This window comes from Myceligenerans salitolerans (genome assembly GCF_017349295.1).
Lineage (GTDB): Bacteria > Actinomycetota > Actinomycetes > Actinomycetales > Cellulomonadaceae > Myceligenerans > Myceligenerans salitolerans.
Genome location: NZ_JAFMPK010000027.1, coordinates 172,159 through 216,828, shown reverse-complemented (window position 1 = coordinate 216,828; position 44,670 = coordinate 172,159). Strand labels below are relative to the sequence as shown.

The window sequence follows — 44,670 nt, the reverse complement described above, 5'->3', positions numbered from 1 at the left end:
GACCCGGGTCCCGCGGCGCGCCGGTGCGGCGTCAGCCGGTGGCCACGGCGAGCCAGCTCAGCACCGGTGCCTCCGTGCCGCCGTCGTCGGCGACGCGGAACGTCACGACGGTCTCCTCGGAGAGCGTGAAGCTGCCCGTCAGCACTTCGGTGCGACCGCTGCTGCCGTTCGGGAACGCCACCGATCCCAGCGGCACGGAGTGTGCCGCGCCGTCGGATCCGGTCCACGAGACCGAGGTCGCCATGCGGCGCGACCGCCCGTTGCCCGGGTTCCACCATTCGGTGTGCCCGGACGACACCGTGTACTCGCCGGCCGGGAGGCTGAGCCGGTAGTCGAGCGGCTGTGCCGTGCCCGAGGTGTAGTAGCCGGTCTCGCGCGTCTTGTCGTAGGGGTTGGTGCCGAGCGGACCCTTGCCGGAGTAGGGCGCGGCCCGGCCCCAGCCGGCGTCGTCGGACCACAGGGCGTCGGGGGTGTCGTTGCGGAGCCCTTCGCCGTGCGCGTCGGCGAAGGCCCGGACGGCGGGGTACGTCGCGCCACCACCGACTGCCGGTGCGTTGGCGTCGATGAAGTAGGCGAGCCCGTCGGGCACCACTTCGACGATCGTCGAGACCCGCAGGGACGGGTCGTTCGTGAACGTGCCGTCGACGCGGACCATCGAGTACGGCTCGTCGAACGCGCCGGCGGGAAGGAACCAGTCGACGGCGGCGTCGATCGTCGTCCCGGCCTCCGACGTCGCCGCCAGCGTCGCGGGGAGATCGGGTGCCTGTCCGACGGCTGCCGCCGCGCGGGAGATCTGCTCGACCGGTGCGACGGGGCGGTCCTCCGGCGCGACCTTGCGGACCTTGGCCCCGCCCGCCAGGACGTCGACGCCGTCGAGCGTGAACGTCCCGCTGACCACCCGGACGGTGACGGTGTGCCGCTTCTGCTGCAGGCCGCGCAGCCAGTACGAGGTCTCCCGCGTGCCGGAGGCGCCCACCCGCTCCGTGCGTGGTGCACGCCCGTCGATCTCGACCTCGACCGTCGCCGCGTCCGTGGCACCGAACAGGTTCAGGCCGGTGCCGGTGAAGTCGAGCTCGACCGACTGGCCCGCCGTGAGCACGTGGAGGGTGCGGTTGAAGTGGGTGAAGCTCGACTGCGCGAAGCGCGCGCCGTCGGGATAGGACACGCGCGCGTCGGAGTCGTCGAGTTTCTCGGACTTCCACGCCTGGCCCTTGATCGGTGTGATCGCGAGCTTGTCGTACTGCGTGTTGTAGAAGCCGCTGACGAGCGAGACGCGGCCCGCCAGCACCGGGTTGGCCGCCGGGTCGACCCACTGCTTCAGCAGTTCACCGTCGAGCCTCGCGGTGATGACGTTCTCGCGGGCCTCGACGGACAGCGTGTGCCATGCCTCGGCGTCGAATCCGTCGACCGTGCCCGACGCGACCACGGTGTCGAGCTTGCGCAGTTCCCACCGGCCGTCCGCGTGGACGCGCGTGGCGTACGTGGCCTGGTCGCCGCCGCGCGCGTACACCTGCCGCACACCCAGCCCCGCGAAGTTCGGCAGGCTCGCGTCGCGCACGACGTCGTCCAGCCGGAAGTCGATCGTCGCGGTGTAGTCGGCCCACCGGTGGTCGCCGAGCACCGTCGACGGCGCGGCGGACTGCAGGACGTCCTGCCGGCCGTCGCCCCAGACGTTCCACGTGAAGCCGCGGTTCTCGGCGTGGATCTGCTGCCGCAGGACGTTGCCGCGCCTGCGTTCGCCCGTTTCGACGACCTCGAACGCCCCGTCCTGGTCGGCGGTGTACCGCGGCATCCCGCCACGGCGTTCCACGTACGACATCCGCTCCCCGCCGACGACGGTCTTCCGGTAGTCGTCGTACTCGAAGTCGTCGCGGTACGGCAGCCCGAGGATCTCGTCCTCCGCCTCGGACGCGTAGTCGCCCGGCGTGTACTCCCGTGTGGTGCCGTCGACCCCGCGCGGCAGCGTGGACAGGGTCAGGATCGAGTACGGCTCGACCTTCACGCGGTAGACGTCGTGCTCGGTCCCGTCGATGGTCTCGGTGCGCACGGGCGCGTAGTGGCCGATGTTCTGGAAGTAGTCGGCGTCGTACCTCTCGCCGGCCTCCGGGCCCGTCGTCTCCCACGCGTGGAGCGGCCGGCCGCTCCGGCCGAGGTCCGCGACCTTGACCTCGAAGTACCGCGCGGTCGCCGTGTTGTTGGCGTGCACCTGCGTCAGCTCGGGCTCGCCGGCCTCGCCCTCCGGCGAGCGCAGCGTCATGACCGTGCGCGTCGAGGTGTCGACGTTGGTGCCGCCGTCGCCCTTGGTCCCGTCGCCGCCGGTCGCGCCCTCGACGTACTCCCAGCCGTGCTCCGCGAACTGGTGGAAGTGGCGCACCGTGGAGATGCCGATGTCGCCCTCCCAGTAGCCCGACCAGGGGTCCGACGCGCGGATCAGGTGCTTGGGCGAGTACTGCTGGCCCTCGTACATCGCGCTGACGGCGGGCTGGAACAGGAAGGTGGTCATGTGCGCCGGGTGGTCGCCCGCCCCGCTCCACCGGTAGGCGTTGATGAAGCGGTCGGCGATGTCGGCGGCGCCGACCGTGCCGCCGATCCCGCCGCGCTCGGGCTCCGCGTTCACGCGGTACTGCGGGTCGATCATCGGCGCGACGGCCTCGGAGTACAGGATCGGCTTGCCGAACTCCTTGTTGAGCCGCGTGACGTTGGGCCCGCCCTCGATGTCGTAGTGGTAGCCGAGCGCGTCGACCTGCTCGAGCGCCTCGGGGTCGGCGAGGATCTTGCCGGCGATCCGGTCGCCCTCGCGGTAGGAGTCGAGGGCGACGATCTTGATCGTCGAGTAGTCGAAGCGCGCGTCGTCCGCGAGTGCGTCGCGTTCGAGCCACTTCGCGAACTGGACGGTCCAGTCGAGCTCGGCGTCCTGGTAGGTGTCGCGGCGTACCTCGTTCTGCGACGGGCTCACCCAGTCGAGCTCGACGCCGTAGGTGTCGTACGCGGCGTCGATCGTCTCCTTGTACCACTGGTAGCGCTTGGTCCAGTCGTTGCCCGTCCACGACGGCTCGGCCCAGCGCAGGATCTCGGTCTCGATGTCGGGGTTGATCGACAGCGCGTCGGCGATGAAGTGGAAGCCCGCACCGCGCAGCACGTTGGCCGGCTCGTCCGCGCTCCGCTTGGTCGCCGGTTCCGCGCCCGACGACGTGTTGGAGTCGGCGCCCAGCTCGACCTTGATGTGGGCCAGGCCCGCGCCGTCGACCGGGTCGAAGAGCAGGCGCATGATGGACCAGTAGGCGTCCGGGTTCTCCTCCTTGTAGTCGAGGAGCAGCTTGCCGGTGTTGTTGCACGACACCGAGCCGAATCCGCCGAACACGTTGTAGGGCGTGCCGTCCGCGCGGCGCTCGACGTCGTCGCCGTCGACGACGAGTTCGCGCCAGTCGATGGACGGGTCGTCGAGGTCGAGGGCGGGGCCGATGTCGCCGCCGTGGCCGTTGCCGACGGCCGTGACGGCCGACGGCGTCACGGTGGTCGCGTTCTGCGTGGCGGCGGCCGAGGGGGACAGGAGGCCGCCCGCGGCGAGGGTGAGGACTGCGACCGCGGCGGCAGGTGCGCCCCCGCGGCGAGAGGGTCGTGACATGAGTGCTCTCCGTCGTCATTGACTGGTCTGGCGCGGAGAGCGACGATCATCGATGATCGTTCCTGATCGAGTTCCGGGGATCGTGCTGCTCTCCCGATCAGAAAATAGGCAGACGTGACTGTTCCGGTCAACACTGTGATCGATAGTGATCATTTTCGTCACGACCGGTGGGAAGCCGAAGACCGCGAGAATGTCCACCGACGCGTCCGGCAAGGTGGCGGCGGGGGAGATCCTCGTCGCCGGCAGCAGTCTTGACCACGGCGAGCGGAGTCACGGACGCTGAACCGTGCTGATCGAACGCATCGACATCGACCCCCGCACCGCCGACGCCACCGGCTGGCCCTACACCGTCCCCGCCGTGCGGCAGATCATCGAGACGGGACTGGAGCTGACCAGTCCGCTGACGTTCCTGGTCGGGGAGAACGGCTCGGGCAAGTCCACCCTCGTGGAGGCGATCGCCGCCGCATGGGGCATCAACCCGCGTGGCGGACGCGGCAAGGCGGACCGCCGGCCCGAACCGGGCACCCTCGCGGCCGACATCGACTTCGACCTCACCCCCACGGGCCGCCGCTTCCGCACGCCCAGGAACCGCTCCCAGTCATTCTTCCTGCGCGCCGAGGCCGCACTCGACCTACTGGAGTTCGTCTCCTCGTTCAACCTCATCGTCCCCGGCTACCCGCAGGAAGACCTGCGCGCCCTCTCCCACGGCGAGGGTTATCTCGCCGTGTTCCGCGAGATCTTCTCCCGTCCCGGCCTCTACCTGCTCGACGAGCCCGAAGCCGCACTCTCCTTCACCGCCGGTCTCCAGCTCGTCGCCGGGCTGCGCGCCGCCACCGACTCCGGAGCGCAAGTCATCTGCGCCACCCACTCCCCGGTCGTCGCCGCCACTCCTGGCGCACAGATCCTCGAACTCGACGACGCCGGCATCCACCCCACCACCTGGCACGACCTCGACCTCGTCAACCACTGGCGCACCTACCTCGACAACCCCGACGTCTACCACCGCCACCTCCTGGACTGACACGGCGATCATCGCCCCACGCGACCGCCCGGCAGCGACCCGTCGATGTCGAGGGAGCGACGAGACCCGAAGCGGCGAGGAGCTCCGCTCAGCGGGTCGCGGAACTCCACCGACCTCGCCAGGAGCTGGAGAGGCCGCGCGAAGTCGTCCGGGACGTCCTCGCGGAGCACCGGCCAGAACGGGTCGTGCAGGATCGGGACGCCGAGCGACGCCAGGTGCAGGCGCAGCTGGTGCGTCTTCCCGGTGTGCGGCTCCAGCCGGTACAGACCCAGGCCGCGCGCCTCGTCGCGGGCGACGAGGGTGATCCGCGACTCCGCGTTCGGCTCGCCCGGGACCTCCTGCGCGGGCGCCGTCCCGCGACGCTTCACGATGCGCGAGCGCACCGTGACCGCCCGCCCGTCCGCGAGCCGGCCGATCAGGTCCGTGGCGGACCACGGCGAGCCGTGGCCCGGGGTGACCGCGCGCTCGTGGCCGGCCGCGCCACGACCGTCGTCGTCCACGGACGTCGAGGCGTGTCCCGGCAGCGGTGCCACCGCCTCGTAGACCTTCCGCACCCTCCGCTCCTGGAAGAGCGTCTGGTACGCGCCACGTACCTCTCGACGGACCGTCAGCACGAGCACCCCGGCCGTGGGCCGGTCGAGGCGGTGCGCGGGACTGAGCTCGGGGAGGTCGAGCGCTGCCCGCAGACGCACCAGCACGGTGTTCCGGATCCAGCGCCCACGCGGCATCGTGGCGAGGAAGTGCGGTTTGTCGACGACGAGCAGGTCGTCGTCGCGGTGCAGGATCTCCGGCTCGAAGGGGATCTCCGGCTCGTCCGACGGCGGGTCGCGGTACAGGAAGAGGAATCCGCGCGGCTCGTAGGGCGTTTCCGGCGTGATCGGCGTCCCCCGCCCGGTGACCACCTCCCCGGCGGCGACCTTCTCCCGTAGGCGGGTGGCGTCACCGGGGAACCGCTCGAGGAGCCACGAGTACGCCGTCGGACAGCGGGCGACGGTCGCCTCGTCGTGCGGCAGCACGAGCCGGGTCGGATTCAGCCCGTCGCGCACGGGCAGAGGTGGGAGCACGCCTCACGCTAACGCGCCGTGGCAAGCCGGTCCCGCCCTGCCGTCGCACGGCCGCTCCCGCCGCGGACGACGGCCCGGCCGGCGCCCGGTGTGGTCGCGACTCGCGCCGCGAGTGGGAGAATCGCTGCTGTGAGCACCACCCCTCCCCTCGGCGTCCTGCCCGGGTTCGATCCCGAGTACCCCGCGCGCGCCGTCGTCGACCTGACCGCCATCCGCGACAACGTCGTGGCGCTGCGCCGCGCCGCCCCGGCTGCCGCGCTCATGGCCGTGGTGAAGGGCGACGCCTACGGGCACGGGCTGCTGCCCGTGGCACGCGCGGCGCTCGCGGGCGGTGCGACCTGGCTCGGGGCGGCGCAGGTCGGCGAGGCGCTGCGGCTGCGGCAGGGCGGCGTCACGCCTGCGGACGCACGCATCCTCACCTGGCTCTACGCTCCGGGCGCTCCGCTGGAGGAGGTGCTGCTCGCGGACATCGACCTCGGCGTGGCGGCGCCCTGGGGGATGGACGCGGCGGCCGACGCCGCGCGCTCCGCCGGGCGTCCCGCGCGCGTGCACCTGAAGGTGGACACGGGGCTCGGACGCAACGGCATCACCCTGGACGACCTTCCCGGCGTGCTGCGTCGCGCCGCCGAACTGCGCGGCCTGGTCGAGGTCACCGGCGTCATGTCGCACTTCGCCTGTGCCGACGAGCCCGGCCATCCCAGCATCGATGCGCAGGCGAAGGCGTTCGAGGACACGGTGTCCGCCGTCGAACGCGCGGGGTTCACGCCCGAGGTGCGGCATCTGGCCAACTCCGCCGCGACCCTCACCCGGCCCGACACGGCCTGGGACCTCGTGCGCACCGGCATCGCGATGTACGGTCTGACGCCCGTGCCGCAGAGCAGCGTCCCCAGCACCTACGGGCTGCGGCCCGCGATGACCGTCGAGGCGCGGCTCGCGACGGTGAAACGCGTCCCGGCCGGCAGCGGAGTCTCCTACGGGCTGCACTACACGACCTCGCAGGACACCGTCCTCGGCGTGATCCCGCTCGGGTACGCCGACGGGATCCCGCGCCACGCCAGCGGTGGGGCCCTCGGGCCGGGCGGTCCCGTCCTGGTCGGCGGCGGTGTCGGCGACGTGTCGTCCCCCGAGGCGGGGCCCGGCTCCGCCCGTGTCGTACGGGTGGCGGGCAGGGTGTGCATGGACCAGGTCATGGTCGACCTCGGCCCGTACGCGACCGAACAGGCGGGTGACATCGTCACGCTGTTCGGCCAGGCCGACGGCGTCGAGCACGCCGGCGCGCCCAGCGCTGAGGACTGGGCACAGGCCGCCGGAACCATCAGCTACGAGATCGTCACCCGCGTCGCCGCCCGGATGCCGCGGGTGTACACCGGAACACAGGAAGTCGGGGCGGACGCCGCGGGCCTCAGCGCGCTCACCGCCCGGGGAGCGTGGTCATGAGCGGTGGGCCGATGAACGGAACGACACAGGACGAGGGCGTGGCTGCCGCGGTCAGGGAGGCGATCCGGGCCGTCGGGACGGGCGCCGGGCCGGTCACCCTGGAACTGCCCGACGCCGGGGCGACACGCGCGTTCGGCGCGCAGCTCGCCGGGCTGGTGCGGGCCGGGGACCTGGTGATCCTCACCGGGGACCTCGGTGCGGGCAAGACGACCCTCACACAGGGGCTGGGGAGCGGTCTGCACGTGCGCGGCCAGGTCGCGTCGCCCACGTTCATCATCGCTCGTGAGCACCCGCCGCTGCCGCGAGAGGACGGCACGCGGGGTCCCGCTCTCGTGCACGTGGACGCCTACCGGCTCGGCGGCCTGGACGAGCTCGACGCGCTGGACCTCGACTCGTCGCTGGACGAGTCCGTGACCGTCGTCGAGTGGGGCCGCGGGCTCGCGGAGGCGCTGACCGAGGACCGGCTGGAGATCGACCTGGTCCGTCCCCGCGGCGGCGAACCGGACCCGGACGACCCCGATTCCGGCGTGCGCCGCGCGACGATCCGCGCGGTCGGCGAGCGCTGGGCCCGCCTGCCGCTCTGAGAGGCGGCCGCAGGCCTTCCGTGTGGCAATCCCTCATGTGCAGCGGGCCACCTGCCTTGCTAGCGTCCGACGACCGGCAGGCAGCGCAGTCGTGCCCCGTTCCGGCTCCGGACACGAACCGAGGTGGTTTCCATGGTCATCCGTCGCAGCTCGATACTCGTCGCGGTCGCAGCCGCCGTGACGCTGGCGCTGGGGACGGCCGTCGTCCCCGGCCTGGTGGTCCCGGCGTTCGCGGTGAACTGCTCCGCACCCGCCTGGGCGGAAGGCACGAGCTACGGCGCCGGCGACCAGGTCACCTACGAGGGCAGCGGCTACACCGCGACGACGACCCACACGGCGTACCCCGGCACGGGCTGGGACCCGGCGTCCACACCGGCGCTCTGGACACACGACGGCACGTGCGACGGCGGACCCGAGCCGGAGCCGACCGACGAACCCACCGGCGACCCGACGCCCGACCCGACACCGACCGAACCCGAACCGGACCCCGGTACCCCCGTCGCGGCCAACGGCCAGCTCCATGTGTGCGGCGTCAACCTGTGCAACGAGGACGGCACGCGGATCCAGCTGCGCGGCATGAGCACGCACGGCACCCAGTGGTACTCCCAGTGCGTGAACGACGAGTCGCTCGACACGCTCGCGTACGACTGGAACGCCGACGTCGTGCGGATCTCGACCTACGTGCAGGAGGGCGGCTACGAGACCGACCCGGAGCGGTTCACCGACCTGGTGCACCGGTACATCGACATGCTGACCGCGCGCGGCATGTACGCGATCGTCGACTGGCACATGCTCGAGCCGGGCGACCCGCACGTGAACCTGGAGCGTGCCAAGACGTTCTTCACCGCCGTCGCCGAACGGCACAGCGGCAAGAACAACATCATCTACGAGGTGGCCAACGAGCCCCACGGCGTGTCGTGGCAGACCATCAAGAGCTACCACGAGGAGATCGTCCCGGTGATCCGCGCGCAGGACCCGGACGCCGTCGTGCTGCTGGGAACCCGTGGCTGGTCCTCGCTGGGCGAGTCCGAGGGATCGGACGAGTCCGAGGTCGTGAACGACCCTGTCGACGCCTCGAACGTCATGTACACGTTCCACTTCTACGCCGCCACGCACCGCGACGACTACCTGGGCACGCTGTCCCGCGCCGCCGACCGGATCCCGATGTTCATCACCGAGTTCGGGACCCAGAACTCCGCCGGCGAAGGGGCCAACGACTTCGCCATGGCGCAGCGCTACCTCGACCTGGCGGCGTCGAAGAAGATCAGCTGGGTGAACTGGAACTTCTCCGACGACCATCGCTCCGGAGCGGTCCTCACCCCCGGAAGCTGCGCCGCCGGGACGTACGGGACCGGCAACCTCAAGGAAGCCGGCCTCTGGATCCGCGACCGCATCCGCACGCCGGACGGCTTCTAAGGGCCGGGCACGACGGCGCGGCCGCCGCCGAACTACGCTGGGGTCCGTGCCCGTCCTCGCCATCGACACCTCCGCCGCCGTCACCGTCGCTCTCGTGAGCGAGAACGGCGGACGGCTCGCCGCCCGTTCCTCCGACGAACGCCGCCGGCACGCCGAGTCCCTCGCGCCGCTGATCACCCAGGTGCTGGACCACGCGGGCATCGAGCGGACCGCGCTGACCGCCGTCGTCGCGGGGACCGGGCCCGCGCCGTTCACCGGGCTGCGGGTCGGGCTCGTCACCGCACGGACCCTGGCGCTCGCGCTCGGTGTCCCGGTGCTCGGCGTGCCGAGCATCGACGCGCTCGCGGCACAGGCGGTGAGCGATCTGGGGCTGGACCCCGGCGACGAGGTGCTCGTCGCCTCGGATGCCCGCCGCAAGGAGGTCTACTGGGCGCGGTACCGCGTCGTCGCGCACGAGGGGCCGCACGGCGTGCCGGTGGTCGAGACGGTCGCGGGGCCCGACGTCGGCCGTCCGGCGGCGGTCGCGGCCGCGCAGTTCGGCGCACCGGGATCGCCCTCGGGACCGGGTGCCCCCCGCACCGTCGTCGTCGGCGAGGGGGCCGCCCTGTATGCCGACGCGCTGCCGCTCGACGAGGACGCCCCGATCCTTCCCGACGCGACCGTGCTCGCGCGCCTCGCACTCGCGCGCCGTGGCGCGGGCGCCGACCTGCCCACCGAACCGCTGTACCTGCGCCGCCCCGATGTGCAGGAACCCGCCGCGCGAAAATCTCCCGCACTGGGATAGCCCCGCTTAGGCTGGTGATATGCCCGAGTTCCATTGTCGTCCGTTGCGCAGCTCCGACTTCGACCGCGTGCTGTGGCTGGAGCGCGATCTGTTCGGGTCCGGTGCCTGGACCTACGGAATGCTCGCCGACGAGCTCGCTGCGCTCGGCCGCTGGTACATCGTCGCTACCGTGGACGAGCCCGGCACGATCGGTCCGGACCCCGTGGTCGGGTACGCCGGGCTCTGGTTCGACGGTGACGACGCGCAGATCATGACCATCGGCGTGGCCAAGGACTACCAGCGCTGCGGCGTCGGCAGGCTGCTGCTGGAGGCGCTGATCGCACACGCCAGGAAGCTGAAGGCGCAGGCCGTGCTGCTGGAGGTGCGGATCGACAACGAGCCGGCCCTTGCCATGTACCGCCGCTCCGGTTTCGAGGTGCTCGCCGTGCGCAAGCGCTACTACCAGCCCGAGGACAAGGACGCCTACACGATGCGCCTGGACCTGCGGGCCGGGTCGCGCACGGCGAGCGAGGACGGGGACGCCGCCACGGACGACGGCGACGCCGCCTGACCGTCCGTCGCCGTCGTCCGTGGCGGCGCGGCCGCCCGTGACGGTCGACACGTCTTGGCAGCGACCGCGGGCCGTGGGATCGTGTCAGGCGTTGGTTCGTGGCCGGCGGTGAGGAAGGAAATCGGGACGTGAGGGAACGGGTGCTGGTTGACGCCACTCGGCTGGCGGCGGATCTTCAGGTCACGGGCGGGAGGCACGTGGACCCCGAGGCGGGGACACCCGTCCTGCTGGACGTGCGGTGGGCACTCGGGATGACCGACGGTGCCGAGCGGTATCGCGCCGGGCATCTTCCCGCAGCGGTGTACGTGGATCTGGAGGCCGAGCTGGCCGCACCCGGTTCGCCGGCCGCCGGGCGGCATCCGTTGCCGTCGGCCGCCGCGTTCCAGGAGGCCGCCCGCCGGTGGGGCGTACGGCAGGGCTCCCGCGTCGTCGTGTACGACGGCGTCGGCGGCACCTCCGCGGCCCGCGCCTGGTGGCTGCTGCGCTACTTCGGGCTCGACGACGTCCGCATCCTCGACGGCGGGATCGACGCCTGGGTCGCGGCCGGCCACGCGCTCGAGGTCGGCGGCGTGGCCGCCACGCCCGGGGACTTCGTCGCGCGCCCCGGCGGGATGCCCGTGCTCGACGCCGACGACGCCGCCGACCTGGCGAACGGTGCCGGTGTGCTCCTGGACGCGCGCGCCGGGGAGCGGTACCGGGGCGAGGTGGAGCCGGTGGACCCGCAGGCGGGGCACATCCCGGGCGCGGTGTCGGCGCCGACCACGGAGAACCTCGGGGAGGACGGCGAGTTCCTCTCGACCGCGGAACTTCGCACCCGGTTCGCCGGGCTCGGCGTCCGCGCGACGGAACCGGTGGGCGTGTACTGCGGCTCCGGAGTCACGGCTGCCCACCAGGTCGCGGCGCTGGCGGCGGCAGGAAAGCAGGCCGCACTCTATCCGGGCTCCTGGTCCCAGTGGTCCCACGACCCCGCCCGCGAGGTCGCGACGGGGAGTGCACGCCGTTGACGTGGCCGCTCCGGCGCCCGACCGTCAGACCGTGATCGTCTCCAGCGGCATCGACGAGTCCACCGGGATGTCGAGCGCGCTGGGGGCGACGCCCGCGCGGACCACCGCGGACCCCAGAGCGGCGATCATCGCCCCGTTGTCCGTGCAGTAGCGGATCGGTGGGATCCGTAGGTCGATCCCGGCCTCGGCGCATCGCTTCGCGGCCATCTCCCGAAGCTGCGAGTTCGCGGAGAAACCGCCGCCGATGACGAGCGTGTCGACGTCGTGCCGCCGGCAGGCCGCGATGGTCTTCGCCGTGAGCACGTCGGCCACCGCTTCGGCGAACGACGCGCACACGTCCTCGACCGGGATGGCCTGCCCGGCGTCGGTGCGGGCCTCGACCCAGCGTGCGACCGCGGTCTTGAGGCCGGAGAAGCTGAAGTCGTGCGCGTGGCGTTCCTGGTCCTTGCGCGCCGTGAGCCCGCGCGGGAAGCGGATCGCCGTCGGGTCACCCTCCCGGGCCAGCCGGTCGACGTGGGGGCCGCCGGGGTAGGGGAGGCCGAGCAGCCGGCCCACCTTGTCGAAGGCCTCGCCGGCCGCGTCGTCGAGCGTGGAGCCGAGTTCCGTGACATCGGTGGCGACGTCGTCCACGAGCAGCAGGGAGGAATGCCCGCCCGAGACCACCAGCGCCATCACCCGGTCGGGGAACGCGCCGTCGACGAGCTGGTCCACGCACGCGTGGCCGATGACGTGGTTCACTCCGTACAGCGGTTTGCCGAGGCCGATCGACAGCGCCTTCGCCGCGGAGGTCCCGACCGTCAGCGGGCCCACCAGACCGGGCCCCGCGGTGACGGCGATGGCGTCGACCTCGGTGAGGTCGACGTCGGCCTCAGCGAGCGCGCGCTCGATCGTGGGGATCATCGCTTCGAGGTGGGCGCGGCTCGCGACCTCGGGGATGATCCCGCCGAAGCGCGCGTGCTCCTCCATCGAGGAGGCGACGGCGTCGAACAGCAGGTCGTTGCCGCGGACGAGGGCCACGCCGGTCTCGTCGCAGGACGACTCGATGCCGAGGACGAGGGGGTCGCCGGAAGAGGTCATGGGGCAAGGCTAGTCCGCGGGTCTGCTTCCCGGCGCCGGGGCGGAGGTTCTGACACGCTGGTGTGCGCGGGATCACGATTGAAAATTGAACTATCTGCGCCCGCGACGGTGTTGCGCCGGACATGACCGAGACACTCGAGGCCGCCGCACCGCTCGCCATCGACGACGCCGCCGCCGACCGCCTGTTCCGCACCGCGCGCTCCGTCACGGAGTGGACCGACGCCGAGGTGACCGACGCCCACCTCCGAGCCGCCTGGGACCTGGCGAAGTTCGGGCCGACGGCGATGAACACGCTGCCGCTGCGCTTCGTGGTCGTCCGCTCGGACGAGGCGAAGGCGCGGTTGCTCGCGCATCTGCCCGACGGCAACCGGCCGAAGGTCGAGTCCGCTCCCGCGACCCTCGTCCTCGCGCACGACCCGGAGTTCCACGAGCACCTGCCGCGCCTCTTCCCGGTCTACCCGGGCATCAAGGAGCAGCTCGCCCCCGCCCCCGACGTGCGCGACGGCATGGCACGCACCAACGCCCTCATCCAGGCCGGCTACCTGATCGTCGCCCTGCGCTCCGTCGGTCTGTCCGTGCGTCCGATGAACGGGATGGACTTCGACGGGGTCGACGCCGAGTTCTTCGCCGACAGCGGCTACAAGTCGTTCATGATGATCGCCGCGGGCGTGACCGCGGGCGAGGGCACCGGGCACCCCCGCCTGCCCCGCCTGACCCTGGACGAGGTCGCCCAGGCGCTCTGAGCCGGAGCGCCCGGGCCCTCACCACGGCCGGCCCGGTCAGGTCCGGTTCGGGAAGTGCGGGAGGGGACGCCCGGTCTCCATCTCGGCCAGCATCGCGCGGACCACGGCGTCCAGATCGCCCCCGGAGGCATCGGCCACGGCGCGCTGGCGCTGGTAGGACGAGCCGGTGCGGGCGATGTCGGCGACGGCGGCGAGGTGCTCGGCGCATCCCAGGCGCTCCGCTGTCGGCTCCAGCTCGACCAGGACCTTCGCGATGGCGTCGGAGACCGGGAGCTGGTCCCCGTCGGCCGAGGTGATGATCGTCGCGTCCATGCCGTACCGCGCCGCCCGCCACTTGTTCTCCTTGGCGAACCACGGCGGCAGGACCGGTAGCTCCCGGCCGTGATCGAGCTCGGTGGACAGATGTTCCACCAGGCAGTGCGTCAGTGCGCCCAGGGCCATCGCCTCGGTGACGTTCGTGGGGCCGTCGCAGATGCGAACCTCGATGGTCCCGTACGCCGGTGACGGACGGACGTCCCAGTGGATCTCGTTGAACTCCTGGGCCACCCCCACACGGCGCATGTCCTGCGCGTACGACTCCACCTCGTGCCACTGGGTGAACGGGTGCGGCAGCCCTGCCGTCGGGATCTGCTGGAACAGCATGGCCCGCGTGGAGGCGTAGCCGGTGTCGACACCGCCCCAGTAGGGTGACGAGGCGGACAGGGCCTGCAGATGCGGCGCGTACGTGACCACGCCCTGCACGAGGGCGAGGACCTTGTCGCGGTGCTCCACCCCGACGTGGACGTGCAGCCCCCACGTGACGAGCTGCCGCACGAACACCTGGATGCGGTCCACGAGCCGGGCGTAGCGCTCCTTGTCCGTGACGAGCTGGTCCTCCCAGCGCGCGAGCGGGTGCATGGCGCCGCCGATCACCGCGGCGCCGTGCCGGCCGGCCGAGATCGCCACGCGGTCGAGGAGCTCGTCGAGTTCGGCGCCCACCGCGCCGACGTCGTCGCACACTCCCGTGGCGATCTCCACCGTGTTCCGCATCAGCTCCGCCTTGACGCGCGGGTCGGCGCCCTCGGGCGACAGGTCCTCGATCACCTGCGGTGCGACCTGCGCCATCGCACCGGAACCGACGTCGACCAGCCCGATCTCCCACTCGAGGCCGATGCTGGACCGCCGTGACGTGCCGAACGGCACGGGCGCGGGGCCGGTCATGTCCCGCTCCGCAGCGGTTCGACCAGCAGGACCGTCTGGGTGCCGGCGACGCGCGTGAGCACGATGGTCGCCGCCTCCGTCCCGGTCAGCACGAGCTGCTTGCGCAGCTGTTCGGGCACCACGGCGGTGCCCCGCTTCTTGATCGTGAGCTGCCCGACGTTCCGTTCGCGCAGGTATCCCTTGAGGCGCTTGAGCCCGAACGGGAGCGTGTCCAGCACCCGGTACCCGGTGGCGATCGGAGCGGGACCCGCCAGGTCGAGCGCCGGCTCGCCGGCGGGACCAGCGCCACCGGGCGGGGCGCCGGGTGGCGCGACCCGGTCCGGGGAGGGTGCCGGCGCGGGGGAGTCCGTCGTGATGTAGGCGATCGTCGGGTCGACCAGCCGGCCGTTCAGCTCGACGGCGGCATGGGCGACGAGACCGGCCCGGATGACGGCGCCGTCGGGCTCGTAGAGGTACTGGCCGACCTCGCCGGTGGGTGCCTCGAGGGCCACACCGTCCGGGTGGTCCGACGCGCGCAGCACGCGGGTGCGGGTGTGTTCCTTGCCGTCGCGGTCGACGGTGGTGCGCACCACGAGCGCGCTGCGGCCGGGCCCCCCGGCGGCGAGCGGGCCGAACCACAGCCCGGCCTCGACGACGTCGTTGTCGACGGAGACCCACTGCGCCTCGGCGTCGTGGGGCAGGCCCTCGTGCGGAATGCCCGGACCCACCTTGACACCCAGGGCGGGTACGGCGTCGCGCAGGGCGAACACCCTGTCCAGCGCCGGCTCGTAGCCACGCGGGTCGAAGACGCGGCGGCTGCCGCCCGGCCCGCGCGTGCGGCGAGCCGGGTCGGCGTAGACGCCGTCGGCGCGTTCGGCCCCGAGGTCGAGGGCGAGACCGTCGGCATGACGAGCTTCGGCCTCGGGGAACTGCCGGAGGTTCCAGGCGGCGATCCGCGCCGTGACCTCGTCGATGTCCGTGGCCAGGACACGGAGCCCGGCTCCGGCGAATGCCATGGCGTCGGCGCCGATGCCGCTCGTCAGGTCCGCGACATGTGTGACGCCCGCGTCGGTGAACCGATCGGCGTGCAGGGACGCCACGCGCAGACGGGTGGCCTGTTCGAGGCCGTCGGCGGTGAACAACATCTGCCCGGCGAGCTCGCCGAACTTGGTCCGTGCCCTGCTGCGCAGGCGGGACTGGGTGAGAGCGGCCGCCGCGAGGTCGGGTGCGACACCTTGCTCACGGAGTTTCGTGGAGGTGCGCATGGCGGATCGCTCGTCGTAGGGCGGGAGTGCACCAAGCAGCGCCCGGCCATCGGGGCTGAGAAGTTTGCTCAGAATCGCCGCATCCATGGGCAGATCTTTCCACGTATCGCCTGTTCATGGCGAGAGTCTGGCGAAGAATTTTCTCTATTGCGCATTTTCCACTGCTTCTTCACGGGATACACCGGCCCCTCCCTCCTGTCCGGGCGCGCATCGCCGATCTAGCACTCGCCTTGACCGAGTGCTAGCCCCGACCTAGATTTGGGGGTGTCATCGCCGCACGGCTCACGGGTCGGCGCGGCGGTGCCACGAGATGTTCCGTGCCCGCCGGCACCCGCGACGACGGCGGCCCGCCGAACACTCGAGCAAACCCGTCAACGTAGCTGATCTTTGATCTGCTCGCAGAAAGAGGAGGTCCGACGTGTCGGTCCCCATCAAGCCGCTCGAGGACCGGATCGTCGTCAAGGCCCTCGAGGCTGAGACCACGACCGCTTCCGGCCTGGTCATCCCGGACACCGCCAAGGAGAAGCCCCAGGAGGGCGAGGTCCTGGCGGTGGGCCCGGGCCGCGTCTCCGACAACGGCAACCGCGTGCCGGTGGACGTCGCCGTGGGCGACAAGGTCCTGTACTCGAAGTACGGCGGCACCGAGGTGAAGTACGCGGGTGAGGACTACCTGGTCCTCTCCTCGCGCGACATCCTCGCCGTGGTCGCGGGCTGAACAACCCCGCCGCGACACGAAGGGCCCCGCACACCTGGTGTGCGGGGCCCTTCGTGATGCGGGGAACGTGCCGGCGACCGCGTCGCCCGCCGGCACGTTCCCTCCCCCTGATGATCGGCCGCTCCCCTGCGGCCGGGAGCGGTACGGCTGCCGTGACGGATCGCAACGGCAACCGCCCGCTCGGGACGTGCGCGGGCGGCGACGCGACGGTGGTGCCGCCGCTGCCCCGCAACGAGACGCGTCAGGCAACGAGACGCGTCAGGCAGAGTGTGTCTTGCCCGCGAGGATGGCGGACCGTTCGTCCTCGCTCAGACCTCCCCACACCCCGTACGGCTCACGCACGCGCAGCGATTGCTCGCGGCACTGCATCATCACCGGGCACGACCGGCAGATGGCCTTGGCTGCTTCGGCTCGACGTCGGCGCGTGGACCCGCGCTCTCCCTCCGGGTGGAAGAACAGCGTGTCGTCCGCGTCGCGGCATGCCCCCTGGTACTGCCACTCCCACAGCTCCATCACCGGGCCGGGAAGTCTCGAGATCTCCGTCATGGCGAACAACCTACAAGTTGTGCAGAACTTGTTCAAGGGGCGTTTTTGCGCCAGCGCTAACGATTCGATTCACGACGAACCGCGCCATGGCTGGCAAGGTTTGACCGAGATCGCCCTGAAACATGCGGAGATAAGCGGCACACCGGGCGGATCGGTGGCGAACGTTTGCCGGGCTCGGCAGAATCAGGTCCATGACATCGACGCGGCCTGCTCAGAGTCAGGGCGGGCCCCGCCCGTCGAGCCCCGGGCTGGCCGTCGCAGCGGTGGCCAAACGCCTCGGGGTCGCACCCGCGACCCTGCGCACCTGGGACCGTCGCTACGGGCTGGGCCCGTCAGGTCGCACGGCGGGCTCACACCGCCGGTACACGCCCGATGACGTGGCAAGACTCCTGGTCATGCGGCGTCTCACCCTGGAGGGGCACGCGCCGGGCGACGCGGCTCGCGCCGCGATCGAGGCGAGCGAGGACGAACTCGCCACCGTCCAGTCGGACGAGTCGGCGCAGCTCGCCCGGCGGGACGGCGGGGCGCCGCCGGATCCCGACGAGGACGGCGGTGGTCCCGACGAGGAACCGGAGCGGGACGTCACGGACGGCGTGGACGGGGACGAGCCGTCCTCGCGCGGAGCCGGGGCGAGCCCTCACACGGCCGGGCGTGCCGAGCAGGAGGGATCTCGCCGTGGCCATCTGCGCGCCCTGCCCGGCGGCGGCGGAACGCAGCGCGACGCGGGGCGGTCCCGCGCGATGGGCGGCACCTCGTGGTCGAGCAGGGTCTCGGCCCTGGTGGACGCCGCGATCAAGTACAGCCGTACCGCGTGTGACGCGCTTCTGCGACTCAGCCCCGAGGACGACCCGTCCGTGTGGTGGACGGAACTCGTCGAGCCGGCGTTCGACCAGGTCGCGGTGCGCACCGTGCTCGCCGGCCCGGGCGAGGTGCCGGAGATGGTGCTCGCCGCGGCGGCGCTGGCCAGCCTCCGCGACTACACCGAGGAGTTCGAGCGAGAGGTCGTGGAGGCCGGCGGGCCGCCCGCCAACCATCCGAGCCGGATGCGCAAGATCGTGCTCGTGTTCGCCGCCCCGGACGAACTGGTGCCGCTTCCCGCGCACGCCCTGGCGGCGTCGCTCGCGGCGAAGGGGACGATGGCCCGGATCGTGACCGGCCCCGCGAGCACCCACCGGTCGGTGGAACTGGTGACGATGGTCCGGCCGGCCGCCGTCGTCCTCGCGACCACGCAGACACGGCCGGCGCTCGACGTCGTGCACGCGGTGCACGAGGCGTACCCGGACCTGCCGCTCCTCGTCGGGATGCGGGCGGACGCCGCCGCCGTCGACGTGCCCTTCGGCCCCACCGTTCAGCGGGTCCGCTCGTTCAACGGCCTGCTGCACGAGGTGCTCGCCGTCCTCAAGTGACCAGTGGGCGCGAACGCGCAGGCAGGGCGCGGTACGGCGAGCGGGGTGACGGAGGCGACGTCCCCCGGATCACCGGCCACGGAATATCCCGGGGGCCCGCCACGTAGACTCGTGACATGGAGCCCACCGCACCCCAAGCGCACGACCCGTTCGGTTTCCTCGGCCTCACGTACGACGACGTGTTGCTGCTTCCCGGCCATTCCGACCTGGCCCCGTCGGACATCGACACCACGTCCCGCCTGACGCGGGAGATCTCCCTTCGCGTGCCGCTGGTCTCGGCGGCGATGGACACCGTCACCGAATCGCGCATGGCGATCGCGATGGCGCGGCAGGGCGGCATCGGGGTGCTGCACCGCAACCTGTCCATCGAGGACCAGGCTCTCCAGGTCGACATGGTGAAGCGGACGCAGACCGGCATCATCTCCAATCCGGTCACCATCGGTCCGGACGCGACGCTCGAGGAACTCGACCAGCTCGCGGGGGAGTACCGGATCTCCGGCTTCCCCGTGGTGGACGCCGGCAACCGGCTCATCGGCATCGTCACGAACCGTGACCTCCGGTTCACGCCGGTCGCGGAGTGGGGCACGACCAAGGTGAACGAGGTCATGACCTCCAGCGGCCTGATCACCGGGCCCGAGGGCATCACGCGCGAGGACGCCACGGCGCTGCTGCGGCAGAACAAGGTGGAGCGCCTGCCGCTGGTGGACGGCGACGGCCGGCTCACCGGTCTCATCACCGTGAAGGACTTCGTGAAGTCCGAGCAGTTCCCCCGTGCGTCGAAGGACGGTCAGGGCCGCCTGCTCGTGGGTGCCGCGATCGGGTACTTCGGCGACGCGTGGACGCGTGCCACCACGCTGATCGATGCCGGTGTGGACGTGCTGGTGGCGGACACCGCGCACGGGAACGTCCGGATGCTGCTCGACATGGCCAAGCGGCTCAAGGCGGATCCCGCCACGAAGGGCGTGCAGGTCATCGGCGGCAACGTGGCGACGCGGGAGGGCGCCCGGTCGTTCGTGGAGGCCGGGGCCGACGCGGTGAAGGTCGGCGTGGGGCCCGGCTCGATCTGCACCACCCGGGTCGTCACCGGTGTGGGCGTGCCGCAGGTCACCGCCGTGTACGAGGCGTCGCTGGCCGCCCGCGAGGCGGGTGTGCCCGTCATCGCCGACGGCGGGATGCGGCACTCCGGCGAGATCGGCAAGGCGATCGTGGCCGGGGCGGAGGCCGTGATGCTCGGCTCGATGCTGGCCGGCACCGAGGAGGCTCCGGGCGAGACGATCCTCGTCAACGGCAAGCAGTTCAAGTCGTACCGCGGCATGGGGTCCATGGGGGCGATGTCCTCGCGCGGAAGGAAGTCCTACTCGAAGGACCGGTACTTCCAGGCCGAGGTCACCAGTGACGACATGATCGTGCCGGAGGGCATCGAGGGGCGCGTGCCGTACAAGGGCACCCTCGCCACCGTGGCGCACCAGCTCGTCGGGGGCCTGCACCAGACGATGTTCTACACCGGCGCGCGCACCGTGCCGGAGCTGCAGGCCAAGGGCCGGTTCGTGCGGATCACGTCGGCCTCCCTGCAGGAGAGCCACCCGCACGACGTGCAGATGACGGTGGAAGCGCCCAACTACGCGGGTCGCTGAGACCGGCCGGCACCGCCGCCGGCCGGGTCAGAACCAGCGGCCGAGGACCGTGGTCTCCTGGTCGGCGTAGCCGAGCCTCTCGTAGAAGCCGACGACGGCGGAGTTCGTGCCGCGCACCATGAGCTGGACCTTCCGTGCACCCGCCGCGCGGAGCCAGTCCTCGCCGGCGGCCACGGCCGCCCGGCCCAGGCCGTCGCCCTGGCGGTCCGGCGCGACCGCGACGTAGTACAGCCATCCGCGATGGCCGTCGAGCCCGGCCATGACGGAGGCGACGACGCGCGCCGCCCTCCGGTCGCCGGTCGCGGGCCCGTCGTCGCGCGTCACCAGGATCGTCGACGTCGGGCCGCTCCGCGCGTCGGCGACATCGACGCGCGGGTCGTTCCAGGGGCGCGTCAGACCGCAGGTGTGCCACAGCGCGACGACGCCCTCGACGTCGTCGTCCGTGATCTCGGTGAACTGCGCTGCAACATCGGTCCGGCTCATGCGCCGGATCGTACGCGCGGCGGACGAGCGGCGGGGCGGGTGCTCGCCGGGCGAGCGGCGTGCGGACACGCCCGTGACGGAGGCTCGGCGGTGCGGGCGGCGATCGCGGTGGTGGTCCGCACCTGGCCGGGCAACGGGTCCCCGTCCGTCAGCTCGCGGCCTGGACCGGCCAGACGCGCGACGCGTCCGGGCCGTCCATGCCCTGCTCCGCGCGCCAGGAGTTGAACCCGTCCGCCCAGGCGGCGTGGGCTCCGGCCTGGGACTGGTGCAGGTCGACGAGGTGCGTCTCGTCGAGCTCCGGATAACGGGCCACCAGGGCCGCCAGGAGGTCGAGGGTGGCCAGGACGTCCACCTCGGCGGTGTGCAGTTCGCCGTCGGACGTGATGCCGTACACCTCCGACAGGTCTCCGAGCCGGCGCTTCCCGGGCCGGAACCGGTCCTTCCAGCGATCGAGGACGAGCGGGTCGATGACCGGGCCCACGGAGTGCCCGAGCCGTTCGGGCAGTGTCGGCAGGCCGTGTCGCACGAGCTCGTGGTCGAGCAGGGACAGGTCGAACGCGGCGTTGTACGCGACGACGGGGACGCCCCGGGCCAGATGCGCGGCCAGTTCGGCGGCGACCTCCTCCAGGGCCTCGGCCGGCTGCCGGCCGTGCTCCCGGGCGTGTTCGGTCGTGATGCCGTGGATCGCGGACGCCTCCTCGGGGATCTCGACGCCCGGGTCGATGAGCCAGGTGCGCACGTCCGTGCTCACCCCGGGCACGCGATGCACGAGGGCGGCGGTGACGACACGGTCACCCGTCACGTCGACACCGGTGGTCTCCGTGTCGAAACCGAGCAGCGGCCGGCGGATCCAGCCAGGTCCGATGTCCATGGTGCGCTCCCTCCACTCGTGCGTTCCAGGTCCATCACGAACCATGCCACTGGTGACTGACACCGCCGCCGAACGACGCGCAGACGGCGGGCACCGGACGCCGGGAACGTTCGATCCCGCCGCACTCGGCCGCCACGCCGGAACCCGGAGAAGTGTTGCATATCGCACTGCCGCGTCCCTGCCACATGACGGTTGCGGGGGGCCTGGCGCCGACGCGGTTGAGTAGGCTGCCGGAGTGAGCAACGAGATCGAGATCGGACGCGGCAAGCGAGGGCGGCGCGCGTTCTCCTTCGACGACGTCGCCGTGGTGCCCTCCCGCCGTACGCGCGACCCGGAGGACGTGTCCGTCGGCTGGCAGATCGACGCATACCATTTCGACCTGCCCATCGTGGCCGCTCCGATGGACTCGGTGATGAGCCCCGACTCCGCGGTCGCCCTGGGCGAGCGCGGCGGTCTCGGCGTGCTCGACCTCGAGGGCCTGTGGACCCGCTACGAGGAGCCCGAGGCGCTCCTGGCGGAGATCGCGACGCTTCCGGCGGAGCGCGCCACCGCGCGGATGCAGGAGATCTACGCCGAGCCGATCAAGCCGGACCTCATCACCGAGCGCCTGCGGGAGATCCGCCGTGCCGGTGTCACCGTGGCGGGCGCGCTGTCCCCGCAGCGCACGCAGGAGTACTCCAAGACCGTGGTCGACGCCGGGGTCGACCTGTTCGTCATCCGCGGGACCACGGTGTCGGCCGAGCACGTGTCGGGCAACGCCGAGCCGCTCAACCTCAAGCGGTTCATCTACGAGCTGGACGTGCCCGTCGTCGTCGGCGGCGCGTCCACCTACACCGCGGCCCTGCACCTCATGCGTACCGGCGCGGCCGGTGTGCTGGTCGGGTTCGGCGGCGGCGCCGCCCACACCACCCGCGTCTCGCTCGGGATCCACGCGCCCATGGCCACCGCGGTGGCCGACGTCGCCGCCGCGCGCCGGGACTACCTCGACGAGTCCGGAGGGCGGTACGTCCACGTCATCGCCGACGGCGGCGTGGGCCACTCGGGCGACATCGTCAAGGCGGTCGCCTGCGGGGCGGACGCCGTCATGCTGGGCGCGGCGCTCGCCCGCTCCAGCGACGCACCGGGCCGCGGGTGGCACTGGGGCCCGGAGGCGCACCACGCGCAGCTGCCGCGCGGCGAGCGGGTCGAGGTCGGGACGGTGGGCACGCTGGAGGAGATCCTGTTCGGCCCCGGCCGCCAGGCCGACGGCACCCTGAACCTGGTCGGCGCCCTGCGCCGTGCGATGGCGACCACCGGCTACAGCGACCTCAAGGAGTTCCAGCGGGTCGAGGTCGTCGTCTCGCCGTACCAGCCTCGCTGATCCATCCGGCCCGTGAGAGGGCCGGCCGAGGGGGCACGCCTGCCGGGGCGTGCCCCCTTCGTCGTGCGCCCGTCCCCGTACGTCCCCGTCTGCCACCTGCTGTGACGGGTGGTGCGGTCTGCCACCTGCTGTGACGGGCGGTGCCGCCGGTCGGCGGACGCCTGTCCGCGACGTACACAACTATTGTGCAAACTATCTGTGCACAGTTACTGTGCACGTATGGCACGCACCGAACCGCATCCCGCGCCGGACCCCGGCCCCGGCGAGACCACGCATCTGCACCTGACCGCCGAAGCCGTCAAGGTGCTCGCGCATCCCCTCCGTTCCCGGCTGCTGACCGCGCTGCGCCGCGGTGGGCCCGCGACCGCGACCGACCTGGCCGGGCGGCTGCGGTCCAACACGGGGGCGACCAGCTACCACCTGCGCCGGCTGGAATCCGTGGGTCTCGTCGAGGACACCGGCGAGGGCGCGGGCAAGAGGCGCCTGTGGCGCGCGTCGACCGGGAGCCACGGCTGGACCAGGTCGGAGCTCGCCGACGACGAGGACGCCGCCACCGCGATCGGCTGGCTCGTGCGCGACTACCACCGGTTGTTCGACGCGGAGTACGGCCACTGGCTCGACGTCTCGGACGCGTGGCCCCGTGCGTGGCAGGACGCCGCGGGGTCGAGCGACGCCTGGGTCGAGGTGACCCCGGAGCGCCTCGTCGAGCTCAACGAGGAGATCGAGGAGCTCGTGCGCCGCTACCGTCACGCGGACCCGGGGGATCCGCGCGCCCGCCGTATCCACCTGTGGAACTTCGCGTACCCCATGGACGCCGACGACGTGCCCGGCCTCGACGACGGCGCGGATCCCGGGGACCGGCCATGACCCCGGCGGCGGCCCGCCGGGTGCTGCTCACCCTCGGCGTCACCCGTTGGTTCCCGGTAGGGCTCGTCGTCGGGGTCACGACCCTGCTGCCGATCGAACGCGGGCTCGGCGTCGCCGACACGTTGACCACCGCCGCCCTCGGTGGCCTCGTCGTCTTCGCGCTCGAGCTGCCCACCAGCGGGTTCGCGGACGCCTTCGGGCGCCGTCCGGTCTACCTCGCGGCAGCGGTGGCGCAGATCGCCGCGGCGGTCCTGTTCGTGACGGCGCAGACGTTCTGGGGGTTCCTCGTCGCGGCGGCGGCCTTCGGGGTGTTCCGCGCGCTCGACTCCGGCCCGCTGGAGGCCTGGTACGTCGACACCGTCCACCGCACCACCCCGGGAGCGGACGTCGACCGGACCCTGGCTGCCGCGGGCACCGTCCTCGGCGGGTCGATCGCCGCGGGCGCGCTCGCCGGCGGCGGGCTGATCTGGTGGCACCCGGTGACCGCGTGGAACGCGCTGACGCTCCCGTACGTGACGTACGCCGCGCTGGCCTGCCTGCATCTGGCCGCCGTGGCGGTCCTGATGCGGGAGCCCCGTGCCGCCGCCGTGACCGCGCCACGGGGTGCCCCGCGCGTGCGGGCTTCCCTCCGCGTCGTGCTCGACGGCGTCCGGGACGCCCCCGGCGTCGTCCGGGAGGGTCTGGGACTGCTCGGCACGAACCGCGTCCTGCTCGGTCTCGTGCTCGTCGAGGTGTTCTGGTCGTTCGCCATGGTGGTGTTCGAGACCTTCCAGCCGATCCGGCTCGCCGAGCTGCTCGGGAGCGAGGAGGCCGCCGGTGCCGTGAACGGTCCCGTCACGGCCGTGGGCTGGGCGGTCTTCGCCTGTGGTGCGGCGCTGGCCGGGATGGTCTCGGGACGGCTGGGCGTGGTCCGTACCGCCGTCCTCCTGCGGGTGCTCAACGGGGCCGGTGCCGTGGCGATGGGCCTCGTGGCAGGGCCGGTGGCGCTGGTCGCCGCCTACCTGGTGACGTACGGCCTGCACGGCGGTGCCGGGCCGATGCACGCCGCGCTCCTGCATCGCGAGGCGGAGGCGCGCAATCGCGCCACCGTCCTCTCCATGAACTCGATGGTCGCGTTCGGCGCGTTCTCCCTCGGGGCGCTCGTCCTGGGGCGTCTGGCCGACGCGGCGACGACCCAGACGGCCATGGTGATCGGCGGAGCGGTGAGCGTGCTGGGGGCGCTCTGCTACCTGCCCTCCCTCCGTCGGGAGAGGCGTCTCGGGGCCGCCGGCCCTCGGCGCGCGGCCCACGGCGTGTCGCGGGGTCAGGCGTCCGGCGGGTGAATTCCTGACAGAAGTTTTCATCGCCCCGCCCCTGGGTGCTGGCTCGTTTTACGCGTATGGTGGCCCGCATGATCGAGGAGACACCGGGTGAAGCTGCTGTCGGATCCGTCTTCGACCCCGAGAGTCCCGAGGCCACGTACGTGCTCGAACCCGAGCTCGTCGCACCGCTCGTCGCGCGCGTCGCGTCGTCGCAGGGCGCCGGGACGCACCGGTCCACCTGCCCCTTCACCGGCGCGCCGCTCGCCACGATCCCGGTGTCGTCACCCTCCGACGTCGCCACCGCCGTCGAACGCGGGCGGCTCGCCCAGCGCATCTGGGCGCGGACGGACCTCGCGGTCCGGAGCCGGGTGCTCGACAACCTCGCTCGAATCGTTCTCGTGCGCCAGTCCGAGGCGCTCGACCTGATCCAGCTCGAGACCGGCAAGGCCCGCCGGTCCGCCTTCGAAGAGGTCGGTGACGTCGCGCAGGTCGCCCGCCACTACGCCGTGAGGTCCCGCCGCTATCTGGCCACCGACCGTCCCGCGGGCATGATCCCGCTCGTCACGGGGGTGCGCGTCCAGCGTCGTCCCGTCGGGGTGGTCGGAGCGATCGCGCCGTGGAACTACCCGCTCACCCTGGTCCTGTCGGAGGCGCTGCCGGCCCTGGTCGCCGGGAACGCCGTCGTCGTCAAGCCGGACCCGCAGACCACGCTGACCGCGCTGTGGGCGGCCGAGGTGCTCGAGGAGGCGGGCCTGCCCGCCGGGTTGTTCCAGGTCGTGGCGGGCGGACGCGAGACCGGCGAGGCGCTCGTCGACGTCGCGGACCATGTCGCCTTCACCGGCTCCACCGCGGTCGGGCGCAAGGTCGCCGCCCGCGCCGGCGAACGCCTCGTCGGAGCGACGCTGGAGCTCGGCGGCAAGAACGCCATCTACATCGCGGACGACGTCGACGTCGACACGGCACTGCCCGGCGTGGTGCGCGCCTGCTTCGCGAGCACCGGCCAGCTGTGCCTGTCGGCCGAGCGGATCGTCGTGCACGAGGCCGTCGCGGACGAGTTCGTCGCCAAGCTCGTGCGCGACGTGCGCAACCTCCGGCTCGGTGCGGGCCTCGACTACACGGCCGACGTCGGCTCGCTCACCTCCGACGCACAGCTCGCCAAGGTGACCGCCCACGTCGACGACGCCATCGCCCGCGGCGCCGTCGTACTGGCAGGGGGCGTGCACCGCTCCGACATCGGCCCCTACTTCTACGCGCCCACGGTGCTCGACGACGTCCCCTCCGACGCGCTCGTCGCCCGCGAGGAGACGTTCGGCCCGGTCGTCTCGGTGACCCGCGTCCGATCCGACGACGAGGCCGTCGCCGTGATGAACGACTCCGAGTACGGCCTCCACATGTCCGTGTGGTCCGGGGACACCGCACGCGCCCGGAAGGTCGCCGACCAGATCGAGGCCGGGTCCGTCTCGATCAACGACGGATACATGCTGACCTGGGGGTCCGTCGGCGCGCCCACCGGCGGCTGGAAGGCGTCCGGGCTGGGACGCCGGCACGGGAGGTCGTCCGTCGAGGCGATGACCCAGACCCGGACGGTCGTGACGGCGCGGGGCGCCGGGCGAGGGCTCGGTATCGACGCCGTGTTCGCACTCGAGGGCGCGGCGCCGAGCCGCATCCTCAGCGCCGCGCTGGAAGGCATGCGCAGGCTGCGGATCCCGTGACCGGCCCGGCGAGATCCCCCGGCCGCCGTCGTCGGATCCCCTGATCGGGGGAGGGCGCCCGGCCCGGGAACGGGGAACGTGGAGGCGTACACCTTCCAGATCGGAGGAACGCCATGTCACGAACCGAACTGACGACCGGCGCCGCCGGGTCCCCCGACGGGGCCACGGGGAACGGCGACCGCCCGGCCGTCCCGTCCCGCTCCGGCCGCACCCTGGCCGGCGCCACCGCCCTGAGCGGCGTCGCCGCGCTGCTCGGCGGTGCCTGGCTCGCGGAGCTGGTCCCCGGCTACTACACCCATCCCGGATACGCCCTGATCGCCGACCTGGCCGGCGCGGGGTTCGCCACCGTGCTGCACACCGTGGTCGCCCTGATCGGTGTCGCGTCCGGGATCGCGGGCCTCGCCGGCGCGCTGAACCGCCCCGCGCTCGTCGCGGCGGGGGCGCTGCAGGTCGCGGTGCTCGGCCTCGGCATGGGCAGCATGGGGACGTTGTCCGTCGTCGGCTACCTGGTCGCCTTCTCCGTCCCCGTCGTTGTCGTCGTCCTGCTCGTCCAGGTGGTCCGCAAGTACCCGCGAGGCCGGTGGACGGTGGGGATCCCGGCACTCGCCCTGGTCACCGCCGCAGTGGTCGTCGCGGGTCCGGCGATCACCGGAGCCCTCGCCGCCTCGGGCCGGGCGGTAGCAGGGATGGCCGGGACCGTGGGCGTCGTCCTGCTGCTCCTGGCGATCGCCACCGCCTGGGGCGCGGTCGCCGTCCGCGCGTTCGCGGCGGACGGCGGGACACGGCGCGCCACCGCCTGGGTCCTGCGCCACCGCAAGGCCATCACCGTCGTGGCCGCGACCGGACCGCTCCCGTACGCGCTGATGAGGCTCACCTGGCTGACGCCCTGGCCCGTGCTGTCCGTCGAGGACCTCGACATGAGCTCCCGCGTGTGGGGGCTCCTGCTGTCGGGCGGCGCCTGGATCGGGTTCGTGCTCACGCTGGGCCTGATCCTCCCGTGGGGCGAGGTGTTCCCTCGCTGGGTCCCGGGGCTCGCCGGGAAGCCCGTGCCGATCGCGGCGGCCGCCGTCCCGGGCGGCTTCGTCGCCGCCACGCTCACCTGCGCCGCACTTCCCATGCTGCTCGCGTTCAGGGGGCGCGGGGCCGACGAGTTGCTCCTGAGCGCCGTCGCCTTCCCGTGCTGGTACTGGGGACCGGCCCTGGCGCTCGCCGTCTGGGGCTACGTGGCGCACCGCCGCGGGGCGACGGCCTGATCCCCGGGACCGTCCGGGGGAGGATGGCGGAGTGTTCATGATCTTCGTGCGGCGTTTCGCCTGGGCGATGCTCGGCGCCGCGATCGGCCTGGCCGTCGTGCTGGTCGTGTTCTACGTGCTCCGGGCCGCGCTCGTCGGAACGTTGTTCGCCGCGGACGCCGCCTACGCGCCCGACGTGCTCGTCGGTGCGGTGAGCGTCGCGGTGGCCTTCGCCCTGGGGCTGGTCCCGGGTGCGCGGGAACTCGAGATGACCGCGGCCCGGAGCCTGCTGGGTCACGGGGGCGACCTCGTGATCCCGGGCAGGACCACCTGGGTCCACCGGTTCCGGACGGGCTGCTGGACGGCGTTCCACCTGCTGGCCGGACTCGTCGTCGCCTTCTGCCTGTTCGGTCTGGTTCCGGCGACCGTCGTGGTCGGCCTCGAGTCGGCGCTCGGGCGGTCGGTCGGCTCACCCGTGCCCGTCGCGGACGGGCCGGCGGCCCGGCTCGCCGTCGTGCTCGGCTGCCTGGTCGCCGGGCTCGTGCTGCTCGCCGCGGCCTGGCCGGCCGGCGCGCTGGCCCAGCGCCTGGTCGGCCGGTTCCTCGGGCCGACGGCGGCCGACCGCCTGGAGGTCGCCCTCGCGCGGCAGCGGCAGGAGGCCGAGCACACGCTCCTCGCGCGCGAGCTGCACGACGGCATCGGCCACGCGCTGACCGTCGTCTCGGTCCAGGCGGCGGCCGGCCGGCGGGTCGCGGCCACGCGGCCCGAGCGGGCCGCCGCCGCGTTCGCCGCGATCGAGGAGGTCTCTCGCGGTGCACTGGCAGAGCTGGACGCCCTCCTCGGGATGCTCCGGGACGACCGGCAGCCGTCACCGGCCGGCGGTGTGGCCGACGTCGTCGAGCAGCACCGCCGTTCCGGGCTCGACCTCGTGGCCGACGTCGACCTGCCCCCGGGCCTCCCGCCGCTGCTGCACCGTACGGTGGTCCGCGTCGTGACCGAAGGGCTGACGAACGCGCGGCGGCACGGGGCGCCCGGCGAGGTGAAGCTCGCCGTCGGGCACACGGAGCAGGAGGTGGTCGTGCGGGTGAGCAACGCCGTGGCACCCGGGGCGGCCACGCGGGACGGCGGTCGCGGGCTGGCGGGCATCCGGGAACGGGCTTCGCTCTTCGGCGGGAGCGCGGAGGCAGGGGTCGTGGCACACGCCGACGGACCGGAGGACGAGGCCGGACGCTGGCTGCTGTCCGTCCGCCTGCCGCACCTCACCGCGTCGTCGGCCACCGCCACGGCCCGGGAACCGCGGCCGCCCGGAGCGGCCGGAGGAGAGGAACGGAATGGTTGACCACGTGCGGGTGCTGCTCGCCGACGACGAGCCCCTGGTACGGGGCGGCATACGGCTGATCCTGGACGGCGAGCCGGACCTGGAGGTCGTCGCCGAGGCCGGCGACGGTGCCGAGGCGGTCTCTCTCGCCCGGGACGTACGGCCGGACGTGGTCTGCATGGACGTACGTATGCCCGGCGTGGACGGGATCCGCGCGACCGAGCTGGTGCTGCGGCTGCCCACGCCGCCCCGCGTTCTCGTCGTGACCACCTTCGAGCACGACGACCACGTGCTGGACGCGCTGCAGGCCGGCGCGTCGGGGTTCCTGCTCAAGCGCGCCGGCGCCGACGAGATGGTGCAGGCGGTGCGCACCGTGGCCGGCGGGCAGAGTCTGCTGTTCCCGGACGCTGTCCGTCGCCTGGTCCGGTCACGGCCCCGCGGGGCCGGGGCGGGCGTGCGCCTGACCGCCCGGGAGCGTGAGGTGCTCATCCTGGTCGCCGACGGTCTGACCAACGCGGAGATCGCCGCGTCGCTCGTGGTGGGGGTGGAGACGGTCCGTACCCATGTCTCGTCGGCGCTCGCGAAGCTGGGTGCCCGCGACCGCACCCAGGCGGTGGTCCGTGCCTACCAGGCGGGCCTGATCGACCTCTGAGAGGCCGGGCCGGCCCCGGGGCTCAGCGGCTCCCGCCCACGGGCGAGTCCGTGTGGTCCGCCGACCGCCGGTGGAGCACCGACTCCAGCGCCGCCTTCCAGCTCGCGGGGATCTCGCGCAGCTTCCATGCGAGGAGCGCCTTGACCGGGGTCACGCTCTCGCTGCTCACACCGACGCCGAGCGCGTCCAGGCCGGCGTACCGGCAGGTGAACAGCGCCCTGCGCAGGTGGTAGTCCTGCGTGACGACGACGGCCGTCCGGACGCCGTACTCGTCGCGGGCCCGGCGGCAGGTCGCGTCCGTGTCGAACCCCTCGCGGTCGAGGACCAGCGCGTCGTCGGGTACGCCGAGCGTGAGGATGTAGGCGCGCATCGAGCCCGGTTCGTCGTAGAGCCCTCCGCCCGGCAGGGCGTGGGCATCGCCGGAGAGGATGACCTGGTCGGCCCGGCCCGACCGGTACAGCGCGGCTCCCGCCTCGACACGCCGGCGCAGGTAGGTGGACGGCGTCCCGTCCGCCCGCAGCCCGGCGCCGAGCACGACGACGGCGTCCGCCTCGGGCGCGTCGGCGGCACTCACCACGCGGGAGTGGCCCACGGCCTGGACCCAGAAGACCGGCAACGCGACCGGCAGCGTGACCACGCCCACGGCGATGGCGACGACGTCGAACACCCGCCGCAGGAATCTCAGACGGGGGTTCACGGGGATGGCCACGGGGGCAACCTACCGCCCGGTGCCGGACACCGCCGATCACACGCGCGCCCGCGTGTCGCTCCGCGTGTCACCCGGAGCCCAGCGAGCGCAGCTCCGCGGCCAGGTTCGCCGCCGCCGACGCCTCCCAGCGGGCCCGGCCCCAGCCGGTGCGGAAGAGGTCGCCGTCACCGAGCAGGCCGCGCAGCACCCGGGCACGGCCGCGGCGGAAGAGCGGACCGGGGACCCGGGCGTACTCGGCGCGCACCTGATGGGTGTAGCGGACGTAGGCGGCGGGGGCGCCGCCGAGCACGGCCAGGTCCGCGTCGCTGACGAGGCAGCCGGCCAGGTCGTCGGGGTCCGGGGCATGGTCGGCGGTCACCAGGACCAGGCGGGCGATCTCGTCACGGTCGGCCCGCCCCGGCGGTGCCACCGCGCCCAGGAGGTCGTGGACCAGCGCCGCGGACGCGCGCTCGTCGGCCGGCGTGGCACCGTCGTGCACGGCGTCGTGGAACCACAGGGCGACCCGGGCCCGCCACGCGGTCCGCGGCGGTACCGGGTCCCCCGCCGCACCGGCATCGGCGAGGAGCACGTCGAGAGCGTCCAGCGCCGAGGAGAGGTGGAAGGTCGTGTGGTACGTCCGGTGCGGTTCCCGCCATCGCGCGATCAGCTCCTCACCCACGCCGCGCCAGGCGTCGCGCGGCACCGCCGACGCCGCCGGGTGGAGCGCACCCCAGCGGGACAGCAGCGTTCCCGCCTTGCTGCCGGCGCGTTCGACCCCGGGGACGCGCAGGCCGGAGGAGGCCAGGCGGCGGGCCAGCTCGCCGCCCGGCACCGGGACCGCGCCCGCCGCGACGAGAGCCCCGTAACGGGATTCCGGGACGTCGTAGTGGTCCAGGTCGAAGGCACGGTCCGGGACCCCGGCGGCGCGCGCGAAGCCGCGCAGCTCGATCAGGGAGGCGTCCGACACCAGGTGGGAGAACAGCGTGCCGTGCGCCGGCCACGCCGGCGGATCGATGAGGACGGTCACGGAGCGACCAGCGCGATCGTCTGGCGGGCGATGGCCAGTTCCTCGTTGGTGGGGACGACCATGACCAACGGCGTCCCCGCCGCCGGGGAGATCACCCGGGAAGCACGGGACCCGGCCTCGTTGCGCTCCCGGTCCACCGCCAGGCCGAGGAACTCCAGCCCTTCCACCACGCCCGCACGCACGTGGGCGGCGTTCTCGCCCACGCCGGCCGTGAACGCCAGAACGTCGATCCCGCCCAGCACGGCCGCGTAGGCGCCCACGTACTTGCGCAGCCGGTGCAGGTACACGTCGAGGGCCAGCCGGGCGTCCGGGTCGCCGTCCCCGACGAGCCGGGTGAGCTCGCGCATGTCGTTGACCCCGCTGAGACCGAGGAGTCCGGAGCGCTTGTTCAGGAGCGTGTCGACGTCGTCCACCGACAGGTGCGCCGACCGCACCAGATGGAAGATGATCCCCGGGTCGAGGTCTCCCGACCGGGTCCCCATGACGAGGCCCTCGAGCGGTGTCAGCCCCATCGACGTCTCCACGGCGCGTTCCCCGAGCACCGCCGACGCCGACGCGCCGTTGCCCAGGTGCAGCACCACCTGCCGCAGGGTGCCCGGCTCCCGTCCCGCGGCGGCGAGCATGGCCGTGACGGCCGGGTGCTCGGCCACCGCCGACGACACGAACTGGTGCGACGTGCCGTGGAACCCGTACCGCCGCACGCCGTGCTCCGCCGCCGTCCCGGCGTCGATCGCGTACGTGGCGGCAGCGGGCGGCAGATCGGTGAAGAACGCCGTGTCGAACACCGCCACGTGCGGCACGTCGAGCAGCTCACGCGCCACCTCGATCCCGGTGACGTTGGCCGGGTTGTGCAGCGGGGCGAGCGGCACGAGGCCGCGGACCGCCTCCACGACGTCGTCGTCCACCACCACGGGCGCCGTGAACGACGTCCCGCCGTGCACCACACGGTGCCCGACGGCGGCGATCCCCGCCTCGCGCAGCGACGGACCCGCCTCCTCGAACAGGTCGAGGACCAGCCGCAGGGCGGCGCCGTGGTCGGCCACCGGCTGCTCGCGGCTCACCTCCTCCCCGGCGACCTCGTGCGCGACCCGGCCGGTTCCCTCACCGATGCGTTCCACGACGCCTCCCGCGAGCACCTCGCCGGAGCCCGGGTCGACGAGCTGGTACTTGAGCGAGGACGAGCCGGAGTTCAGGACGAGGACGGTGGGCATGGCCGGATGGTCTCCTGGTGGGTCGGGTCGCGGCTAGGCGCCGGGTGCGGTCTGGGCCTGGATGGCGGTGATCGCGACCGTGTTGACGATGTCCTGCACGAGCGCGCCCCGGGAGAGGTCGTTGACCGGCTTGTTGAGACCCTGCAGGACGGGGCCGACGGCGACGGCACCGGCGGAGCGCTGCACCGCCTTGTAGGTGTTGTTGCCGGTGTTGAGGTCGGGGAACACGAACACGGTGGCGCGGCCGGCGACGTCGGAACCGGGCAGCTTGGACGCGGCGACCGAGGCGTCGACGGCGGCGTCGTACTGGATGGGGCCCTCGACGACGAGGCCGGGCGCGCGCTGCTTCACCGCCTCGGTGGCGGCGCGCACCTTGTCGACGTCGGCGCCGGAGCCCGACGTGCCGGTGGAGTAGGAGAGCATCGCGACGCGTGGTTCGACGCCGAACTGCGCGGCGGTGGCGGCCGACGAGACGGCGATGTCGGCGAGCTCGTCCGACGTCGGATCCGGGATGACGGCGCAGTCGCCGTACACGAGCACGCGGTCGGTGAGGCACATGAAGAACACCGACGAGACCGACGACGTGTCGGGGCGGGTCCTGATGATCTCGAACGACGGCCTGATGGTGTGGGCGGTGGAGTGGGCGGCGCCGGAGACCATGCCGTCGGCCAGGCCGAGGTGCACCATGAGCGTGCCGAAGTAGGAGACGTCGGTGACCACCTCGCGCGCGCGTTCGGTCGTCATGCCCTTGTGCGCGCGCAACCGGGTGTACTCGAGCGCGAACCGTTCCACGAGCTCGGCGCTCTCGGGCGTGGCGCCCGTCGGTGACAGGACGCGGGCGGCGTCCAGGTTCAGGCCGAGCTCGGCGGCGCGGCCGCGGATCGCGGTCTCGTCGCCCAGGATCGTCAGGTCCGCGATCCCCCGGGCCAGCACGGTGGAGGCCGCGCGCAGGATGCGGTCGTCGTCGCCCTCGGGGAGGACGACGTGCCGTCGCTGCGTGCGGGCGCGTTCGATGAGCTGGTGCTCGAACATGAGCGGGGTGACGACGTCGGGACGGGGCAGGTCCAGCCGTTCGGCGAGGGTCTCCGCGTCCACGAAGCGCTCGAACAGGGCGCGGGCGACGTCGATCTTGCGCTGGGAGTCACGGGTGACACGTCCGCGGACGTGGGACGCCAGACGCGCGGTGACGTACGTGTCGAGGTCGGTGCGGATGACGGGTACCCGGGGCGTGAGCGCCTCCAGCAGCTCTCGCGCCGGGCCCTCGGGGAAGAACCCGCCGTTGAGCACGATCCCCGCCAGTGACGGGAACGACGGTGCGGCGTGGGCGGCGAGCAGCCCGGTGAGGACGTCGGTGCGGTCGCCCGGCGTGATGACGACGGCGCCGTCGGAGAGGCGCGCCAGCAGGTGCTCGAAGCTCATCGCGCCGACGAGGACGTCCAGCGCCTCACGGCCCAGCAGCTCGGCGTCCCCGAGCGCGAGTTCGCCGTCCACGGCCTCCAGCAGCTGGCCCACGGTCGGCGCGGACAGGAAGGGCTCCTCGGGGATCGTCCAGACGGGCACGTCCGGGTGCGCCGACGACACGGCCTTGCGGACGTCGGCCGCGTTGAGCGTGTCGCACCGGTTCACCACCAGCCCGACCGCGTGCGCGTAGTACGCGCCGAGCTCGGCGAGCGCGGCGTCGGTGAGCGTGACGACCTCCTCGGGCGTGCGCTCGCGGCCGGAGGTCACGAGGAGCACGGGCGCGCCGAGGTTGGCCGCGATCTTGGCGTTGAACGCGAGCTCGTTGACGCCGGCGACGTCCGTGTAGTCGGTGCCGAGCACGACGACGGCGTCACAGCGCTCCGCCATCGCGTGGAAGCGGGACACGATCCGTGCCATGGCGTCGTCGGGGTCGAGGTGCAGATCCGCGTAGGTGACGCCGACGGCGTCCTCGTAGGGGAGGTCGACGCCGTCGTGCTCGAGGAGCATCTCGAGCACGTAGTCCCGTGCCGGCTCGGTGCCGGTGCCGGTGACCCGGGAGACGGGCCGGTAGACGCCGACCCGCTGGGCCTGCCGTACGAGCAGGTCGAGGACGCCGAGCGCCACCGTGGACTTGCCGCTCTCACCCTCCGGTGACGCGATGACGATGCTGCGGGTCGCGCCGGTCACGTGCTGCTCCTCAGGGACGGTCTCGGGTCGTCTGTCCCCAACCTAGCGGCCGCGCGTGGCGTGCCGGGGCGCTCGCGGTGTGACATCGACGGCTACTCGTTGTCACCTCCCGTGTCGGCGGTCGCCGGCGCCGCCGCCTTCTCGGAGCCCGGCCAGACCCAGTCGCGCACGTCGGGAATGTCCTCTCCGTGCTCCCGGGTCCAGGCGCGAGCGCGCAGGCGGGCGTCCTGCATCCGCTGCCGGAGGCCGGCCTGGGCCGAGCCGAGGGACGGCACGCGGTCGATGACGTCGATGACGAGGTGGTACCGGTCCAGGTCGTTGAGCATGACCATGTCGAACGGGGTGGTCGTCGTGCCCTCCTCCTTGTAGCCGCGCACGTGCAGGTTGCCGTGGCCGGTGCGGCGGTAGGTGAGGCGGTGGATGAGCCAGGGGTAGCCGTGGTAGGCGAAGATGATCGGCCGGTCGGGGGTGAACAGGCCGTCGAACTGCGGGTGGGTGAGCCCGTGCGGGTGCTCGGCCGCGTCCTGCAGCCGCATCAGGTCCACGACGTTGATCACCCGTACCTTCAGGTCGGGCAGCTCGTGGCGCAGGATGTCGGCGGCGGCCAGGACCTCCAGCGTGGGGATGTCGCCGGCGGCGGCGAGCACGACGTCGGGCTTCGTGCCCGGCTCCTCCGTCCCGGCCCAGTCCCAGATGCCCAGGCCACGCGTGCAGTGCTCGATGGCCCGGTCCATGGGCAGCCAGTTGGGGGCGGGCTGCTTGCCCGCCACCACGACGTTGATGTACTGCCGGCCGCGGAGGCAGTGGTCGTAGGTGGACAGGAGCGTGTTGGCGTCCGGCGGCAGGTAGACGCGCACGATCTCCGCCTTCTTGTTCATCATGTGGTCGATGAAGCCCGGGTCCTGGTGGCTGAACCCGTTGTGGTCCTGGCGCCAGACGTGACTCGAGAGCAGGTAGTTGAGGGACGCGATCGGGCGCCGCCACGGGATGTGGTTGGTGACCTTGAGCCACTTCGCGTGCTGGTTGACCATCGAGTCGACGATGTGGATGAAGGCCTCGTAGCTGGTGAACAGGCCGTGCCGTCCCGTCAGCAGGTAGCCCTCCAGCCAGCCCTGGCACTGGTGCTCGCTGAGCATCTCCATCACCCGTCCGGCACGGGCCAGGTGCTCGTCCACGTCGGGGCCGTAGAACTCGGCGTCCCACTGCTTGTCCGTGACCTCGTACACGGCCTGCAGGCGGTTGGACGCCACCTCGTCCGGCCCGAAGATCCGGAAGTTGTCGGGGTTGTGCCGCACGACGTCGGTGAGCCACTGGCCCAGCACCCGCGTCGCCTCCGCCGTGGATCCGCCCGGCGTGGGCACGTCCACCGCGAACTCCCGGAAGTCGGGCAGCCGCAGGTCGCGGAGCAGGAGCCCTCCGTTGGCGTACGGCGTGGCACTCATCCGCAGCTCACCGGGCGGCGCCAGGGCCGTGATCTCGGCCCGCACCGCGCCGTCGTCGTCGAACAGCTCCTCGGGACGGTACGACCGCAGCCACTGCTCCAGGACGCGCAGGTGGTCGTCGGTGTCGCGGGCGTTCGCGAGCGGCACCTGGTGCGCGCGCCACGAGCCGGTGGTCTTCTTCCCGTCGATCTCTGCCGGTCCCGTCCAGCCCTTCGGGGTGCGGAACACGATCATCGGCCAGACCGGCCGGGTGACGTCACCGTCGGCGGCACGCGCCTTGATCGCGGCGATGTCGTCCAGGACCTCGTCGAGCAGCCCCGCGAACCGGCGGTGCGTCACCTCAGGGGGCTCGTCCGAGCCGTCGGGCACCTCGAAGAAGTACGGCTTGTGGCCGTACCCGGTGAGCAGCGCGCCGAGTTCCTCCTGGCCGATGCGGGCCAGCACCGTCGGGTTCGCGATCTTGTAGCCGTTCAGGTGCAGGATCGGCAGGACCACGCCGTCACGGGCGGGGTTGAGGAACTTGTTCGAGTGCCAGGAGGTGGCCAGCGGACCGGTCTCGGCCTCACCGTCGCCCACCACGGCCGCCACGAGCAGGTCGGGGTTGTCGAAGACCGCGCCGTAGGCGTGGCTCAGGGCGTAGCCGAGCTCGCCGCCCTCGTGGATCGAGCCGGGCGTCTCCGGCGCGACATGGCTCGGGATCCCACCGGGGAAGCTGAACTGCCGGAACAGCCTCCGCACCCCCTCGGTGTCCTGCGTGATGTCGGAGTAGACCTCGGAGTAGGTGCCGTCCAGGTACGCGGACGCGACCAGTCCCGGCCCGCCGTGTCCCGGACCCGTGAGGTACAGGGTGGGCTGCCGGCGTTCCCGGATCGCGCGGTTCAGGTGCGCGTACAGGAAGTTCAGCCCCGGGGTCGTGCCCCAGTGGCCCAGCAGGCGGGGCTTGACGTGGTCGTGGGTGAGGGGCTCGCGCAGCAGCGGGTTCCCGAGCAGGTAGATCTGGCCCACCGACAGGTAGTTGGACGCGCGCCACCAGGCGTCCAGGCGGGCGAGCTCCTCGTCATCCGGGCGGTTCGTGGCGGACGCCGTCCAGGGTGTGGCGCCCGGGACCGGGCAGGTGGGGGAGCTGGCGGCCGGTCCGGGCCGGTCGCCGTCCGCGGACGACGGCGGTGCGGTGGCTGGGGAGGTCGTTGCCGGGAGGGTCGTCATCACACGCTCCTTGGTTCCGCTGGAGTCCTGACGTCGGATGCGGTCCGACGGGCCGCGTCTCTCATTCGACCGCAGGACGCGGTGGCTCGCCAGGGGTGGACGTCACGGGCCTCCGGGCCCGACGCCCCTTGACATTCCGGAAAGAACCGGCACGGTGCCCGCCCGCGCCGGGGCGGGCGTCCCGAGGCGTGATCTCCACCTCCTTTCCGTGCGCGATTCCGAGGCGCGCCGGGGGTGCGGGTAGCGTGGGGGCGTGAGTTTCTGGGCGGTGGCGCGGCGGCCGCGCATGATCGCGCTGCTGCTGGTGTTCCTGCTGGCCGCCGGCGGGTGCGGCTGGCTCGGCAAGTGGCAGCTCGATCGCGCCTTCGAGCGGGCGGAACTCGCGGCCGAGCAGGAGGCGCGGGAGCAGGCGAGCGCCGGCCCGGCCGGGCTGGGAGAGGTTCTGGAGCCGCAGGCGTCGTTCCCGGGCGAACTCGTGGGCCGGCAGGTCGAGGTCACCGGTGAGTTCGAACCCGGCAGGCAGTCGCTGGTCGCGGGCCGGGTCGGACGTTCGGGCGAGGTCGGCTACCTGGTGCTCGCCCCGCTCCGGGTGTCCGACGACGGCACCGGTGGCCGGTCCTGGTCCGACCTGTCCGGGGCCCCTGTGCTCGCCGTCGTGCGCGGCTGGGTGGCGGACCCGGCGGCCGCGGACGATCCGCCGTCGGGCACCGTGAGCGTGACGGGCTGGCTGCAGGCGGGAGAGGCGGCGAGCGAGGGCGTGGCGGCCGACGTGGCCACCGGTGACGGCGGCGGGGGCGAGGGCTCGCCCTGGCCGGTCGTGCACGGGATCGCACTCGGTGCCCTGGTCCAGGAATGGGGCGGGCCGATCTACTCGGCGTACGTCGTGGACTCGGAGACCGAGGGGACCGGTCTGGAGCAGCTGCCCCGCCCGATGATCGACGGGGGTACCGGCGTCAACCTGCAGAACGCGTTCTACGCGTTGCAGTGGTGGGTTTTCGGCGGCTTCGCGGTGGCGCTGTGGATCCGGCTGGTCCGCGACGAGATGGCGGGCGGCAGGCGTGGCGGCAACGCCACCGACCCCGGGACGGGAATCGCGGGGCTGCCGGCGGCATGAGGCTGCACCGGCAGCCGGCCGGTGTCCCCGGCACGCGACGACGGCGTCGGTGCGCGGGCCGGGCGGTCATCCCAGTGAGCCCGCCATGCGGGTCAGGGCCTCACGCAGGACGGGGCGAGGGGTGGCGAGGTTGAGGCGGACGAAGCCTCGGCCCGCCTCGCCGCAGAGCGCGCCGTCCGTCAGCGCGACCCCCGCGTGCTCACGGAAGTACGCCGCCGGGGACGACGCGTCGCCCAGGTCCAGCTTGCGGCAGTCCAGCCAGGACAGGTAGGTGCCCTCCAGCGGGGTGACGGCCACGTCCGGGACGTGGCGCGCGACCTCGTCGGCCAGTGCGCGGACGTTCCCGGCGAGGTAGGCGACGGTGTCGTCGAGCCAGTCACGGGAGTGGTCGTAGGCGGCCGCGGCCGCGACCAGGCCGAGCGTCGCGGCCTGCATCTCCGCGTGGTGGCCCACCGCCTTCCAGGTCGTGACGTCCGCGTCGTTCGACAGCACGAGCTGGGCGCACTTCAGCCCCGGCAGGTTCCACGCCTTGGACGCCGACGTCGCCGTGACCGTGTGACCGGCCGCCGTCGCGGAGAGCGAGGCGTAGGGCACGTGACGGTGCGGGGCGAAGGTCAGCGGCGCGTGGATCTCGTCGGCGAACACCCGGCCGCCGTGCCGGTCCACGACCTCGGAGATCGCGCGCAGCTCGTCCGGCGTGAGCACCCGGCCGATCGGGTTGTGCGGGTTGCACAGCACCAGCAGGTGGCCGCCCGCGGCGAACGCGGCGTCCAGCGCGTCGAGGTCGTAGGTGTACCGCGGGCCGTCGGGTCCCTCGGCGACCGCCATCGGCACCTGGATGACGTCGCGTCCCAGCGTGCCCGGCAGGGTGAGGAACGGCATGTAGGCCGGGGTGGGCAGGATGACGGGCGAACCAGGCCGTGAGTAGTGGGCGATGACCACCTCGAGGGCGGTGAGCACGTCGGACACGGGCCGGACCCGCGCAGGGTCCACGTCCCAGCCGTACCGGTCGGCGGCGAACCGCGCGTAGGACCCGGACATCTCCGTGACCAGAGCCTGGGGCAGGTAGCCGAACACGGCGCGGTCCACGGCGGCGTGCAGGGCGGCCGTGACCTCGGGTGAGGTGCCGAAGTCCATCTCGGCCACCCAGGCTCCGATGGTGCCCGGAAAGGCGGTCCACTTCATGCTGCCCGCGTCGCGGAGCTGCTCGGCGGTGATGGCGTCGAACGGGTGCGTGGTCACGAAGGCATTCAACCAAAGCGCCGGCCCGGCACGACAGGGTGTTCGGGACGTGGCCCGGTCACCCCTTCACCGTCTGGCCGACCTGCCCCAGCTTGCTCTTGAGGTAGCGCGGGATGCGCGCCGCCGCGGTCTTGCGCGGGTTGTCGGAACGCAGGCCCGGAACGGCGTGCGGCTCGACGAGCGGGTTGTCGGCCTCGGTGGCGTGCGCCGGAAGCAGGACGGCCGTCGGCGTCCACGGGTCGATCCCGTGCACCGCGTGCAGGCGCGCCAGTTCCCACACCGAGATCACGACGACGATCAGGGTTCCGGTGAGGCCGGCCATGCCCGCGGTGACGAGGTGCTCGCCCGTGGCGCCGCCGGGCAGCGTGCCCGAGGCGCGGCCCGCCACGGCGTCGGACGCCACGGCGAACCACTCCGGGCCGCGCTGGGTCACGTAGAGGCCGGCGAGCGCGAGCGACCAGAGTGCGGGGAGCGTGGGGTGGCCGTCGGCGCCGCGCGAGTGGAACGTGATGGCCAGCGGCAGCCCGACGGCGACGACGCCGACGAGCAGGATGAGCCCGATGATGCCCAGGATCATGAGCCCGGCCAGCAGGGCCAGCGTTCCGACGTCCGGAGGCCGCGCCTCGGGAAGCTCGGCGCCGCCCTCCGGCCAGAGCGGAGGAAGGACCATCACGTAGGCGACGGTCAGGACGCCGATGACCGCGAGCGTGGCGGGGACGCGCAGGGGGAGGAAGGGGGAGAGGACCGACCGCGCGCGCCCGTCCTCGGGAGTGACGGGTGGTGGGTAACGAACTCGTCGCTTGTACATCAAGAGCGAACCAAGAGAAATGAAAAGGGCGACGGCTGCCAGAGAGCTCACCGCCCAGAGGGTCCCGTGGGCCAGGATGCCGATCCAGGACGGCAGGCCGGTGTCCGGGACCGGGCCCGGCAGCGTGGTCGGCACGGCGCGCGACCGCATCAGTTCCGCCGTGAGCAGCAGCAGGACGCCGACGATTCCCCGAACTGCCGAAAGGTGGTCTATGCCGTGGTCACGGACGTATCGGTGCTCAGGGACCAGACCTGCCCGGAGTGCCCCGAAGCCGAGTCTGAGGAGGCCGGAGAAGCTTGACGCCACGGTCGCGATCGAGACCAGGACGACCGCGGGGATCGCCAGGACGGCGGTCGCGACGGCCAGATGGAGGAAAGTCGTCTCACCCATAACCGCCCCCTGATTCCGGGTGAAGTTCTACGTGGAACTATCTTTCCAAACCTTGGCGATTGGGGTCAATGATCGTTACGCTGTTGAGATGGAAATCAGAGGGAAGTGACGGACGCAACGGATGTGTCCGGTCCTCAGACGCCGAAGCGCTCCTCGAGCGCGGCCAGCTTGGCCTCCGCCTCGCCGTGGACCTTGCGCTCCAGCACGAACGACATCACCGGCACGACCCCCGCCAGCACCATCGTCACCAGGCGCCCGAAACCCCAGCGCATCTTCGACCACAGGTCGGCCACCGTGACGAGGTAGACGACGTAGATCCACCCGTGCGCGAACGGTACCCATGCGATGAACGGCATGACGGGGTCGACGTCGACGACGGCCCCGAGGACGTACTTGATGCCCATCTCGACCACCAGGACCAGCAGCATCACGCCGGTCACCAGCGCCAGGACGCGATATCGCGAGAGCGCGCCGCGCGCCTTGCGGATCGCGGTGGCGGCGGTCTCGGAGGAGGGAACGGACGGGCTCTCGGGCTCGGCGGTGCTCACACCGCGAGCCTAGTGGGCCGACGCCGGTGCTTCGCCGGCCGGGCACCCGCGCACCGCCGTCGGACACTTAGAATCTTGGGGTGACGACGCCCGCCGCGAACCAGCCCCTCGCCGAACCGCACCAGCACCGCCCGGTGCTGGTGGTGGACTTCGGCGCCCAGTACGCCCAGCTCATCGCGCGCCGCGTGCGCGAGGCGAAGGTGTACTCGGAGATCGTGCCGCACACGGCCACCGTCGACGAGATGCTCGCCAAGGACCCCGCGGCGATCATCCTGTCGGGCGGGCCGTCGTCGGTCTACGCCGAGGGGGCGCCCGGCGTCGACCCCAAGCTGTTCGACGCCGGCGTTCCCGTGATGGGCATCTGCTACGGCTTCCAGGCCATGGCGCAGGCGCTCGGCGGCGAGGTCGCCCGGACCGGGCTCAGTGAGTTCGGCGGGACCGGCATCGACGTGTGCGCCGCGGGCGTCCTGCTCGCCGGCACCCCTGAGCACCAGACCGCCTGGATGAGCCACGGCGACGCGGTGCGGTCCGCGCCCCCCGGCTTCGAGGTGCTCGCCACCAGCGCCGGCGCCCCCGTCGCGGCCTTCGAGGACCGCGAGCGGCGCCTCTACGGCGTGCAGTGGCACCCGGAGGTCAAGCACTCCGCGCACGGCCAGGCCGTCCTCGAGCACTTCCTGTACGACGGCGCGGGGCTGGCTCCCGACTGGACGGCCGACAACGTCGTGGCCGAGCAGGTCGAGGCCATCCGCGCCCAGATCGGGGACGCGCGCGTGATCTGCGCGCTGTCCGGCGGGGTCGACTCGGCCGTCGCGGCCGCGCTCGTGCAGAAGGCCGTGGGGGACCAGCTCACCTGCGTGCACGTGGACCACGGCCTGATGCGGGCCGGCGAGGTGGAGCAGATCGAGCGTGACTTCGTCGCCGCGACGGGCGTGAACCTGGTCATCCGGCACGAGAAGGAACGGTTCCTGGCGGCGCTCGCCGGCGTGACCGACCCCGAGCAGAAGCGCAAGATCATCGGGCGCGAGTTCATCCGCGTGTTCGAGGACGCGCAGCGGGACATCGTCGCCGAGGCCGGCGCGCACGGCGAGGAGGTGAGGTTCCTGGTGCAGGGCACCCTGTACCCCGATGTCGTCGAGTCGGGCGGCGGCGAGGGAGCGGCCAACATCAAGTCGCACCACAACGTGGGCGGGCTGCCGGACGACCTCACGTTCTCCCTGGTCGAGCCACTGCGGACGCTGTTCAAGGACGAGGTGCGCGCCGTGGGACGCGAGCTCGGCGTGCCGGAGGAGATCGTCTCGCGTCAGCCGTTCCCGGGGCCGGGCCTGGGTATCCGGATCGTGGGCGAGGTGACCGAGCGCAACCTGGAGATCCTGCGCCGCGCCGACGCGATCGCGCGGGAGGAGCTGACCCGGGCGGGGCTCGACGGCGAGATCTGGCAGTGCCCCGTGGTGCTGCTCGCGGACGTGCGGTCCGTGGGCGTGCAGGGCGACGGCCGTACCTACGGGCACCCGATCGTGCTGCGCCCGGTGAGCTCCGAGGACGCCATGACGGCCGACTGGACGCGGCTCCCGTACGACGTCCTGTCGGTCATCTCCACGCGCATCACCAACGAGGTGCGCGAGGTCAACCGGGTGACGCTCGACGTGACGAGCAAGCCGCCCGGGACCATCGAGTGGGAGTGAGTGCCCGGCCGAGAAACAGCAGGCCGGAGGCGCCCCCGATGCGGATCGTGCACGTCTCCGACACCTTCGCGCCCCTGATGGGCGGGATCGAGACGCAGGTGGCGCGGCTCGCCGCGCGGCAGGCCGCGTCCGGGCACGACGTCGAGGTCGTCACCACGACACCGCGGGCACCCGGCGAAAGCGGGGTGACCACGGCCGTCGAGCGCCTGGGGCCCTCCAGGCCCGGCGCCGTCGCGGCACCCGACGTGACGGTGCACCGCATCGCCGCGCGGGTTCCTGGGGGCTGGCCGGTCCATCCGCGGTCGACGGCACACGTGATACGGCGGTTGCGCGAGCCGGCGGCACGTGGGGCGCGGCCCGACGTCGTCCATCTGCACCTGGGGGTGCTCGCGCCCACGGTCCAGGCCGCACTGCGGCCGGTCACCCGGCTCGGCCTGCCCACCGTGCTGACCGTGCACAGCGTGTGGGGCTCCGCATGGCGCGCGTTCGCCGCCGCCGACCTGGTCACCGGGTGGTCGCGGTGGCCCGTGCTGTGGTCGGCGGTGAGCGAGCTGACCGCGGCGCCGCTGCGGCGCATCGTCGGGACGCGCGGTGAGGTGATGGTCCTGCCGAACGGGCTGGACCTGGCGGAGTGGAGCACCGGGGCGGCGGGTCCGGACGGCGGCACCACGGCGGAGGCCGTGCCGACCGGGACACGGGCGCAGGACTCCGGCGCCGGGGTGCACGTGGTCTCCGCGGCGCGATTCGCGCCACGCAAGCGGATGCTCCCGCTGCTGGCCGCGGTCCTGCGGGCGCACGAGGCGTTGTCGAGGGCCGGTCGCGGCGGGAACCGTGGCCACGGCCGACTCCGTGTGACGCTCGCCGGCGACGGGGCCGAGCTCGGGCGAGCTCGCCGGTTCGTCGCCGACCACGGGCTGTCCGGCGTGGTCTCGCTTCCCGGCCCCCTCGATGCCGGCGAGCTCCGTGCGCTCCATGCCGGCGCCGACGTGTTCGTCGCGCCGGCCGTGGCGGAGGCGTTCGGGATCGCCGCGCTCGAGGCGCAGGCGGCCGGTCTCGCGGTCCTGACGCGGGCCGGGTCGGGGGTCGCGGAGCGGGTCGCGGACGGCATCGACGGCCTGGTCGTGCCCGACGACGACGGCCTCGCGCACGCCCTCGTGCGGCTCGCGACCGAGCCCGGCCTGCTGCGGGGACTGCTGGACCGTTCCCGGGACGCGGCCCGCCTGTCGGCCTACGACTGGCCCGGTGTCCTCGCGCAGACCGAGAAGGCGTACGCCCGGGCGGCGGAACTGACCGACAGGTCCTGAAGGCACCGGGTCCG

The 44,670-nt window shown here is 72.7% G+C and carries 37 protein-coding genes; 21 read left to right on the top strand and 16 right to left on the bottom strand.

The window, feature by feature from the left end; translation table 11 throughout:
- Window positions 1-31 precede the first annotated feature (31 nt).
- Window positions 32-3,625 (bottom strand): hypothetical protein, encoded by a 3,594-nt coding sequence (locus J0911_RS06320; RefSeq protein WP_207274610.1) that lies wholly within the window; start codon window positions 3,623-3,625, stop codon window positions 32-34.
- Window positions 3,626-3,911: 286 nt separating this feature from the next.
- Between J0911_RS06320 and J0911_RS06315 the strand changes: the two genes are divergently transcribed.
- Window positions 3,912-4,646 (top strand): AAA family ATPase, encoded by a 735-nt coding sequence (locus J0911_RS06315; RefSeq protein ID WP_207274609.1) that lies wholly within the window; start codon window positions 3,912-3,914, stop codon window positions 4,644-4,646.
- 8 nt (window positions 4,647-4,654) lie between these two features.
- On the opposite strand, the gene J0911_RS06310 is transcribed toward J0911_RS06315, so the two are convergent.
- Complete coding sequence (locus J0911_RS06310; protein ID WP_307864945.1) at window positions 4,655-5,710, bottom strand: pseudouridine synthase; 1,056 nt, start codon at window positions 5,708-5,710, stop codon at window positions 4,655-4,657.
- 129 nt (window positions 5,711-5,839) lie between these two features.
- Here J0911_RS06310 and alr point away from each other — a divergent pair, with 129 nt between their 5' ends.
- The 6 genes from alr to J0911_RS06280 all read left to right on the top strand — a co-directional run bounded on the left by alr (window position 5,840) and on the right by J0911_RS06280 (window position 11,485).
- Window positions 5,840-7,147: an alanine racemase gene (alr, locus tag J0911_RS06305; protein ID WP_307864944.1), complete on the top strand. Its 1,308-nt coding sequence runs from the start codon at window positions 5,840-5,842 to the stop codon at window positions 7,145-7,147.
- An 11-nt stretch (window positions 7,148-7,158) separates the two neighbouring features.
- Window positions 7,159-7,731 (top strand): tRNA (adenosine(37)-N6)-threonylcarbamoyltransferase complex ATPase subunit type 1 TsaE, encoded by a 573-nt coding sequence (tsaE, locus tag J0911_RS06300; RefSeq protein WP_207274608.1) that lies wholly within the window; start codon window positions 7,159-7,161, stop codon window positions 7,729-7,731.
- 132 nt (window positions 7,732-7,863) lie between these two features.
- On the top strand, window positions 7,864-9,147 hold the full coding sequence (locus tag J0911_RS06295; RefSeq protein ID WP_207274607.1) for a cellulase family glycosylhydrolase: 1,284 nt from the start codon (window positions 7,864-7,866) through the stop codon (window positions 9,145-9,147).
- Between the two features lie 46 nt (window positions 9,148-9,193).
- Entirely contained in the window at window positions 9,194-9,931 is a 738-nt protein-coding gene (tsaB, locus tag J0911_RS06290; RefSeq protein ID WP_207274606.1) for a tRNA (adenosine(37)-N6)-threonylcarbamoyltransferase complex dimerization subunit type 1 TsaB, read from the top strand.
- A gap of 19 nt (window positions 9,932-9,950) precedes the next feature.
- On the top strand, window positions 9,951-10,481 hold the full coding sequence (gene rimI / locus J0911_RS06285; protein WP_207274605.1) for a ribosomal protein S18-alanine N-acetyltransferase: 531 nt from the start codon (window positions 9,951-9,953) through the stop codon (window positions 10,479-10,481).
- Between the two features lie 128 nt (window positions 10,482-10,609).
- Complete coding sequence (locus J0911_RS06280; protein ID WP_207274604.1) at window positions 10,610-11,485, top strand: sulfurtransferase; 876 nt, start codon at window positions 10,610-10,612, stop codon at window positions 11,483-11,485.
- A gap of 24 nt (window positions 11,486-11,509) precedes the next feature.
- On the opposite strand, the gene tsaD is transcribed toward J0911_RS06280, so the two are convergent.
- Window positions 11,510-12,562, bottom strand: a complete 1,053-nt coding sequence (gene tsaD, locus J0911_RS06275) for a tRNA (adenosine(37)-N6)-threonylcarbamoyltransferase complex transferase subunit TsaD (RefSeq protein ID WP_207274603.1) — start codon at window positions 12,560-12,562, stop codon at window positions 11,510-11,512.
- Between the two features lie 122 nt (window positions 12,563-12,684).
- Between tsaD and J0911_RS06270 the strand changes: the two genes are divergently transcribed.
- On the top strand, window positions 12,685-13,305 hold the full coding sequence (locus tag J0911_RS06270; RefSeq protein ID WP_207274602.1) for a malonic semialdehyde reductase: 621 nt from the start codon (window positions 12,685-12,687) through the stop codon (window positions 13,303-13,305).
- Window positions 13,306-13,341: 36 nt separating this feature from the next.
- Here J0911_RS06270 and J0911_RS06265 read toward each other — a convergent pair whose 3' ends face one another.
- Both J0911_RS06265 and J0911_RS06260 read right to left on the bottom strand, forming a co-directional pair.
- Window positions 13,342-14,505, bottom strand: coding sequence for a glutamate--cysteine ligase (locus J0911_RS06265; protein WP_207274601.1), 1,164 nt, complete (start codon window positions 14,503-14,505; stop codon window positions 13,342-13,344).
- On the bottom strand, window positions 14,502-15,836 hold the full coding sequence (locus J0911_RS06260) for a class I SAM-dependent methyltransferase (protein ID WP_207274600.1): 1,335 nt from the start codon (window positions 15,834-15,836) through the stop codon (window positions 14,502-14,504). Before J0911_RS06260 ends, J0911_RS06265 begins: the two co-directional genes overlap by 4 nt.
- Window positions 15,837-16,167: 331 nt before the next feature.
- On the opposite strand from J0911_RS06260, the gene groES reads away from it, so the two are divergent.
- Complete coding sequence (groES, locus tag J0911_RS06255; RefSeq protein ID WP_123815680.1) at window positions 16,168-16,464, top strand: co-chaperone GroES; 297 nt, start codon at window positions 16,168-16,170, stop codon at window positions 16,462-16,464.
- A gap of 258 nt (window positions 16,465-16,722) precedes the next feature.
- Here groES and J0911_RS06250 read toward each other — a convergent pair whose 3' ends face one another.
- The gene (locus J0911_RS06250; protein WP_192860911.1) at window positions 16,723-17,010 is read right to left on the bottom strand and encodes a WhiB family transcriptional regulator; all 288 of its coding nucleotides are present in this window, start codon (window positions 17,008-17,010) and stop codon (window positions 16,723-16,725) included.
- A gap of 191 nt (window positions 17,011-17,201) precedes the next feature.
- Between J0911_RS06250 and J0911_RS06245 the strand changes: the two genes are divergently transcribed.
- On the top strand, window positions 17,202-18,416 hold the full coding sequence (locus tag J0911_RS06245) for a MerR family transcriptional regulator (protein WP_207274599.1): 1,215 nt from the start codon (window positions 17,202-17,204) through the stop codon (window positions 18,414-18,416).
- Window positions 18,417-18,532: 116 nt separating this feature from the next.
- Entirely contained in the window at window positions 18,533-20,050 is a 1,518-nt protein-coding gene (guaB, locus tag J0911_RS06240; RefSeq protein WP_207274598.1) for an IMP dehydrogenase, read from the top strand.
- A 27-nt stretch (window positions 20,051-20,077) separates the two neighbouring features.
- On the opposite strand, the gene J0911_RS06235 is transcribed toward guaB, so the two are convergent.
- Window positions 20,078-20,533: a GNAT family acetyltransferase gene (locus J0911_RS06235; RefSeq protein WP_207274597.1), complete on the bottom strand. Its 456-nt coding sequence runs from the start codon at window positions 20,531-20,533 to the stop codon at window positions 20,078-20,080.
- 148 nt (window positions 20,534-20,681) lie between these two features.
- Window positions 20,682-21,404 (bottom strand): exonuclease domain-containing protein, encoded by a 723-nt coding sequence (locus J0911_RS06230; protein WP_207274596.1) that lies wholly within the window; start codon window positions 21,402-21,404, stop codon window positions 20,682-20,684.
- 235 nt (window positions 21,405-21,639) lie between these two features.
- Here J0911_RS06230 and J0911_RS06225 point away from each other — a divergent pair, with 235 nt between their 5' ends.
- The 7 genes from J0911_RS06225 (at window position 21,640) to J0911_RS06195 (ending at window position 29,846) form a co-directional block, all read left to right on the top strand.
- Entirely contained in the window at window positions 21,640-22,764 is a 1,125-nt protein-coding gene (locus tag J0911_RS06225) for a GuaB3 family IMP dehydrogenase-related protein (RefSeq protein ID WP_207274595.1), read from the top strand.
- Between the two features lie 219 nt (window positions 22,765-22,983).
- Window positions 22,984-23,631 (top strand): ArsR/SmtB family transcription factor, encoded by a 648-nt coding sequence (locus J0911_RS06220; RefSeq protein ID WP_207274594.1) that lies wholly within the window; start codon window positions 22,984-22,986, stop codon window positions 23,629-23,631.
- Window positions 23,628-24,953 (top strand): MFS transporter, encoded by a 1,326-nt coding sequence (locus tag J0911_RS06215; RefSeq protein ID WP_207274593.1) that lies wholly within the window; start codon window positions 23,628-23,630, stop codon window positions 24,951-24,953. The genes J0911_RS06220 and J0911_RS06215 overlap by 4 nt, the downstream gene beginning before the upstream one ends.
- 68 nt (window positions 24,954-25,021) lie before the next feature.
- Window positions 25,022-26,644 (top strand): succinic semialdehyde dehydrogenase, encoded by a 1,623-nt coding sequence (locus J0911_RS06210; protein WP_207274592.1) that lies wholly within the window; start codon window positions 25,022-25,024, stop codon window positions 26,642-26,644.
- Between the two features lie 113 nt (window positions 26,645-26,757).
- Window positions 26,758-27,897, top strand: a complete 1,140-nt coding sequence (locus tag J0911_RS06205; RefSeq protein WP_207274591.1) for a hypothetical protein — start codon at window positions 26,758-26,760, stop codon at window positions 27,895-27,897.
- Between the two features lie 37 nt (window positions 27,898-27,934).
- Window positions 27,935-29,215: a sensor histidine kinase gene (locus J0911_RS06200; protein ID WP_242636377.1), complete on the top strand. Its 1,281-nt coding sequence runs from the start codon at window positions 27,935-27,937 to the stop codon at window positions 29,213-29,215.
- On the top strand, window positions 29,208-29,846 hold the full coding sequence (locus J0911_RS06195; RefSeq protein ID WP_207274589.1) for a response regulator transcription factor: 639 nt from the start codon (window positions 29,208-29,210) through the stop codon (window positions 29,844-29,846). The genes J0911_RS06200 and J0911_RS06195 overlap by 8 nt, the downstream gene beginning before the upstream one ends.
- 22 nt (window positions 29,847-29,868) lie before the next feature.
- On the opposite strand, the gene J0911_RS06190 is transcribed toward J0911_RS06195, so the two are convergent.
- The 5 genes from J0911_RS06190 to J0911_RS06170 all read right to left on the bottom strand — a co-directional run bounded on the left by J0911_RS06190 (window position 29,869) and on the right by J0911_RS06170 (window position 37,568).
- Entirely contained in the window at window positions 29,869-30,555 is a 687-nt protein-coding gene (locus tag J0911_RS06190) for a SanA/YdcF family protein (RefSeq protein WP_207274588.1), read from the bottom strand.
- Window positions 30,556-30,622: 67 nt separating this feature from the next.
- Complete coding sequence (locus J0911_RS06185) at window positions 30,623-31,561, bottom strand: DUF4031 domain-containing protein (RefSeq protein WP_207274587.1); 939 nt, start codon at window positions 31,559-31,561, stop codon at window positions 30,623-30,625.
- The gene (locus tag J0911_RS06180) at window positions 31,558-32,772 is read right to left on the bottom strand and encodes an acetate/propionate family kinase (protein WP_207274586.1); all 1,215 of its coding nucleotides are present in this window, start codon (window positions 32,770-32,772) and stop codon (window positions 31,558-31,560) included. Before J0911_RS06180 ends, J0911_RS06185 begins: the two co-directional genes overlap by 4 nt.
- A 33-nt stretch (window positions 32,773-32,805) precedes the next feature.
- Window positions 32,806-34,920: a phosphate acetyltransferase gene (gene pta / locus J0911_RS06175; RefSeq protein ID WP_207274585.1), complete on the bottom strand. Its 2,115-nt coding sequence runs from the start codon at window positions 34,918-34,920 to the stop codon at window positions 32,806-32,808.
- Window positions 34,921-35,012: 92 nt separating this feature from the next.
- Window positions 35,013-37,568 carry a phosphoketolase family protein gene (locus J0911_RS06170; protein WP_207274584.1) on the bottom strand — a complete coding sequence of 852 codons (2,556 nt, stop codon included), beginning with the start codon at window positions 37,566-37,568 and terminating at the stop codon, window positions 35,013-35,015.
- A gap of 253 nt (window positions 37,569-37,821) precedes the next feature.
- Between J0911_RS06170 and J0911_RS06165 the strand changes: the two genes are divergently transcribed.
- The gene (locus J0911_RS06165) at window positions 37,822-38,682 is read left to right on the top strand and encodes an SURF1 family protein (protein WP_307864943.1); all 861 of its coding nucleotides are present in this window, start codon (window positions 37,822-37,824) and stop codon (window positions 38,680-38,682) included.
- A 66-nt stretch (window positions 38,683-38,748) separates the two neighbouring features.
- Here the strand turns inward: J0911_RS06165 and J0911_RS06160 are convergent, their stop codons facing one another.
- From J0911_RS06160 to J0911_RS06150, 3 genes are all read right to left on the bottom strand, one after another.
- A complete protein-coding gene (locus tag J0911_RS06160; RefSeq protein ID WP_307864942.1) occupies window positions 38,749-39,924 on the bottom strand; it encodes a MalY/PatB family protein in 1,176 nt (391 codons plus the stop codon).
- Window positions 39,925-39,982: 58 nt separating this feature from the next.
- Window positions 39,983-41,122, bottom strand: coding sequence for a hypothetical protein (locus tag J0911_RS06155; RefSeq protein WP_207274583.1), 1,140 nt, complete (start codon window positions 41,120-41,122; stop codon window positions 39,983-39,985).
- 134 nt (window positions 41,123-41,256) lie between these two features.
- Window positions 41,257-41,670 carry a DUF3817 domain-containing protein gene (locus tag J0911_RS06150; RefSeq protein ID WP_207274582.1) on the bottom strand — a complete coding sequence of 138 codons (414 nt, stop codon included), beginning with the start codon at window positions 41,668-41,670 and terminating at the stop codon, window positions 41,257-41,259.
- An 80-nt stretch (window positions 41,671-41,750) separates the two neighbouring features.
- Between J0911_RS06150 and guaA the strand changes: the two genes are divergently transcribed.
- The gene (gene guaA, locus J0911_RS06145; RefSeq protein WP_307864941.1) at window positions 41,751-43,352 is read left to right on the top strand and encodes a glutamine-hydrolyzing GMP synthase; all 1,602 of its coding nucleotides are present in this window, start codon (window positions 41,751-41,753) and stop codon (window positions 43,350-43,352) included.
- Between the two features lie 38 nt (window positions 43,353-43,390).
- Window positions 43,391-44,656 (top strand): glycosyltransferase family 4 protein, encoded by a 1,266-nt coding sequence (locus J0911_RS06140; protein WP_207274581.1) that lies wholly within the window; start codon window positions 43,391-43,393, stop codon window positions 44,654-44,656.
- Window positions 44,657-44,670 lie beyond the last annotated feature (14 nt).

What these genes read in the sequence shown, in the direction of transcription:
- J0911_RS06155 (WP_207274583.1), bottom strand. Translation starts at nt 41,122, where the DNA reads ATGGGTGAGACGACTTTCCTCCATCTGGCCGTCGCGACCGCCGTCCTG.
- J0911_RS06295 (WP_207274607.1), top strand. Translation starts at nt 7,864, where the DNA reads ATGGTCATCCGTCGCAGCTCGATACTCGTCGCGGTCGCAGCCGCCGTG.
- tsaD (WP_207274603.1), bottom strand. Translation starts at nt 12,562, where the DNA reads ATGACCTCTTCCGGCGACCCCCTCGTCCTCGGCATCGAGTCGTCCTGC.
- J0911_RS06180 (WP_207274586.1), bottom strand. Translation starts at nt 32,772, where the DNA reads ATGCCCACCGTCCTCGTCCTGAACTCCGGCTCGTCCTCGCTCAAGTAC.
- J0911_RS06235 (WP_207274597.1), bottom strand. Translation starts at nt 20,533, where the DNA reads ATGAGCCGGACCGATGTTGCAGCGCAGTTCACCGAGATCACGGACGAC.
- J0911_RS06220 (WP_207274594.1), top strand. Translation starts at nt 22,984, where the DNA reads ATGGCACGCACCGAACCGCATCCCGCGCCGGACCCCGGCCCCGGCGAG.
- J0911_RS06260 (WP_207274600.1), bottom strand. Translation starts at nt 15,836, where the DNA reads ATGGATGCGGCGATTCTGAGCAAACTTCTCAGCCCCGATGGCCGGGCG.
- J0911_RS06140 (WP_207274581.1), top strand. Translation starts at nt 43,391, where the DNA reads ATGCGGATCGTGCACGTCTCCGACACCTTCGCGCCCCTGATGGGCGGG.
- J0911_RS06265 (WP_207274601.1), bottom strand. Translation starts at nt 14,505, where the DNA reads ATGACCGGCCCCGCGCCCGTGCCGTTCGGCACGTCACGGCGGTCCAGC.
- J0911_RS06215 (WP_207274593.1), top strand. Translation starts at nt 23,628, where the DNA reads ATGACCCCGGCGGCGGCCCGCCGGGTGCTGCTCACCCTCGGCGTCACC.
- J0911_RS06195 (WP_207274589.1), top strand. Translation starts at nt 29,208, where the DNA reads ATGGTTGACCACGTGCGGGTGCTGCTCGCCGACGACGAGCCCCTGGTA.
- J0911_RS06230 (WP_207274596.1), bottom strand. Translation starts at nt 21,404, where the DNA reads ATGGACATCGGACCTGGCTGGATCCGCCGGCCGCTGCTCGGTTTCGAC.
- J0911_RS06250 (WP_192860911.1), bottom strand. Translation starts at nt 17,010, where the DNA reads ATGACGGAGATCTCGAGACTTCCCGGCCCGGTGATGGAGCTGTGGGAG.
- J0911_RS06205 (WP_207274591.1), top strand. Translation starts at nt 26,758, where the DNA reads ATGTCACGAACCGAACTGACGACCGGCGCCGCCGGGTCCCCCGACGGG.
- J0911_RS06170 (WP_207274584.1), bottom strand. Translation starts at nt 37,568, where the DNA reads ATGACGACCCTCCCGGCAACGACCTCCCCAGCCACCGCACCGCCGTCG.
- guaB (WP_207274598.1), top strand. Translation starts at nt 18,533, where the DNA reads ATGGAGCCCACCGCACCCCAAGCGCACGACCCGTTCGGTTTCCTCGGC.
- J0911_RS06270 (WP_207274602.1), top strand. Translation starts at nt 12,685, where the DNA reads ATGACCGAGACACTCGAGGCCGCCGCACCGCTCGCCATCGACGACGCC.
- J0911_RS06210 (WP_207274592.1), top strand. Translation starts at nt 25,022, where the DNA reads ATGATCGAGGAGACACCGGGTGAAGCTGCTGTCGGATCCGTCTTCGAC.
- rimI (WP_207274605.1), top strand. Translation starts at nt 9,951, where the DNA reads ATGCCCGAGTTCCATTGTCGTCCGTTGCGCAGCTCCGACTTCGACCGC.
- J0911_RS06245 (WP_207274599.1), top strand. Translation starts at nt 17,202, where the DNA reads ATGACATCGACGCGGCCTGCTCAGAGTCAGGGCGGGCCCCGCCCGTCG.
- J0911_RS06200 (WP_242636377.1), top strand. Translation starts at nt 27,935, where the DNA reads ATGATCTTCGTGCGGCGTTTCGCCTGGGCGATGCTCGGCGCCGCGATC.
- J0911_RS06320 (WP_207274610.1), bottom strand. Translation starts at nt 3,625, where the DNA reads ATGTCACGACCCTCTCGCCGCGGGGGCGCACCTGCCGCCGCGGTCGCA.
- tsaE (WP_207274608.1), top strand. Translation starts at nt 7,159, where the DNA reads ATGAACGGAACGACACAGGACGAGGGCGTGGCTGCCGCGGTCAGGGAG.